General features: G+C 53.0%; 52 protein-coding genes (1 of these 52 running past the window's edge). 20 read left to right on the forward strand and 32 right to left on the reverse strand.

Going from position 1 to position 56,351, the window contains the following annotated elements:
- Positions 1–60: 60 nt before the first annotated feature.
- Complete coding sequence (locus ACO2Q8_RS27920; protein ID WP_423348194.1) at positions 61–876, forward strand: purine-nucleoside phosphorylase; 816 nt, start codon at positions 61–63, stop codon at positions 874–876.
- Between the two features lie 24 nt (positions 877–900).
- On the opposite strand, the gene ACO2Q8_RS27925 is transcribed toward ACO2Q8_RS27920, so the two are convergent.
- Entirely contained in the window at positions 901–2,163 is a 1,263-nt protein-coding gene (locus ACO2Q8_RS27925) for a hypothetical protein (protein WP_423348195.1), read from the reverse strand.
- Between the two features lie 122 nt (positions 2,164–2,285).
- Between ACO2Q8_RS27925 and ACO2Q8_RS27930 the strand changes: the two genes are divergently transcribed.
- From ACO2Q8_RS27930 to ACO2Q8_RS27940, 3 genes are all read left to right on the forward strand, one after another.
- Positions 2,286–2,801, forward strand: coding sequence for a DUF2911 domain-containing protein (locus tag ACO2Q8_RS27930; RefSeq protein WP_423348196.1), 516 nt, complete (start codon positions 2,286–2,288; stop codon positions 2,799–2,801).
- Between the two features lies 1 nt (position 2,802).
- The gene (locus ACO2Q8_RS27935; RefSeq protein WP_423348197.1) at positions 2,803–3,465 is read left to right on the forward strand and encodes a family 16 glycoside hydrolase; all 663 of its coding nucleotides are present in this window, start codon (positions 2,803–2,805) and stop codon (positions 3,463–3,465) included.
- A 103-nt stretch (positions 3,466–3,568) separates the two neighbouring features.
- On the forward strand, positions 3,569–4,606 hold the full coding sequence (locus tag ACO2Q8_RS27940; RefSeq protein ID WP_423348198.1) for an AraC family transcriptional regulator: 1,038 nt from the start codon (positions 3,569–3,571) through the stop codon (positions 4,604–4,606).
- On the opposite strand, the gene ACO2Q8_RS27945 is transcribed toward ACO2Q8_RS27940, so the two are convergent.
- The 8 genes from ACO2Q8_RS27945 to ACO2Q8_RS27980 form a co-directional block, all read right to left on the reverse strand.
- Positions 4,542–4,961 (reverse strand): DUF4260 domain-containing protein, encoded by a 420-nt coding sequence (locus ACO2Q8_RS27945; protein ID WP_423348199.1) that lies wholly within the window; start codon positions 4,959–4,961, stop codon positions 4,542–4,544. The two genes, ACO2Q8_RS27940 and ACO2Q8_RS27945, sit on opposite strands and share 65 nt — an antisense overlap.
- Before the next feature lie 197 nt (positions 4,962–5,158).
- Entirely contained in the window at positions 5,159–6,166 is a 1,008-nt protein-coding gene (locus ACO2Q8_RS27950) for a glycosyltransferase (RefSeq protein ID WP_423348256.1), read from the reverse strand.
- Positions 6,167–6,182: 16 nt separating this feature from the next.
- Positions 6,183–6,857 (reverse strand): HAD family hydrolase, encoded by a 675-nt coding sequence (locus ACO2Q8_RS27955; RefSeq protein ID WP_423348200.1) that lies wholly within the window; start codon positions 6,855–6,857, stop codon positions 6,183–6,185.
- Positions 6,858–6,862: 5 nt separating this feature from the next.
- Positions 6,863–8,149 (reverse strand): glutamate-1-semialdehyde 2,1-aminomutase, encoded by a 1,287-nt coding sequence (gene hemL / locus ACO2Q8_RS27960; RefSeq protein ID WP_423348201.1) that lies wholly within the window; start codon positions 8,147–8,149, stop codon positions 6,863–6,865.
- Positions 8,150–8,228: 79 nt separating this feature from the next.
- Positions 8,229–9,902, reverse strand: coding sequence for an ABC transporter substrate-binding protein (locus ACO2Q8_RS27965; RefSeq protein WP_423348202.1), 1,674 nt, complete (start codon positions 9,900–9,902; stop codon positions 8,229–8,231).
- A gap of 184 nt (positions 9,903–10,086) precedes the next feature.
- Positions 10,087–11,934, reverse strand: a complete 1,848-nt coding sequence (yidC, locus tag ACO2Q8_RS27970) for a membrane protein insertase YidC (RefSeq protein ID WP_423348203.1) — start codon at positions 11,932–11,934, stop codon at positions 10,087–10,089.
- Positions 11,935–12,051: 117 nt separating this feature from the next.
- Entirely contained in the window at positions 12,052–13,716 is a 1,665-nt protein-coding gene (locus ACO2Q8_RS27975; protein ID WP_423348204.1) for a CTP synthase, read from the reverse strand.
- 126 nt (positions 13,717–13,842) lie between these two features.
- Complete coding sequence (locus ACO2Q8_RS27980) at positions 13,843–14,823, reverse strand: GlxA family transcriptional regulator (RefSeq protein WP_423348205.1); 981 nt, start codon at positions 14,821–14,823, stop codon at positions 13,843–13,845.
- 113 nt (positions 14,824–14,936) lie between these two features.
- Here ACO2Q8_RS27980 and ACO2Q8_RS27985 point away from each other — a divergent pair, with 113 nt between their 5' ends.
- The 4 genes from ACO2Q8_RS27985 (at position 14,937) to ACO2Q8_RS28000 (ending at position 17,124) form a co-directional block, all read left to right on the forward strand.
- Entirely contained in the window at positions 14,937–15,518 is a 582-nt protein-coding gene (locus tag ACO2Q8_RS27985; protein ID WP_423348206.1) for an alpha/beta fold hydrolase, read from the forward strand.
- A 138-nt stretch (positions 15,519–15,656) separates the two neighbouring features.
- A complete protein-coding gene (locus ACO2Q8_RS27990; RefSeq protein ID WP_423348207.1) occupies positions 15,657–16,085 on the forward strand; it encodes a VOC family protein in 429 nt (142 codons plus the stop codon).
- Between the two features lie 199 nt (positions 16,086–16,284).
- Positions 16,285–16,857 carry a dihydrofolate reductase family protein gene (locus tag ACO2Q8_RS27995; protein ID WP_423348208.1) on the forward strand — a complete coding sequence of 191 codons (573 nt, stop codon included), beginning with the start codon at positions 16,285–16,287 and terminating at the stop codon, positions 16,855–16,857.
- 48 nt (positions 16,858–16,905) lie between these two features.
- Positions 16,906–17,124 carry a hypothetical protein gene (locus ACO2Q8_RS28000; RefSeq protein ID WP_423348209.1) on the forward strand — a complete coding sequence of 73 codons (219 nt, stop codon included), beginning with the start codon at positions 16,906–16,908 and terminating at the stop codon, positions 17,122–17,124.
- A gap of 1 nt (position 17,125) precedes the next feature.
- Here the strand turns inward: ACO2Q8_RS28000 and nspC are convergent, their stop codons facing one another.
- Complete coding sequence (gene nspC / locus ACO2Q8_RS28005) at positions 17,126–18,259, reverse strand: carboxynorspermidine decarboxylase (protein ID WP_423348257.1); 1,134 nt, start codon at positions 18,257–18,259, stop codon at positions 17,126–17,128.
- A gap of 127 nt (positions 18,260–18,386) precedes the next feature.
- Positions 18,387–19,208, reverse strand: coding sequence for an energy transducer TonB (locus tag ACO2Q8_RS28010; protein WP_423348210.1), 822 nt, complete (start codon positions 19,206–19,208; stop codon positions 18,387–18,389).
- 193 nt (positions 19,209–19,401) lie between these two features.
- On the opposite strand from ACO2Q8_RS28010, the gene ACO2Q8_RS28015 reads away from it, so the two are divergent.
- Complete coding sequence (locus tag ACO2Q8_RS28015; protein WP_423348211.1) at positions 19,402–20,727, forward strand: glucoamylase family protein; 1,326 nt, start codon at positions 19,402–19,404, stop codon at positions 20,725–20,727.
- A 64-nt stretch (positions 20,728–20,791) separates the two neighbouring features.
- On the opposite strand, the gene ACO2Q8_RS28020 is transcribed toward ACO2Q8_RS28015, so the two are convergent.
- A complete protein-coding gene (locus ACO2Q8_RS28020) occupies positions 20,792–22,000 on the reverse strand; it encodes a saccharopine dehydrogenase family protein (protein WP_423348212.1) in 1,209 nt (402 codons plus the stop codon).
- A 246-nt stretch (positions 22,001–22,246) separates the two neighbouring features.
- Here ACO2Q8_RS28020 and ACO2Q8_RS28025 point away from each other — a divergent pair, with 246 nt between their 5' ends.
- Together ACO2Q8_RS28025 and ACO2Q8_RS28030 are read left to right on the forward strand one after the other, a co-directional pair.
- The gene (locus ACO2Q8_RS28025) at positions 22,247–22,678 is read left to right on the forward strand and encodes a WapI family immunity protein (protein WP_423348213.1); all 432 of its coding nucleotides are present in this window, start codon (positions 22,247–22,249) and stop codon (positions 22,676–22,678) included.
- Between the two features lie 223 nt (positions 22,679–22,901).
- On the forward strand, positions 22,902–23,474 hold the full coding sequence (locus tag ACO2Q8_RS28030) for a TetR/AcrR family transcriptional regulator (protein ID WP_423348214.1): 573 nt from the start codon (positions 22,902–22,904) through the stop codon (positions 23,472–23,474).
- Positions 23,475–23,565: 91 nt separating this feature from the next.
- Here ACO2Q8_RS28030 and ACO2Q8_RS28035 read toward each other — a convergent pair whose 3' ends face one another.
- The 5 genes from ACO2Q8_RS28035 to ACO2Q8_RS28055 form a co-directional block, all read right to left on the reverse strand.
- The gene (locus ACO2Q8_RS28035) at positions 23,566–24,801 is read right to left on the reverse strand and encodes a DUF4374 domain-containing protein (protein WP_423348215.1); all 1,236 of its coding nucleotides are present in this window, start codon (positions 24,799–24,801) and stop codon (positions 23,566–23,568) included.
- 137 nt (positions 24,802–24,938) lie between these two features.
- Positions 24,939–26,015 carry an endonuclease/exonuclease/phosphatase family protein gene (locus ACO2Q8_RS28040; protein ID WP_423348216.1) on the reverse strand — a complete coding sequence of 359 codons (1,077 nt, stop codon included), beginning with the start codon at positions 26,013–26,015 and terminating at the stop codon, positions 24,939–24,941.
- Positions 26,016–26,173: 158 nt separating this feature from the next.
- Positions 26,174–26,527, reverse strand: coding sequence for a DUF86 domain-containing protein (locus ACO2Q8_RS28045; protein ID WP_423348217.1), 354 nt, complete (start codon positions 26,525–26,527; stop codon positions 26,174–26,176).
- Positions 26,517–26,825, reverse strand: a complete 309-nt coding sequence (locus ACO2Q8_RS28050) for a nucleotidyltransferase family protein (RefSeq protein WP_423348218.1) — start codon at positions 26,823–26,825, stop codon at positions 26,517–26,519. Before ACO2Q8_RS28050 ends, ACO2Q8_RS28045 begins: the two co-directional genes overlap by 11 nt.
- 50 nt (positions 26,826–26,875) lie before the next feature.
- On the reverse strand, positions 26,876–27,562 hold the full coding sequence (locus ACO2Q8_RS28055) for an endonuclease III domain-containing protein (RefSeq protein ID WP_423348219.1): 687 nt from the start codon (positions 27,560–27,562) through the stop codon (positions 26,876–26,878).
- 95 nt (positions 27,563–27,657) lie between these two features.
- Here ACO2Q8_RS28055 and ACO2Q8_RS28060 point away from each other — a divergent pair, with 95 nt between their 5' ends.
- Positions 27,658–30,045, forward strand: a complete 2,388-nt coding sequence (locus ACO2Q8_RS28060; RefSeq protein ID WP_423348220.1) for a carboxypeptidase regulatory-like domain-containing protein — start codon at positions 27,658–27,660, stop codon at positions 30,043–30,045.
- 57 nt (positions 30,046–30,102) lie between these two features.
- Here the strand turns inward: ACO2Q8_RS28060 and ACO2Q8_RS28065 are convergent, their stop codons facing one another.
- Entirely contained in the window at positions 30,103–31,293 is a 1,191-nt protein-coding gene (locus tag ACO2Q8_RS28065; protein ID WP_423348221.1) for a Gfo/Idh/MocA family protein, read from the reverse strand.
- Positions 31,294–31,515: 222 nt separating this feature from the next.
- Here ACO2Q8_RS28065 and ACO2Q8_RS28070 point away from each other — a divergent pair, with 222 nt between their 5' ends.
- Positions 31,516–32,805, forward strand: a complete 1,290-nt coding sequence (locus ACO2Q8_RS28070) for an acetyl-CoA hydrolase/transferase family protein (protein WP_423348222.1) — start codon at positions 31,516–31,518, stop codon at positions 32,803–32,805.
- Between the two features lie 88 nt (positions 32,806–32,893).
- Here the strand turns inward: ACO2Q8_RS28070 and ACO2Q8_RS28075 are convergent, their stop codons facing one another.
- From ACO2Q8_RS28075 to ACO2Q8_RS28100, 6 genes are all read right to left on the reverse strand, one after another.
- Positions 32,894–33,754 (reverse strand): SDR family oxidoreductase, encoded by an 861-nt coding sequence (locus tag ACO2Q8_RS28075; protein WP_423348223.1) that lies wholly within the window; start codon positions 33,752–33,754, stop codon positions 32,894–32,896.
- A 58-nt stretch (positions 33,755–33,812) separates the two neighbouring features.
- Complete coding sequence (locus ACO2Q8_RS28080; protein WP_423348224.1) at positions 33,813–34,382, reverse strand: hypothetical protein; 570 nt, start codon at positions 34,380–34,382, stop codon at positions 33,813–33,815.
- Positions 34,383–34,403: 21 nt separating this feature from the next.
- Complete coding sequence (locus tag ACO2Q8_RS28085; protein WP_423348225.1) at positions 34,404–35,177, reverse strand: pseudouridine synthase; 774 nt, start codon at positions 35,175–35,177, stop codon at positions 34,404–34,406.
- Entirely contained in the window at positions 35,177–36,328 is a 1,152-nt protein-coding gene (locus ACO2Q8_RS28090) for a glycoside hydrolase family 5 protein (RefSeq protein WP_423348226.1), read from the reverse strand. The genes ACO2Q8_RS28085 and ACO2Q8_RS28090 overlap by 1 nt, the downstream gene beginning before the upstream one ends.
- A 116-nt stretch (positions 36,329–36,444) precedes the next feature.
- Positions 36,445–36,771, reverse strand: a complete 327-nt coding sequence (locus ACO2Q8_RS28095) for a DUF3140 domain-containing protein (protein ID WP_423348227.1) — start codon at positions 36,769–36,771, stop codon at positions 36,445–36,447.
- 12 nt (positions 36,772–36,783) lie between these two features.
- Complete coding sequence (locus ACO2Q8_RS28100; protein ID WP_423348228.1) at positions 36,784–36,999, reverse strand: DUF2945 domain-containing protein; 216 nt, start codon at positions 36,997–36,999, stop codon at positions 36,784–36,786.
- 127 nt (positions 37,000–37,126) lie between these two features.
- Here ACO2Q8_RS28100 and ACO2Q8_RS28105 point away from each other — a divergent pair, with 127 nt between their 5' ends.
- Together ACO2Q8_RS28105 and ACO2Q8_RS28110 are read left to right on the forward strand one after the other, a co-directional pair.
- On the forward strand, positions 37,127–38,104 hold the full coding sequence (locus ACO2Q8_RS28105) for an NAD(P)-dependent alcohol dehydrogenase (RefSeq protein WP_423348229.1): 978 nt from the start codon (positions 37,127–37,129) through the stop codon (positions 38,102–38,104).
- On the forward strand, positions 38,088–38,489 hold the full coding sequence (locus ACO2Q8_RS28110; RefSeq protein ID WP_423348230.1) for a hypothetical protein: 402 nt from the start codon (positions 38,088–38,090) through the stop codon (positions 38,487–38,489). Before ACO2Q8_RS28105 ends, ACO2Q8_RS28110 begins: the two co-directional genes overlap by 17 nt.
- A 514-nt stretch (positions 38,490–39,003) precedes the next feature.
- On the opposite strand, the gene ACO2Q8_RS28115 is transcribed toward ACO2Q8_RS28110, so the two are convergent.
- Complete coding sequence (locus ACO2Q8_RS28115; RefSeq protein ID WP_423348231.1) at positions 39,004–43,086, reverse strand: hybrid sensor histidine kinase/response regulator transcription factor; 4,083 nt, start codon at positions 43,084–43,086, stop codon at positions 39,004–39,006.
- Positions 43,087–43,447: 361 nt separating this feature from the next.
- Between ACO2Q8_RS28115 and ACO2Q8_RS28120 the strand changes: the two genes are divergently transcribed.
- The 3 genes from ACO2Q8_RS28120 to ACO2Q8_RS28130 all read left to right on the forward strand — a co-directional run bounded on the left by ACO2Q8_RS28120 (position 43,448) and on the right by ACO2Q8_RS28130 (position 48,038).
- Entirely contained in the window at positions 43,448–46,018 is a 2,571-nt protein-coding gene (locus tag ACO2Q8_RS28120) for a phosphocholine-specific phospholipase C (protein ID WP_423348232.1), read from the forward strand.
- Between the two features lie 67 nt (positions 46,019–46,085).
- Complete coding sequence (locus ACO2Q8_RS28125; RefSeq protein ID WP_423348233.1) at positions 46,086–47,372, forward strand: DUF2264 domain-containing protein; 1,287 nt, start codon at positions 46,086–46,088, stop codon at positions 47,370–47,372.
- 36 nt (positions 47,373–47,408) lie between these two features.
- Positions 47,409–48,038 carry an HAD hydrolase-like protein gene (locus tag ACO2Q8_RS28130; protein ID WP_423348234.1) on the forward strand — a complete coding sequence of 210 codons (630 nt, stop codon included), beginning with the start codon at positions 47,409–47,411 and terminating at the stop codon, positions 48,036–48,038.
- Between the two features lie 71 nt (positions 48,039–48,109).
- On the opposite strand, the gene ACO2Q8_RS28135 is transcribed toward ACO2Q8_RS28130, so the two are convergent.
- Both ACO2Q8_RS28135 and ACO2Q8_RS28140 read right to left on the reverse strand, forming a co-directional pair.
- Complete coding sequence (locus ACO2Q8_RS28135) at positions 48,110–49,564, reverse strand: Gfo/Idh/MocA family protein (protein WP_423348235.1); 1,455 nt, start codon at positions 49,562–49,564, stop codon at positions 48,110–48,112.
- Between the two features lie 296 nt (positions 49,565–49,860).
- Positions 49,861–51,285: a tetratricopeptide repeat protein gene (locus ACO2Q8_RS28140; protein WP_423348236.1), complete on the reverse strand. Its 1,425-nt coding sequence runs from the start codon at positions 51,283–51,285 to the stop codon at positions 49,861–49,863.
- Positions 51,286–51,494: 209 nt separating this feature from the next.
- On the opposite strand from ACO2Q8_RS28140, the gene ACO2Q8_RS28145 reads away from it, so the two are divergent.
- The gene (locus ACO2Q8_RS28145) at positions 51,495–51,884 is read left to right on the forward strand and encodes a DoxX family protein (protein ID WP_423348237.1); all 390 of its coding nucleotides are present in this window, start codon (positions 51,495–51,497) and stop codon (positions 51,882–51,884) included.
- Between the two features lie 83 nt (positions 51,885–51,967).
- Positions 51,968–52,210 (forward strand): hypothetical protein, encoded by a 243-nt coding sequence (locus ACO2Q8_RS28150; RefSeq protein ID WP_423348238.1) that lies wholly within the window; start codon positions 51,968–51,970, stop codon positions 52,208–52,210.
- Positions 52,211–52,333: 123 nt separating this feature from the next.
- On the opposite strand, the gene ACO2Q8_RS28155 is transcribed toward ACO2Q8_RS28150, so the two are convergent.
- The 5 genes from ACO2Q8_RS28155 to ACO2Q8_RS28175 form a co-directional block, all read right to left on the reverse strand.
- The gene (locus ACO2Q8_RS28155; RefSeq protein WP_423348239.1) at positions 52,334–53,566 is read right to left on the reverse strand and encodes a PQQ-dependent sugar dehydrogenase; all 1,233 of its coding nucleotides are present in this window, start codon (positions 53,564–53,566) and stop codon (positions 52,334–52,336) included.
- 156 nt (positions 53,567–53,722) lie between these two features.
- Positions 53,723–55,039, reverse strand: coding sequence for a gluconate:H+ symporter (locus ACO2Q8_RS28160; RefSeq protein WP_423348240.1), 1,317 nt, complete (start codon positions 55,037–55,039; stop codon positions 53,723–53,725).
- Positions 55,040–55,057: 18 nt separating this feature from the next.
- Positions 55,058–55,660, reverse strand: coding sequence for a DinB family protein (locus tag ACO2Q8_RS28165; RefSeq protein ID WP_423348241.1), 603 nt, complete (start codon positions 55,658–55,660; stop codon positions 55,058–55,060).
- A gap of 81 nt (positions 55,661–55,741) precedes the next feature.
- Positions 55,742–56,335, reverse strand: a complete 594-nt coding sequence (locus tag ACO2Q8_RS28170; RefSeq protein ID WP_423348242.1) for a Crp/Fnr family transcriptional regulator — start codon at positions 56,333–56,335, stop codon at positions 55,742–55,744.
- On the reverse strand, positions 56,332–56,351 hold the end of the coding sequence (locus ACO2Q8_RS28175) for a sensor histidine kinase (protein ID WP_423348243.1). Its footprint extends 1,327 nt past the window's final position; only the last 20 of its 1,347 coding nucleotides appear in the window; its start codon lies beyond the right edge, outside the window; its stop codon occupies positions 56,332–56,334. Before ACO2Q8_RS28175 ends, ACO2Q8_RS28170 begins: the two co-directional genes overlap by 4 nt.

The following is a 56,351-nucleotide window of genomic DNA, read 5'->3' on the forward strand; positions in this document are numbered from 1 at the left end:
ATTGAGTACTAACAACTCACGGACTAAACGGGGCCGCCCGGCGGTCCGTGGGTACGTAATATGCTGGAAGAAATACAAAAAGCCGCTGATTTTATCCGGGCCTTCGAGACGCCCCTTCCCACCGTTGGGATCATTCTGGGAACCGGTTTGGGCGGTTTGGTCCGGGAATTGGGCATTGAAGTTTCCATTCCCTACGAAACCATTCCGCACTTTCCGCTGTCGACGGTTGAGTCGCACTCCGGCAAGTTGATTCTGGGCACGTTGGCGAGTCAGCCGGTCATCGTCATGCAGGGGCGTTTTCATTTTTACGAAGGCTATTCGATGCAGCAGGTCACGTTTCCGGTGCGGGTCATGAAGCAACTGGGCGTCAAAACCCTGCTGATTTCCAACGCTTGCGGAGGGCTAAACCCCGATTTTCAGGTCAGCGATCTGATGATTATCGAAGACCACATCAGTTTGTTGCTGCCGCAGAATCCTTTCACGGGTCGTCATCATCCCGAGTTTGGCGACCGCTTCCCCGACATGAGTGAACCGTATGACCAGGAATTGATTCGAAAAGCGGAGGTCATTGCCCAAAAGCTGGGGTTTCCGGTCCGGAAGGGCGTGTACGTCGGGGTAACCGGGCCACAACTGGAAACCCGAGCCGAATACCGGATGCTGCGGCAATGGGGCGCGGATGTGGTCGGCATGTCGACGGTACCGGAGGTGATGGTGGCGCACCAGATGGGCTTGAACGTATTTGCCTGTTCGGTTGTGACGGACCTTTGCATCCCCGAAACGCTCGAAAAAGCCAGCCTGCCGAAGATTCTGGCCGCTGCCGCCGTAGCCGAACCTCGCCTGACCGCATTGATGAAGGAACTGGTTGGGCAGCTTTAAATCCTTACTTTCACGGCCTTAGGTTTATAACAAAATCGTCTGGTTTTTGCCATTCATAAACCGGGCGGATTTTACGGCTCCGGTCCCGTGGAAGGTGTACCGAACCCCGACTATTTTTCCCGGATCCCCCTCGAATCGGCCCTGATACGCCTGGTTTCCGTTGACAAAAACCGTAACGGATTTATTGACCACCTCGCATCGAACCGTCGCCCAGTCGGAGAAATCGACGCCAAAACCAGATAGGTCGTTGGTTTTACCCGATACGGAATTGCCCGCGAAAGAAAGATTCAACTCGCCCACGCACCCTTTGACCGACAGTTGAATGAAGTGCATGCCATCCGAGCACAGGAGCATAATACCGGTTTTCTGGCACACGGCATCAAAGCGATTAAACGTATTTTTCAGAACCGTTTCAAACACAAAATCACTGCCTGAAATTTCTCCAAACGGTTTGACGCAATGCAGGCTGGTGAAGGGCACGTTTTTCTGAAAATCAACACCCTGTTCGGTTAAATCCGCTTCAGTGAGCGCAATGGCACCGTTCCGGCGAAGGCGTCGGTCCGGGAAATACACCGGAATGGAATCGTAATTGATGGTCCCCAACCAGCCGTCTGTGGTGATGTATAGATCGTGTTCGCGCACAATGGAGTCATTCAAAATCAGTTTGGCGCGAAAGTAACCGGGGTAAAAATAGGTACTTGCATATTGTCGGCCCGCTTTATCGACCCGATGACGCAATTTAGGGTTCCAGCTTTGCTGAATAAACACACTGTCGGCATTCGAATCGCTTGCGTCGTATTCAAACAACACCGTGTTGGGCAATCCTTTGGCCAGCGGGCGACTGGAGAACGTTACGGCTCCGTAGTGTAGCGGCTTGACCCGGTTTTGAAAGGCCCAGATACCCACGAGTGCCAGGACCAGCAGCACACCTGCCACCCAGGGCCAGCGGTTGCCGACCGACCGGCTTGGCGGAACCGGCAATGGGGGTTCAGGAGTCAAAACGGCGGGTTCCGTGCCAGAAGGAGCCTGCCGGAATGTCCGCCAGTTTTCAAAACCCAGAAACTGAGCGAGGGTGTTGAGCGTCGTGGTTGTCGGCGCACTGTCGTAGCGCACCTTTCCCCAGATACGTTTAAGCGTGCTGACACTGAGCGATACGCCGGTTTCGGCCAAAATTCGCTCACTCAGGGCATCATAGTCCTGATTTTGCCAGTGCAGGCTGTCGCCCCAGCCCAGTTTTTCTTCAATCAGCGACCGGCAACGGGGCAGCGCTTCCTCCTCTGTGATCATTGAAAATCAGCGTGAATCCAACTTGAACCATCTTGAACAGGTGCACTTTTGGGTCTTTTGCCCTCTTTCCCCATCTTTGCCCCGATTCTTCAATTCCTTCAACCAAAGTTACGTAAACCATCATGAAAAAATTGCTCGTTCTCACAACATTGCTGATGATTGTCCAACTCGCTTTTGCACAGGATGACAAATCCAAACGCCCGAGTCCACCCGCCCAGGCCAAACAAACCGTTGGCGGTAAAACCATCACGATTGATTACAGCCAGCCATCGGTGAAAGGCCGCAACGTCTGGGACCCGGCCGGAAAGGTGGCCCCTGCTGGGCAGGTCTGGCGTACCGGAGCCAACGAAACAACGTCCATTGAGTTTTCCGACGATGTTAAGCTGGAAGGAAAAACCGTTCCGAAAGGAAAGTACGCCCTGTTTACCATTCCCGGCGAGAAAGAATGGACGATTATTCTGAACAAAACCATCAAGTGGGGCGCTTTTAGTTACAAACAGGACGAGGATGTGCTGCGGGTAACGGTTCCGGCGAAAAAAGCCAAAGCGTTCCAGGAGAAGTTTACGATTGACATCACTTCCAAAGGGGTGGTGTCGCTGGTTTGGGCGGATACTAAAGTGGATTTCAAAGTCAGCTAACATGAGCTATCGTGTGTATGCGCTGAGTCTGCTGGCCTTTCTGTTTTCCTGGCGGATCGTCGTGGCACAGCCGGGCAACCCGATCAAACCGGATTTGGCGGCCCTCGTCCGGTCGGCTGGTCCGAACGTTCCGAACCGGACGCTCCAGCCGGTTTCCGAAAAAAACGGAATTCACTTCGATCAGAAACCCAACGGGGGCGTGGTTTGGCTCGACGGGGTATCGTTCGGAAATGGCACGATTGAATTTGACCTGCGCGGAAAAGATGTGCTTCAGCAGTGTTTTATCGGCATGGCCTTTCACGGCGTCGATGACACGACTTACGATGCGGTGTATTTCCGGCCGTTCAACTTCAAAAATGCCGACCCGGTTCGGCGGAGCCACGCCGTGCAGTACATTTCGCATCCGGTGCATACCTGGGAAAAGCTCCGGAAGGAACAACCCGACCGGTTTGAACAGCCGATCAACCCGGCCCCCGATCCCAAGGCCTGGTTTCATGTGCGGGTGGTGGTGCAGCGTCCGACGGTTCAGGTATTTGTCGATGGACAGCAAACCCCCAGCCTCGTCGTTTCCAAACTCAATGAGCGGACCTCGGGCAAGCTCGGTTTATGGGTCGGCCCGGGGCTGGGCGGTGACTTCGCAAACCTGGAGATTAAAAAGGACTAGATTGGGTTGTTACACAGGGTTAATCAGAGATGATCAGAGGTTATCAGGGAAAACCTCGATCAACTCTGATTAACCCTGTGTAACAATTCGTATCTTAGCCCGTATGACGACTGAGGATACGCTTTCTTCCGGTTCTTTCAACTTGATTCTCTGGGCCGCCCGCCAGCGCGGGGCCGATCCGGAGTCCCTCCGCCGGTCGGTTGGCGTCGATTCGACGGTGTTGCAGCATCCCGATGGCCGTGTTCCTATTCGGGCGGTTCAGCAGCTCTGGCAGGAAGCCATTCGGGCAACCGGCCAGCCTGACCTACCACTGCAACTCGGCGAATTAATCAATCCGCTGGCGCTGGGCGTGCTGGCTTATGTGTTGATGAATTGCCCGACGCTGGAGAAAGCCCTGGAAAAACTGTTTCATTACCAGGATATTGCCTGTGAAGGCGTGCGCACGATTGGTCAGCGGGAAGGCAACCATTATTACTTAACGTTAACCCTCACAAGCCCGGCCATACAGTACCCGGATTACACCCTGACCTCCGAGCTTTCGGTGTATCTGTCGGCTTTCCGGGCCCTTACAGGCCAGCCAGTGGTAGCGGAAGAGATCCGGTTTTCGTTTCCGGAACCAGGCAACCTTCCGGCCTATGCGCGGGTTTTCGGCCCGGCGCGGTTAACCTTTGGAGTAAAAAAAACCGTGTTAGTGCTCAATGCCGACTGGCTTACTACGCCCATTCTGAATGCCAATCCGGCTCTTTTCGCCCTTTTTGAGCAACATGCCGATGAGTTGCTTGGTAAACTTCGGCCCGGAAATCCGGACCCCCCCATCCTAGCCGACCGAGTGAAGCAGGAAATTGTGACCTTGTTAAAAGGTGAAGAACCGACGCTGGCCTTGGTGGCCGACCACCTGGCGATGGGCGTTCGGACGCTTCAGCTTCATTTGAAGGATGAAGGCTATACCTATCAGCAGTTGCTGGATGAAGTCCGGCACGATTTGGCGGTACGACACCTGCGCGAACCGCATTTCAGCACCACGGACATTGCCTACCTGCTCGGTTTTTCGGAACCCAGTGTATTCTACCGCACCTTCAAGAAATGGACAGGCTCGACGCCGGGCGCGTTTCGGACTTCGGTGCTTCGGAATTCGGCTTAGCGGCCTTTTTACCGATGCGACCCAGGTGGGTGTTCGTAAAATCGTCGGGATATTTCAGGCCGTAGCCCATCATGCGGTCCATTGCGGCATGCCCAAACAGGATCACACCAGTCAGCATTAAAACCGGGTTGTTCAGCCACAGGCCCGCGATGCCGAATGCGATAGCCACTGCTTTGTGGTGAGCAACATTGTACGTCCAGGCTCCGACGCGCGGATTGATCAAATAGCCGAGCATACTCACATCCGGCACCAGAATCAGTGCCGGAAACCACCACCAGGTAAACGGCAATTGGTTAAAGAGCACAATCGACAAGATAAATTGGGCGGCTTCTTCGAGTTTCAAAACGGTTTTCATGGCAGTTCTTTGTGTTTGTACAGTACAAAGGTCCGCCAAAACGGTCGGTTTGAGGATGACCGAAGATGAAAATCTGGGTGACGAAAAACGAAAAAAGACCGGTGATTGAAATGATGCAGGATGATACTGGATGCTCCACAACTTCGTTATTCGGTGTTTAACATTCGATATTCGTTATTTATTAACCGCTTCCGTTATTAGGAGGGGTACTCGATGTTGGCGCCGGTTTCGAGGTGGCCTTTGGGTTCGCGCAGCCGTTTCCAGCCTTCTTTGAGAAATCCGATGCCGTAGCCCAGCAACTGAACAAATGCCGCTTCTATGCTCAGAAAAGCCACCTTCAGGCTTTTTTCTTTTCGAAATGCATCGCCGAAAACCAGTACTGAAAACAGCAGCAAGGCCGAAACCGCTATTCCAAACAAAACCGGATGAATGAACCACCAAACCGGTACCGAGAAAACAAACAGGGTAAACAGCGCCGGAAACGTGTGGACCAACCGGAGTTCGGAGGGGTAAAACCGGGCAATGTTGATGCGCGCCCGGCCAAAAAACCGGGTCTGCCGGTAAAATTGCCCCAGGTTCGTCCGTCGTTTGTGGTAAATAAAGGCTTCCGGGATCAGGCCGGTTTTGAACCGGTTTTCAATGATGCGAATGGCAAACTCGATGTCTTCCCCCATGCGGCTGATTTTATACCCACCAATCGTTTCGTACACCTTCCGGGAAAAACCCATGTTGAAACTACGCGGATGGTATTGGCCACCCAGGTTTTTCTTGCTCCCCCGAATCCCCCCGGTCGTAAAGGGCGAAGTCATCGAATAGCTGATGGCTTTCTGGATGGGCGTAAAACTTGGGTGAGCGGCATCGGGGCCACCGTACGCATCGAGCCAGTCGGTGGTCAACCGTTGCTCGACCGATTCAAAATAGTGCGGAGGTACCAAGGCATCGGAGTCGAAAATTACAAAGTAATCGCCCGTAGCCCGCTCAAAACCGTAATTACGCGCAAAACCCTGACCTCCGTTGGGTTTGAAATAGTACTGAATCGTCAGCCGGTTTTTGAATTGTTCGACCACCTGATCCGAGCGGCTGACGGAACCGTCTTCCACGACCACGATTTCGTCGGGAATCCGGGTTTGTCGGCACAGGCTGTCGAGCAATTCGCGCAGTTCGTCCGGGCGATTGTAAACGGGAATGATGACGGAAAAACGCAGGGCCATGAGTAGTAGTCTATTCCGAAGTTGGTTTATCGTTCTCCAACCTATCTGTCAGCCAGCGCTTTAACTCATCCACAGAATATAACAACGCATCCGGTTCCAGGGATCGCAAGACGTCCGGTTCGGCGGTGGGTGCCCAGGCGGCTGCCAAAATCGGAACCCCGGCCGCCCGACAGGCTGCAATATCACTCGGCGCATCGCCCACGTATACTGCTTCATGCGGTTGCAATGTCCACTCGGCCAGAATCCGCTGAATATTTTTCGCCTTATGTCCTTTCGTCAGATCACCATATCCGATCTGCTCGAAATAGTCCTTAATCTGGTAGAATTCCAGCGAAATCAGCGCACTTTTGAGCGCCTTTCCGGTCACCAGCGCCAACCGGATGCGGTTTTCACGCAACAACGTCAGAATCTCTGCCACGCCCTCAAACAGCGTCGGGAACTCCGGATGAAACATTGTATAATAGTCGTGATACGCGCTAAGTCCTTCAGTAAACTGGTCCGGAATCAGGGATTGGATCGTTCCTTCTTCCGACGGTCCGAAGGTGGCAATAATCTCGGCATCGCTTACGGTCCGTTTTAGGTGCGGCTCAATCGCCATCCGGAACGCCTTGATACACAGCGGTAAGGTATCCGCCAGGGTACCGTCGAAGTCAAAAATGACAGCTTTCAGCATTTTCTTGCGCATTACGGCTATGCAATCACTTCCTTCAACGCTTCTTCATTCGCCCAGATTACCTGATCGACCAGTTCATCCGTCAGCGCCACCGACAAAAACAGACTTTCGAACTGCGAGGGAGCCAGGTACACGCCCCGCTTCAGCATACCGTGAAAATACCGCCCAAACAACGGTAGATCGCAGCTTTTCGCATCCGTAAAGTTCGACACCGCGCGCTCGGTCATGAACATCGTGTACATCGAACCGAGGTGATTGATCGTAAAGTTCAGACCCAGTTTGTTCAGGGTATTCCGGAAACCGCCGACCAGTTTGTCACCGATGGCTTCCAGTTGAGTATATACCTCCGGATGCCCGTTCAGGTACCGCAGCATCGCCAGTCCAGCCGACATCGCAATCGGGTTTCCGGATAAGGTTCCGGCCTGATACACCGGTCCGGCGGGTGACACCACGTCCATGATCTCCCGGCGACCGCCGTATGCTCCTACGGGCATTCCCCCGCCGATGATCTTGCCCATTGTCGTCAGGTCCGGACGAATGCCGAATCGTTCCTGCGCTCCGCCTTTCGCCAATCGGAAACCGGTCATCACCTCGTCAAAAATCAGCAGAATCCCGTGCTTGTCGCACAAGTCCCGCAGTCCTTCCAGAAAACCGGGAGCGGGCAGTACACAGCCCATGTTCCCCACCACCGGTTCCAGAATAACGGCGGCAATCTGGTTGGCGTTAGCATCGATCAGCTTTTCGACCGCGAATAAATCATTATACGGAGCCGTCAGGGTATCCAATGCCGTCGCTTTGGTAACACCTGGGCTGTCGGGCGTTCCCATTGTGATGGCTCCACTCCCGGCCGCGATCAGAAATGAGTCGCCGTGGCCGTGGTAGCAACCTTCAAATTTGATCAGTTTATCGCGCCCCGTGAAGCCCCGGGCCACCCGAATAGCCGCCATCGTGGCTTCGGTACCTGAGTTGACCATCCGCACTTTTTCGACCGAGGGCACCATTTCTACGATCAGTTCGGCCATTTCGACTTCCTTGCGGGTTGGCGCGCCGAACGAAAACGAATGCTGAATGGCTTCCCGCACCGCTTCTTCGACCGGTTCGAAGGCATGGCCGAGAATCATCGGGCCCCAGGAGTTGATCAGCTCGATGTACCGGTTGCCGTCTTCATCGAAAATATACGGTCCTTTGGCGGATTTGATAAATAACGGATTGCCTCCTACGGCCCGAAAAGCGCGTACCGGCGAATTGACTCCACCGGGAATTAAAGTCTTGGCTTTCTCAAAAAGATGTTCGCTCGTGGTCATGTTTCAATGAGTGAATGAGTGAATGAGTGAATGAGTGAATAACATGCGGAGCTATTCACTCAACCACTCATTCACTCATTCACAATTTAACGTGTACAAACCGGGTTCCGTCGTATTTGACAATCGGAACCACCTGATTTTCGTTGCTGCTGGTGTAATCGAAACCGGAAAGCAGGTATCCTTCTTCCGGGACTGTTCGAAACTGTGAGCGGTTGGTGAGCTGGCCCTGACTGCGGGCCAGCGCCCGGCCGAAAAACAAGAGCATGTCGTAGCCCTGATACGCATAGGTCGACGGGATCAGGTTGCGCTGCTCAATGTATTGCTCCTCAAATTCATCGGTTACGGGTCGCTGGGGATCGACAAACTCGGGGTACACCAGGTACAGATCGCTTTTAGAGAACACCGAAATCGGATCTTTCACAAAATCGAATGCCGACGAGGTAGCCACCAGCGGAACGCTGACTTTCCGCTGCTCCAGGAGCCGAACCAGCCGCGACCCGGTTTTTTCATCGCTGCTGGAAAGAAACACATGCCCCGGCGTGTTGGCTTCCGAAAGCCGGATCGATTCCAGTCCGGGACTGATCTTTCGAAACTCCGTAATCGTAAATCCTGCCCGTTTCAGTTCATTCTGGTACAAAGCCGCCAGCGTCGAGTCTTTTCGAGAGTTACCGAAAAAAATAGCGGCTTTCCGTGCCGTAGATAGTGTCCGGGCAAAGTAAGCAGTTTTGACGGCCTGCTGATTTAGCGACGGAGCCGCCAGAAATGCCAGGGGCTGATTGGCAACCAGTTCACTGCTGGTTGAAATTGGGTTGACCAGTAGGATGTTATGCTGATTGGCAAATTCGGTAGCCAGTCGATTGGGTTCGGCGTAGAGCGGGCCAATCAGCAAATCATTCTGGATGAAACCGGGGTTATTGACGAGGGCCGTCATCTTCGAGATATCGTTATCCACGTCATAGGCAAACAAATTGACCGTGATTCCCTCTGACTGTAGTTTGGCTTTCGCCAGTTTCATGCCGTTGTACAGATCCAGCGCATACTGATTGGAGCGGACGGTTTCATCAGGATTGATTTCGTGGATCCGAAACGGAAACAAAACCGCCACATTATAATAACCTTTGTTCCGCTTTTTCTCCGGCTTGCTTTCTACACTCGTTGGCGAAGCTGTTCCGGCAGAAACCGGCCGGGCGGTGGTCGGAACGCCAAACCGGTTGGTCAGCCGGTCCGACAACTCCAGATCGGCCGTTGCCGTCGAGGTTCGCTGAATCAGATCGATGAGTGCCAGCGCCAGATTCCGGTTGTTGGGATACTCCTTTTGCATTAGTTTTAACCGGTTCAATTCGTTGATTCGGCTAAAATGATACGTTTCCAGGGTGTGGATGTCCGTTTTAAGAGCCGGATCGCCAATGCGGCCCAAGCTTTCAATGCCGTCTTCATATTGCCCATCTTCCAGGTAGGCCGCGCCCATCAGGTAATATACGTCGTCCATTTTTTTCCAGTCCGGAAACCGGTCCATCAACTGTTTCAGCATCAGCCGAACATCCGAATACCGCTTCAGGTTGAAATCGGCCAGTGCGTGGTAATAATGGGCAAACGGGGCTACACTCCCGCTCCGTAGCTGGGTCAGGGGGCTTAGTTGAGCTTTCGCTTTTATGTATTCTTTTTGCTGAATAAAACGTACCGCATCCCGTAACCGCCGGTCAGGCGGATCGCCTTGTGCCCGGGCCGTACCAACGGTAGTGGCCCAGAGCATGATAAGGCTTAGAAGCCGTAAACAAGAAGAAACTCGTGATATTTGATTCATTGGGTCGTAGACAAAGCTGGCACAAAACTAACAAAACCAACGCAGACGCGTTGGTTTTGTTCCTAATTCCATCAAGCCGCTCCCTATCTTTTGACCCAGAAATTCAGGTAAGTCGGGCAGGAAGACAATTTGCTCATTTTTTAGTCCGTTTTTTCGCTTCTTCAGCCTGCTTTTTCGCTTCTTCGGCCTGCTGCATCGAACGTTGGAGAATTTCCTGAAACTTAGATTTCTTCCCTTCGCCCTTGGCAAACTTCTTCCGGTTTTCTTCCAGCACGGCCTTAATCTTATCCTCATCGACAAACTTCCGGATCAGCAACTGCTGCGCGATGGTTACGACGTTCGACACGAAGTAGTAAAATGTCAGACCGGCCGGGAACGAGTTCAGCACGAACATGAACATCAGCGGGAACACGTATCCCATCGCCTTCATGTTGATCGGGCTGTTGGGCTGCGCGGGCGTCATTTGGTTGTTGTAATACGCATACGCCAGGCTCGACGCCGTCATGAAGATCGTAAACAGACTGAGGTGTGACCCCAGAAACGGAATCTCAAAGGGGAACCGGATGAACGAATCGTACGTCGATAAGTCGCTTGACCACAGGAAGTCTTTCTGCCGGAGTTCGATCAGGTTCGGAAACAGGAAGAACAGCGACATCAGGATTGGCATGGTGGCCAGCACCGGGATACAACCACTCAGCGGACTGACGCCTACCTGCTGGTACAGTTTCATGGTTTCCTGCTGTTGCTTGGCCATATCATCGCCCACTTTTTCCCGAATTGCATTGACTTCTGGTCCCAGCACCCGCATTTTGGCCATACTGACGTACGAACGATACGTCAGTGGTGTCAACAGCAATTTCACGAAAACCACCAGCGCGATGATCAGTAAGCCGTAGTTTGAGATAAATTTCTCTAATAGGTTGAAAACCGGCACGAAGAAGTACTTGTTGATCGGTTTCAGGAAGGCGTATCCCAGGTACACGTTGCGGTCGAATTCGGGGGCCACTTCGTCGAGCAACTGGTAGTCGTTCGGGCCGAAGAAAAACCGGTAATTGCCTTTTCCCCGCTTCACGTCATCCATCGGAATCAGCACGTCGGCAATGGCGGTTTTTACCGTTTGAGTATCCTCCGGGTTGACCACCGTTTTGAAAACCGCTTTTTTCAGCGGGCTGTTTTCGGCGATAAAACCGGCCAGAAAGTATTTGTGCTTGATCGTAAACCACTTCACGGGCTCTTCCAACGTCGCTTCCTGGTCGCTGGCCCCTTCGGCCAGGCCGTCAAAATTTTCGTCGGCCGAGAGGTAGTTGATGGTGGCCGACTTGCGGTTTTCGGCCATGTCGTTCTCAAACTGCCGCATCTTGTCCTGCCACAGAAACCGGATGTCGTTGTTGGTCACGACATTATCCAGCCCGCTCAGTTTCAGGTCGTACTCCACCACAAAGCCTTTCGCCGGAATGGTGTACGTTTGTTCGACGGTTTGGGTTGGCGACAGGGCCAGCTTGAACGTTACTGTCTGGGCATTACCCTGAACGGTCGATTGCGCCGGAGTAGCGGTTTCGAAATACAGTTTTTCGACGTTGACCTTACCCTGATTCGTGGGAAGTTCGAGGGCCATTTCGCTGCTCTGTTCGTTGATCAGCACCAGCGGTTTTTGGTCATACGTCTTATAATTCTTTAGCAAAACTTCTTTTACGCGACCGCCCTGTGTGCTGAACGTCACCCGGATGTCGGGATTTTCGACCACAATATCACGGCTTTGACCGGCTGCAGCTGCGGCAAAATCACCATACAACCGGCGGGAAGCGACCGAATCGAGAGGTTGAGCAGTGGCTGCTTTTTGAGCCGCATTCGGGGCAGAAGCTGTCGTAGCGGCTTTTTCCTGCTCGGGTTTTTGTTCGGGGGCGGGTTTGGGAACCAGCAACTGGTATGCCAGCAACATCCCCAGAATCAAGACAATACCAGTAATGTAATTACGATCCATTTTTTTGGTTTAAGGTCTAAGGTTTAAAGTCTAACGTGGCCCGGGAGCACTTTATACGTTAAACCTCAAACCTTAAACGAAACAATTTAGTCCGCAAAAGTACGGAGAAGCCGGTGGTTAACCAACATGCGCCGTGGTATCCACCATGCGTTTTTCCTGCGAATGTGCCTGCGAGGCCCGCACGAACTGCACAAACAGGGGGTGCGGGTCCATCACGGTGCTGCGCAGTTCGGGGTGGAATTGCACGCCCACAAACCAGGGATGGTTTTTCAGCTCCACAATCTCCACCAGCCCGGTTTCGGGATTAATTCCCGTGGCCATCAACCCGGCTTTTTCAAACTGGCCGATAAACTCGTTGTTAAATTCATACCGGTGCCGGTGCCGCTCGCTGATCTGCGCTTTCCCGTAAATCTGAAATGCCAGCGAATCCTTTTTGATTTTGCAGGGATACGCACCCAGCCGCATCGTGCCGCCCTTGTTGGTCACCTTTTTCTGGCTTTCCATCATGTCGATAACCCGGTGCGACGCATTTGGGTTCATTTCGGCCGAATGCGCTTCCGGCCAGCCGATTACGTTCCGGGCAAACTCGATACAGGCGCACTGCATGCCGAGGCAAATCCCGAAGAAAGGCACCCCATTTTCGCGGGCATACCGGATGGCGTTGATCTTGCCTTCGATGCCACGCTCGCCAAAACCGGGTGCGACCAGAATACCGTCCAGGTCACGCAATCGTTCGGTCACCTGGTCGTAGTCGCCCAGCGTCTCGGACTGAATCCACTCGATGTTGACCTTGCACTCGTTCTTGGCTCCCGCGTGGATGAACGCTTCGGCGATGGATTTGTAGGCATCCCGCAATTCGACGTACTTCCCGATGAGCCCGATCGTAATGGCATCCGTCGGATTTTTCAGGTGGCTCAGGAATTCCTTCCAGCTATCGAGGTCGGCGTCCTGATCGTTGTACAGATCAAGCATGTAAAGTACCCGCTGATCGAGTTTTTCTTTCTTCATCAGCAGCGGCACGTCGTAAATCGTTTCGGCATCGATGGCTTCGATCACTGAATTGACCTGGACGTTACAGAAGAGCGCGATTTTCCGGCGGATGTCATTTGGCAGCGGGTGTTCGGTACGGGCCACGATGATATCGGGCTGTACACCGTTTTCCAGCAGCATCCGAACCGAGTGCTGCGTCGGTTTGGTTTTCAATTCGCCCGCCGAGGCCAGGTAGGGCACCAGCGTGAGGTGAATCACCAGCGTGTCGGTTTCACCCAGCTCGAATTTCAACTGCCGGACAGCCTCCACAAACGGCAGCGATTCGATATCGCCTACACAACCTCCAATTTCGGTGATGACAATGTCATACTCGCCGGTTTCGCCCAGCAACCGAATGTTGCGCTTGATTTCGTCGGTAATGTGTGGGACAACCTGCACGGTGCGTCCGAGGAAATCGCCTTTCCGCTCGCGGGTAATAACGTTGTTGTAAATCCGGCCGGTCGTCACATTGTTGGCCTGCGAGGTACGGATATTCAGAAAGCGTTCGTAATGGCCCAGATCGAGGTCGGTTTCTGCGCCGTCATCGGTGACGTAGCATTCGCCGTGCTCGTAGGGATTGAGCGTACCGGGGTCGATATTTATATAAGGATCAAACTTTTGAATCGTGACCGACAGGCCGCGAGACTGAAGCAATTTTGCCAGCGAAGAGGCAATGATGCCCTTGCCCAAAGAAGAAGTTACACCGCCCGTAACGAAAATGTACTTAGCGGTTTTCTGACCGGATGGAGCCATGTCTGAAAACGAATTGTGGTTGTTACGGGATATAAAGGTACGTAAACTTCTCCACAATCGGCGTATAGCGCCCTGTAAAAAGTTGCGATTCGACGGTAAATAATTGAGGGTCAGTAGGCGAGCAAATCAGGCCAACGCGGCCACTTTGTTGTATTTGTTGCGGTATTCGATGGGCGACAAACCGGTTATTTTTTTAAAGATGGTCCGGAACGCTTTCGTGTCGGAATAGCCCACCTCATACATGATTTCGTTGATGTTTTTCTGGGTGATCTCCAGGTTTTTCTTGGCCGCTTCGATTTTCACCCGCTGGATGTATTCGGCCACGGTGTTAGCAGTGGCTTTCTTGAACCGACGCTCCAGGTTCCGCCGGCCCAGGGCGTGCATATCGGCCAATTGGTCGATGGTGATTTTATCCTGAAAATTCCGTTCGATAAACTCCTGTGCCCTCCGGACCGGCTCGTCTTCGTGTTCTTTCTGCCCCTGAAAGATCGTGAACGGTGACTGTGTGTCGCGGTCAATTTCAATCGCAAACACCTTCGCCGACAGCACGGCCAGGTCGCGACCGGCGTACTTTTCGATCAAATACAAAATCAGGTTAAGGTATGAGAACGCCCCTCCACTCGAATAAAGACCGTGTTCGTCGGTGATGATTCGCTCGGTCACCAGGTTCACTTCCGGAAACCACTGCCGGAAATCATTGGCAGCCATCCAATGTGTGGCACAGTTCCGCCCCTTCAGCAAACCGGTCGACGCCAGCAGAAAGGCTCCCAAACACAGGCTGGCAACCTCCGCTCCGTTTTTGTAATGATCGGTAATCCAGGGAATAAAATCCCGGTTATTTTCCACGGCCTGCCGCAGATCACCATCCAGCGCCGGAATGATGATCAGATCGGTCTTCTTCACATCGTGGATCAACGTGTCGGTGTGGGCCGTGAAGGCTCCGCCACTGAGCGGTGTTTCTTTCAATAGGCCCACCAACTGGACCTGAAACATGGGAGGAGCGCCTTTTGCGGCCACAAACTGATTGACCTGCGTAAACAACTGGCGGGTTCCTTCCAGACTACCCAAAATAGCCCCTTTGGGGACTAAGATCGATATATGCTTCATGGTTTCAAAAGTAAATGAATGTTCTGTCGTAATCAACCCCGCTGAATGGCGCGTTTACCCCCCATTGATTTCGGGAAGTTGCTGTAGGTTTGTCTCATTATGGTTTTGTCGGCATGAAAAAGCTCGTTTTTGTCGTTCACAGCGCTGGTCCGCAAGGTGATCACCTGGGCAGTGGTGATCTGGTAGCCCATCTCCAACGGGCGCTGGGGAAAGCCTATCGGGTTGTCTGCCCTCGCATGATTGACCCGGACAATCCCCGGTATATTACCTGGAAAGATCAGATTGACCGTGAACTGACCGAATCTGAAGGGCGGATTGTGCTGGTGGGTCATTCGCTGGGCGGATCGGTACTGATTAAATACCTCGCCGAAACCTACGTTGAGAAACCCATTCTGGGCCTTTGCCTGGTGGCGGCTCCGTATTGGGGTCGGCAGGGTTGGGCAATTGCCGACTTTGCCCTGCCCGATGATCTCGGGCGACTTTCTCAAATACCACACATTGCCCTGTACCACAGCCGGGATGACGCGGTAGTCCCATTTTCGCACCTTACCTATTATGCTACTAATCTGCCCCATGCTACGGTTCGCGAACTGGATGAATATGGGCATCTTTTTGTTGAGGGCTGTAAGGAACTGTTAAGTGATATAAGGCAAATATATAGAAAAAATAAACAACACACTCTTGTATCATACTAACAATTTTTAAATATATTTGCAGCATTCCTATCCACCGGTTTTGTGAGCCTGAAACCGACAGTTTAATGGATTTCGTATGGCTGTGCTATTCCGGTTTGTGTCTTAGAATTTCATTCATTTAATCCAACCATAGATACAATGACCGCTTGCAACATTTATCTGAATTTTAACGGACAGACTGAAGAAGCGTTCCGGTTTTATCAATCCGTTTTTGGTGGAGAATTTGCCGCCCTGCAACGTTTTAGGGAAATGCCGGACAGTGAAAAACTGCCGCCCGAAACCGCCGAGCGTATTCTGCACATTGCGCTTCCACTCGGAAAGAATGCGGTTTTGATGGGTTCCGACACGATGGAATCTATGGGGCCACCGTTGGTCGTCGGCACGAACTTCTCAATTTCGATCAGCACCGAAAGCCAGGAAGAAGCTGATATGTTCTTTAAGGGACTTTCATCCGGGGGTATCATTACCATGCCGATGGAGAAGGTGTTCTGGGGAGCCTATTTTGGAATGCTTACCGATCAGTTCGGGATTCAGTGGATGATCAGTTTTGACGAAAATTACGTTTAAGACTTTACCTATTTCTTTACGAAAGCTCCATAACAGCTACTGGAACAGCCCGCAAACTCCTGTATATTTTGGCTTCCATGCCCTGATTACCTGTCTGTTTTCCGGTAACCAAAAAGGTACTAACCAGAATGACGTTCGTCCTTAAGTGCAGCTTTATTTAGCTGTACTTAAGGACCGATATCAAGTATGATGAATGCTTATGAGAAAGGTAAAACTACAAATGCAGGTATCCCTGGATGGGTTTGTGGCCGGACTCAACGGAGAACAGGACTGGATGTGCTGGGATTGGGATGATACTCTGAATCAGTACGTCGATGGGCTTCTGAATTCCGCCGACGCCCTGCTGATTGGCCGGAAAACCTACGAAGGAATGGCCTCTTACTGGCCGGCCGCAGCCGCAAACCCCGAAGCCTCCGCCGAAAAAGTTGCGTTTGCCAGCCGGATGAACACTATCGAAAAGGTGATTTTTTCCAACACACTGACAACAGCCGACTGGACTAACGCTCGCGTGGCCCAAAACAACCTGATCGATGAAGTGGCAGCCCTAAAACAGCAAGTGGGCGAAGACCTGATTATCTACGGTGGTGCCGGAATTGTTTCGGCCTTTATTCAGCATAACCTGATTGACGAATACCATCTGTTTGTCAACCCGGTCGCGCTCGGAACCGGCCTGCCGATCTGGCCGACAGATAAAGCTCCGATTTTTCTGCGGCTAATCAAGACCACTGTAAGCTCATCAGGAATCGTCATTTTATGCTATGTACCCGCCTGACCGGGTCAAAATGCCAGGTAAAGTCAACCTTTTAGCCACGTCGTTGATATGGTAGAAGTATTCAAAACCAATGTCGAAGACCACCGACAGGCCGAGCGACTGATCGACCAGATTCATCAATCGTTTAGGGGTTACCGTGCGAATTTTGACCTGGAAGACTGCGACAACATTTTGCGCATCAAATCACCATCGGGTTGGGTCGAAGCGGATGGCGTAATTACCCTTTTGCTAAATTCCGGTTTTAGGGCTGAAGTGCTGCCCGATTGAATTAACTCAACCGGTCTTTGAAGCTTTCGTAGCCGTACGACCTGACCAGCCGAAACGTGTTATCTTCCTGCCAAATGCCAATAGAAGGCAGGTTTACACCGTTAAATGTGGTTGTTTTGACCATTGTGTAATGAATCATATCGTCGAACACCACCTTGTCGCCAACCTGCAAAGGTGCGTCAAAACTGTAGTCACCCATGAAATCACCCGCCAGACAGGTCATTCCGCCCAGGCGGTAGGTTGGCTTTCCGGCCACCGGTTCGTGGTACGCGTTCAGAATACGCGGTTTGTAGGGCATTTCGAGTGTATCGGGCATGTGGGCCGCAAAGGAAGTGTCGAGGATAGCGACGTGAATCCCCTGGCTGTCAACTACATCCAGGACTGTTGACAACAGTACCCCCGTTTGCCAGCCAATGGCCGAACCGGGTTCCAGAATCACCTGCACCTGGTATTTTTTCCGAAAAGCCGTCAGGAGGTCGACCAGATGGGTCGTATCATAGCCTTCCCGAGTCATCAGATGGCCCCCTCCCATGTTCACCCACTTAGCCTGGTGCAATAAATCGGCAAACCGACTTTCCAGGGCTTCGAGCGTACGTTCGAGTGTGTACGAATCGTTTTCGCAGAGCGTATGAAAATGAATGCCTTCAATTCCGTCCGGCAAACGATCACCGATCAGATCCTGTGTAACACCCAATCGCGAACCCGGTACGCAGGGATTGTACATATCCGTGGCAACTTCCGAATACTGCGGATTGACCCGAATGCCGCACGAAACGCCCGACGACTGTGCCCGATCCCCAAACCGCTCCCACTGGCTGAGCGAATTAAAGGTCAGATGGCTGCTGCGTTCCAGAATCTCCTCAAATTCGTCGTCGCGAATAGCCGGAATGTACGTATGCGCTTTTACGCCCATGTATTCATTCACCAGCTTGATCTCATTCAATGAACTGGCGGTTGCGCCCGATAGATATTGTTTCACTAGCGGAAACGCGCTGTACATCGAAAATCCTTTGAGGGCCAGAATGATCTGAACACCCGCCTGTTGTTGAACGGAATCAATCAACGTTAAATTGGCGCGAAGCTTTGCTTCTTCCAGGATGAAACAAGGCGATGGAATGGACGTGTAATCAATCATCGGAAAATGGATACCGTGGCTTTTCTGAGCCACAAAACTAGCAAATACCGTCTTTGGAACCATAAAATAACCCCGCCGGTTCCAAAACTGGCGGGGTCTTCACCTTGTCTCCGGGCAAAACCGGCCTTTACTCCAGCGTGAAGGTTATCGGCAGCGTAAAGCGCACGCGCACCGGGCGACCCGCCTGTTTGCCGGGTTGCCAGGAGGGCATTTTCTTCACAACCCGTATAGCTTCCTCGTCGCATCCAAATCCAATACCTTTTACCACCGACACATCGACAATGCTGCCATCGGTATTGACTACAAACTGGAGATAAACCTTTCCGGATATTCCGGCCCGCGCAGCCGAAGGCGGATACTTCAGGTTTTTTTGCAGGAATTCACCCAGATTCCGCATCCCACCGGGAAACTGCGGGTCCTGCTCCACTTTAATAAATACTTCATCTGGTTTACGCTCGACCTCAAGCGCCTTTTCCATTACCGGCGGACCGGCGGTTTCGGAAGGTGCTTCAATCACTTCCTCGGCATTCGGGTCACCTTCCTGGGTTTTGTCGCTGGATACTTTGTCTTCCAGGTCTTCAACCGTCGGAACGGTCACATCCTCCGGCGCTTCCGTGACAACTTCGGGCGGCAGATTCCGAATGGTGGGCACCTGTGGCAATTCGACCTTCGGGGGCGGCACCACCACGGGCGGTTCTTCCTGCGGCAATACTTTGATATTCTCCAGTTCCATTGCCTTCATAAACTGATCTGGTGCCTCCGCTGGTTTTAAGCGATTGTAGAGCATGGGCGTTGCCAGGGCCGCTCCGAAAAGGGCAATGCCTAACCACAGCGCCCGGTTGGCGCTGCGGTTGTAAAACCGGCGTAAATCGTAGGCTCCATACAATTTATTGCGGTTTTCGAACACAATGTCGTCCAGCGACGCGAATTGAAGTTGCTCAGGTGTCATAATGATCCGAGATAAAATGATGGATACAAATATATATCAGAAAATTATATATACAAGAATATACTGAATTATTTTCAGTCGTTTCCAGTATCTTTCGGTCATCTAGCGTTGCACCGCATTTATGATACTTGACGGGTTAATCGACCGAAAATGCTGGCAAAGGGGCTTTAGGCAAGCTCTCCGGCTGGGAAACTTGCTGCTCATTGGGGTTTATCTGGCTGGCCTGGCCCAGGCCCAACCGCGTGGGGTAGCCAGGTCGAAACGGTTTTTGGATTCATTGCAACGGGATACGTTTCACTATTTCTGGGACTTGGGCGATAATCCGCACGGGCTGATTCCTGACCGGTATCCGACCCCTTCCTTTGCCAGCATTGCCGCCACCGGTTTCGGGTTGACGGCTTATATAGTGGGCGTCGAGCGAGGCTACATTACCCGCCAGCAAGCTGCCGAGCGAACCCTGCGAACCCTGCGGTTTTTCCATACCGCTCCCCAGTCTACCGAGGCAAAAGGGGTAACGGGCCATCGCGGTTTTTTCTACCATTTTCTGGATATGAAAACCGGGCATCGCTTCAAGCAGGTCGAATTGTCGACCATCGACACGGCCCTGCTACTGGCCGGAATGCTGAGCAGCCAGACATATTTCAATCAGAATTCGCCCGTTGAGAAGGAGATTCGGATGTTGGTCGACCGCATTTACCGGCGGGTCGACTGGAATTGGATGCAGGTTCGCAAACCGCTGGTATCGATGGGCTGGCATCCGGAAACCGGGTTTATCCGCTCCGACTGGAAGGGCTACAATGAAGGGATGTTGCTGTATGTCCTGTCGCTGGCGTCGCCCACGCACCCGGTTGAGCCAGCCGCCTGGGGCGCCTGGACAGCCACGTATGCCTGGAACGAATTTCAGGGATTTTCACACGTTAACTTCGATCCGCTGTTCGGTCACCAGTATTCACACATCTGGATCGACTTCCGGAACATTCAGGATGCGTACATGCGGCAGAAAGGTCTGGATTATTTCGAAAACAGCCGCCGGGCCACGCTTGCCAACCGGGCGTATTGTCTGGCCAATCCGGGAAAATTTACGGGGTATGAATCCGATAGTTGGGGCCTCACGGCCTGCGACGGACCGAAAGACACCCTCATCGACGGCCGGGCGTTTTACTCCTACCGCGCACGGGGAGCCGCTGCCACACAAATTGTCGACGATGGCACGATTGCGCCCACGGCAGCAGGCGGTTCTATGCCGTTCACGCCCGAAGAAAGTATTCGGGCTTTGCAATGGATGAAATACCGCTATGGCAAAAAATTGTATGGCCCCTACGGTTTTAAAGACGCCTTCAACCTGACCTATCCGGGCCAGTGGTTCGGCAAAGACTATCTGGGCATCGACAGCGGCCCAATTCTGCTGATGACCGAAAATTACCGAACCAACCTCATCTGGAACCTCATGCTCCGCAACCCCACCCTCCGCCGGGGCTTGCTCCGCGCCGGCTTCCGGGGAGGCTGGTTGAGGAGTTAAGAGTTGAGAGTTAAGAGTTGGCTCCGCCACATTATTAGGAAACGGCGGAGCCAACTCTTAACTCTTAACTCTCTACTGAGAGGGGTTGGTTGACCTGGTCCTGGACGGGGAGGCCTTGTTGGTTCATTTGTTCGATGAACGGGTCGGGGTCTAGTTCTTCGCAGTTCCAGACGCCGGGTTTCATCCAGGTGCCTTTCAGCATCAGCATGGCGCCGATCATGGCCGGAACGCCCGTCGTATAGCTTACTGCCTGCCCACGAACCTCTTTGTAGGTTTCGGCGTGGTCGCAGTTGTTCCAGATGAAGTAGGTTTTCTCCTGACCGTCTTTGATGCCTTTAATCTGACAACCGATAGAGGTCTGGCCGGTGTAATTTTCACCCAACGTGTCGGGCGCTGGTAGAACCGCTTTCAGGAACTCCAGCGGAACGATGTCGATACCCTGGAATTTGATCGGTTTGATGCTGGTCATGCCCACGTTTTCCAGCACTTGCAGGTGGGTGATGTACTGCTGTCCGAAGGTCATCCAGAACCGTGCCCGTTGGAGGGTTGGGAAGTTTTTCACCAGTGATTCAAGTTCTTCGTGGTACAGGACGTATGACTCGCGCTCGCCGATGCCGGGGTATTCGATCGGTTTGTGGATCGACATGGGCGGTATTTCAACCCACTCGCCATTTTCCCAATACCGGCCCGGCTGCGTGATCTCGCGGATGTTGATTTCCGGGTTGAAGTTGGTGGCAAAGGCTTTGCCGTGGTTACCCGCGTTGCAATCGACAATATCAAGCGTATGCATCTCGTCGAAATGATGCTTGGCAGCGTAGGCTGTAAACACCTGCGTCGCGCCGGGATCGAAACCGCAGCCCAGCAACGCCATGATGCCCGCTTCCCGAAACCGCTCCTGGTAGGCCCACTGCCAGCTGTACTCAAATTTGGCCACGTCTTTCGGTTCGTAATTGGCCGTGTCGAGGTAATGAACCTTGGTTTCCAGACAGGCGTCCATAATCGGCAAATCCTGGTACGGCAGGGCCACATTGATCACCAGCACCGGCTGGAACTGCTTGATCAGCATAACCACTTCGGCCACAATGTCGGCATCGACCTGCGCGGTTTTGATTTCCACACCGTGCATTTCGCGGATTTCGGCGGCAATTTTATCGCATTTCGCCAACGTCCGACTGGCCAGCATTATGTCGGTAAAAACACCGGCATTCAGCGCGCATTTATGCGCTACGACGCTGCCGACTCCTCCGGCACCAATAATCAGCACTTTAGCCATTGTGTAGTGTAGTCTGTTTGGGATGGATCAGGCTTCCGGTCGGGCGACGGGTCTCCTGACGTGGGTTGAACAAATTCGCGCAAAGATAGACAGACCAAGCGTGCAGACACCCGAAAAGTCGGAAAAAGTTACGATCGGGCCGTTCAAAAGGATTCGAAAAACCAGGTTGTTTCCCATGAACGCATTACATATATTTGATATCAGACCGAACCCGAACATAGACACAAACCACTCCATTTTAGCGTTATGAAACTCAAGAGCAACACCGGCTCCTTCCAACTCTCCATCAAAGGCTATGGGGTAAAGGGCACCCACTGGCGGGATCGCAACAGCCTGCAATGTGAACTTTCGACCGAATGGCAGAAACAGTTCCACACCCAACTAGCTCCGCTGCAAACCTGGGAAATCAAACGATTGATCAACGGGCTGAAACTGCTGGTCAGTCGGGCGGTCAACCACGTCACCATCTCCTTCAATGAACCCGGTTTAAATGTCGAAGCCAAGTCTTTGTCCAACGAATCCTTTCATTTGCAGATCCAACTCGACCATTCAATGGCTCCCTCCTGGCATCCCTACCCCGACTTTCCCCTACTCGTGGACGTCACGCTGACGCGGATCCAATTGCGGGACATCATCCGGGACCTTGTCCGACAATTAGCTCTTTTTCCGGAGCGGTAAAATTTAGTATACCAAATTACTGGACTTACCGTTTTCTATCTTTTTCTAACATTTTATCCTTATTAGGCTGTGTATAGCACCGGCTTCGGTAAGTTATGCCTACCTTTACCCTTATAACTCAGAATTTTTCTGTAGGATAACCAATCCGGGAGAAGTTATTTTATTCCGGCCAGTGTGTGGATAATTAATGATAGAAGTTCGAAAAAGGAATCGTACTCAGACGATGGCGCGTATCCTCCAGGCCGTTGGCGAGGTTATTTCTGAGCGGGGTGTAAACCGGGTCGGCATTAATGCCGTTGCCGAAAAGGCGGGAGTCAACAAGGTACTCATTTATCGGTATTTTGGCGGGTGGGAAGGTCTGATGCAACAATTCCTCAACGAAGGGCATTTTCTGACCAATTACAACCGGCAATTTCTTGAAACGAAGCTTTCAGCCGGTAAGACACCTTGTTTGCCCCAAACCCGCATCGCCTATCTCCTTGGGTTGCTCCGGGAGTTAAAGGAGCGGTCATCAGCCCAGGAGTTACTGAAGTGGGAAATCAGCAATCCCAGCTCGTATTTAAACCAGCCTCTAGTCATGGCACGCAATGAATCGTTCCGGCAGGTGCTGGATCGACTCGTCGGGGATGAAGCAGAAGAAGATTTGACCGCCGTCACAGCTTTGTTGGTTTCAGGCATAACGATGCTGTTACTAATTGCTCCCTACCAGAGTCCTTTCATGAACATCGATCTGCAATCCGACGAAGGCTGGCAACGGATTGAATCCGCCATCCAACGGATTTGCGCCGAAAAATGACCGACCGAACCGTGTTTCTGGTACGATCAAGGCAACATCAGAACCACGTCTCTTTCCCTGCCAGGTATTTCGACCGCTGACCCAAAAATTATCATAGTTTAAATATTCCGGCTACATATTGAGCATCGATTTTGGCACCGCGTTTTGCTGTTGCCGTTGCGATGTCAATTTCCCAAATGTACGTGCCTTCTGTATAACTGCTCACCGGTAGGTACACCTTTCCATTTTCGCTAAGCAACGACAGCGTGACACCGCCCTGGCCGGCATGAGCCGGAATATCACCGGTTACCTCTTTGATCGTCTTGTTGTTCAGGTCAATGAGGACGGCATTCAGGTTGACATCTTCGTAGGCCCACTGCCCACCGGAAAATGGGAAACGCCCCATTTCGGCCAACACCAGCCCATTGCCCAGATACTGACTGAAGTAAATTTTTCGGTTGTTCGAACTATCATCCAGGTTGAAAAAATACGTCGGGTCAAAAGTCGTCTCGCCGTTTTTTATCCGCAGAAAACCAGACGGTTTGGTCCGCTGGGAGAACGTAAAGCCCGACGAAGCAACGGTATAAATGTCCCCGTTTTCAGTTTTGATCAACCCACTGCTGCTATTCGCTGAACCTGCGGGTCCGGTCCGGGTATCCTTGATCACCTTTTCGAGTGTAAAAGACGGATACGTATAAACGGCTACGTAGGCTGTGTCGGTGAATGGGGTCTGGCGGTCTGTCCGGCTTTGGAGATAATACGAAACGAACGCTTTGTTGTCACGAATGCTCATTCCGGAAGGCCAGACCTGATCTTCCCGAAACAAGGGAAGCAGTGAACTTTTAACTTGCCCCGTCAGGGTAGCATTACCCGCGTTAACGGTGTAAAAAGTTGCGGTTCGGTTATCGGCAGCCGCGCGGGGAATCTGAATTCCGGCCAGGGTATTGTCGTCAACGGGGGTGATGACATCGAAGTACTTTTCAAAATTGAAGGTGCCTTTCTGCACCAGTTTGTTCGATCCGTCGAGGCCATAGCCAATGCCCGTAGGTGTCCCCTGCCCGGCATCACTGCCGCCGATGCTGAAGAGAGTCGATCCAGTCTGTACGTACGATCGTTTCCCTTGCTGGGCCATTCCGTTTCCGCCCGTTGTCAGGGTGCCGCTCATCAATGAGGTGGTTTGAACCAGGTAATCGGCCGTCTGACCGTTGGTCCCCGCACTACGCACTACCACGACATAGCGCCCCGCGTCAACCGGTTCTGTCGGGTCCGGCTCTTTTTCTTTAGTACATGAACTCAACAGCGTCGTCGCGCCCAGAGCTGCCCAAATCAGTAGCTGTTTCGGTTTCATACTGGTGGAATGTATTATTCCACGAATTTAGTTACTTTATCGATACAATAGCCTCCGATCATTCATCGACACAGCTTTCTTTTCATTTTGATCGGACATACTATCCGTATAATCGAACGGAAAGACCGTTAAGCCCTTCATCCGTTGCTATCGGCGCGCTCGATGATTTCGGCCGCTTCTTCCAGATCGTCTTTTTCGGGCTTGGGAGCTTCCTTCACGACGGGTTCCGGTGCGTAAGCCAGCGTAATCAGAATCGGAAAATGATCAGACCCGCAGTTTGGCAACCGGCGAATCCGACGCAGTTTAAAATGGTGGGACACAAAAATGTGGTCGAGCGGCCAGCGAAACATGAAATACTGGGCATGAAACGTGTTGTACAATCCCCGGCCAATGCGCGGATCGAGCAGCCCGCTGACTCGCTGAAAGAGCCGCGTGGTATGCGACCAGGCTACATCATTCAAATCGCCCGAGACGATCACCGGTTCTTTCTGCTTCCGGACTTCCTTGCCAATCACCAGCAACTCGGCGTCGCGTTCGGTTGAGCGGTAATGTTCGGTCGGGCTGGGCGGCATGGGATGAATCCCGTAAAAATGCACCACCTGTCCCGAATCCAGTTTCAGTTGGGCATAAATCGACGGAATGTCATCCTGAATCAAAAACCGCACTTCGTGGTATTGAATCGGTAGCCGCGAATAGAACAGCATTCCATAGGTATTTTCGAGCGGGTGCAGAATCCGGTGCGGATAATCGCCTTGGAGCGGCTCCAGGGCTTCCCGCCAACGTTCGTTCCCTTCCAGAATCAAGACTACATCCGGCTGATATTTATCCACCAGCTTCAATACATCGGGGCAGTGCGTGTTGTCCATAAACACATTGGCGTTCAGAATCCGGATCAGATTCGACTCTTTACGGCCGTCTTTCGGTCGGCGGATGTAGCGGACCTGTTTGCGGTGCAAGGGTGTAAACGGATAAATCAACCAGCCCTCGTAAAGTAGCGCGGCCAGCAACCCGGTCATGGCCAGAACCATCGGCCACTCGGTATTGCGACTAAAAACCGCCCAGGCCAGCAGTCCGATACCCGACAGAATGGTAAGCTGAAGATGGGGAAAGTCCCAGATGCGAATCCACCAATAGTCGATCCGAATGAGGTGAATAAACGAAATAACGGTAATGAAAAGGGCATAGCCAATGAGAATCGACTCCAGGGTGCTCATTTCAGATTGCAGGTTCCAAACACGTTGTTCATGGGGAAACAAGATACAGGATTCGTCCTGAATCATTGATTCTACAGCAAGAAACCTGTTTGAATGTCTAAAGGTTTTGGCGGTTTTTAGTATGTCACCGCATGTAGAAGCATCATCCCTTTGGAGTGTTAGTTCTCCGGGTTTGAATAATTGATTAGCAATTGTTCAATTTCTGTCTTAAGCATCGGTAGATGATTCTTGATGATACTCCACACAATAGCCGGGTCAACGGAATCATAAGCATGGATCAAAATATTTCTGGTTGCAACAATCTGACGTAAGTTTGAAATGGCAATCGTGGCATCCTGCTTCCTAAGACTGTTGGCCGCTTCACCAATTATTTCTAAGGCTCGTTGTACAGCATATTGCGTCGCTAAATCCCTCTGAAAAGATGTAAAATCAGATTTATTGCCCAGGAAATCTTCAATGTATCCGATATGAATTTGAATATCTCTCAGATATTTCCGAATCTCATGCGGCATAAATTAGTGTTTTACTTTTATGTACCGAAGCAGCGAAATACGTATTTTTAAATGATTGGTTGGGAAGCAAATCGATTCTCCGTTTCAAGTGGTCTTCAAGATCAAATAGCAAATTGAAGTAGGTTTCACCTTTCTGTTCCGGAGCCATTTGGTCCGGGAACTCCACTAAAAAATCAATATCACTTTCCTCGTTAAACGTCTCATTGGTAACTGAGCCGAACACATACAATTTTTCAACCCTGTGCTTTTTACAAAGTTCATGTAAAATCTGACCGTATGGTTTCAAAAAGGCGTACATAATCGTTCTTTTCTGGCCGAAAATACATAAAAACCTTCAACTCTAACACATCAGTCGCCCTTTTTCAAGCCAGCATAATAATCACAATGCCCCTTTAGCACACACTGCGGACAGCGGGGGTAACTCCAGATGCAGACCCGCTGTCCGTGCCAGTAGAAGTGCTTGTGAAAATTGAACAGCACCGTCGCATCCTGGGGCAAATAAGCCAGCAAGATGGCGTGGGCCTTCTCGGCGCTGACCTTCGGGCCAATTACTCCCAAGCGCTGCGTCACCCGGTGGACGTGCGTATCGACGGGCAAAACCGGTTTTTGAAAATTAAAGAGTAAAAGCAGCGTCGCGGTTTTCAGGCCAACGCCCGGTAGAGCCGTCAGCCACTTCATGGCGGTTTCGGTGTCCAGCCCACGCAGAAAATCGATGTCGGCTTTTCCCCGTTCAGCCAGAATACGGGTCAGGATTTGTTGAATGTAAGGCGCTTTGACTTCCGGGTAATTGGCGGTTTTGATGGCATCCGTCAACTCGTCGACCGGGGCATCACGAATGGCTTCCCAGGAACCAAACCGCTCCCACATCGTCCGGAAAGCCGTCACTTCGTTGGCGTGCGTGGTCCGATGCGACAAAACCGTCGCGATTAGTTCGTGCATCGGGTCAAGCCGCGCATAAATGGACTGCACGCCGTAGTGTTCGTTGAGCAACTCGTGCACGAGTCGGGTTTTCGCTTCCACATCCAGGGTCGTCATCAAAAAGAATCAGATGATTTTTGTCATTACAACCGATTGTTCGTCGACTTGGTTAATTGTCGTTGTACTTTTGCGGTATCATTCTGACTCATACAATGACACCAGTTTTCCGTAATGTATTCCTTTTCCTTTTTCTCCTGACCCTTTTAACGTATGCCGGTTTTTGTCAAACACCCACCCAAACCCTTCGCGGCACCGTGACGGATGCCAGTCAGGGCCGACCGCTGGCCGGAGCCTCCGTTCAGCTACGCAGCCTGTCGTCCGGGACCTCCGACATTGGAACCATTACCGATGAGCAGGGCCGTTTCCGGTTACCGAACGTGCCGGTGGGTCGCCATCAGGTAACGATTTCGTTTCTGGGCTACGAACCGACCGTCATCAACGAAGTGTTAGTCGAATCCGGCAAGGAACAGGTTCTTGAAGTACAGTTGCAACCCGGTGTGCAGCAACTGGGCGAGGCCACGGCGGTGGGTGCCCGTACCGACCGAACGATCAGCGCCGAAAACATCACCATCGAGCAGGTGTTGCGGTTTCCGGCCTCCTACCTCGATCCGGCCCGACTGGCCACGGCCTACGCGGGCGTAGTCACGACCAACGACGGCACGAACAACATTTCCGTGCGCGGCAACTCGCCCAACAGCCTGCTCTGGCGGCTCGAAGGCGTCGAAATCGTCAATCCGAACCACCAGAGCAACGCCGGTACCATCGGCGACCGGCCCACGGCAGCGGGCGGGGGCGTCAACATGCTGAGTGCTCAACTACTCGGCACCACCCGGTTTCTGACGGCCGCTTTTCCGTCCGACTATGGCAACACGGTGGGCGGGGTTATGGACATGAGCCTGCGCCCCGGCAACAACGAACGCCATGAATTCATCGCCCAGGCCGGTCTGATCGGGCTGGACCTGGCCGCCGAAGGGCCGCTTTCGAAGCAAAAAGGCTCTTCGTATCTGGTCAACTACCGGTATTCATTCACGGGTTTGCTCGCTGCGATGGGCGTAACGTTTGGTGGGGAAGATATCCGGTTTCAGGACTTGTCGTTCAACCTGACGTTTCCGACCCGAAAAGGCGGGCGGTTTACAGTGTTCGGGCTGGCGGGCAACAGCAGCAACGATTTTATCGCCAAGGCCGTCGATGAACAGGAAGAGGACAAAGACCGGAACACCATCCGTTTTACAACCCGAATGGCCGCCGGGGGCCTGACGCTGAGCCAGCCGCTGGGCACGCGCTGGTTGTGGAAAACCGCCCTCGTGGTTTCGGCCAACCGGGCCGCCCGAACGCTGGACTTTCCGGGGGACACGCGCTTTCGTCCGAATTACGAAATGGACACCCAAAAAGCTGCCCGCTCAACACTCACCACCTCGTTCAATTACCGAATCAACGCCCGAAACAGCTTCCGAACCGGCGTCTATCTAACCTACACCGACAACCGCTTAGACGTCTGGCGGGGCATGATGCCGCCCGTCATCAGTTCCGCCAATGGTTCGCTGATTAACGGTTCGGTGGAAGGGTGGATGATTCAGCCGTATGTCAATTACCAATGGTTACCCGTTGATAACCTGACGATTAACGCCGGTTTTTTCTACAACAGCTTTACGTTCAACCAAAGCCGGTCACTGGAGCCCCGCGCTTCCGTTACCTGGGATGTAAAACCGGGTCGTGCCTTGACGGTCGCGTACGGTTTACACAGCCAGCCACAGTTGCCGCAGGTGTACTTTCGCCTTCTTGATCAGCAAACGGGACCGCGCCCCAACCCAAACGTGAATCAATCGCTTGGATTTACCAAAGCACACCACGTCGTTTTAGGCTACAAACACCAGCTTACGCCGGACAGTTACTGGAAGCTGGAAGCCTACTCGCAACAGCTCTTTGATGTGCCGATCAGCGCGGTGCCCGGCAGCGCGTTTTCGGCCCTGAACCTCATCGAATCCTACGTCGACGAGCCGCTGGTGAACGCCGGGAAAGGCCGAAATCAGGGCGTTGAACTGACGTATCAGAAATACCTGTCGCGAAACTTTTATGTGCTGGCGTCGGGTTCGGTTTACGAATCGAAATACCGGGGATCGGACAATGTCTGGCGCAGCACGCGGTTCGATGGCGGTTTTACGAGCAATCTGACCGCCGGGAAAGAATGGACGAAAAGCCGGGAAGGCCGCAGCCGCATCTGGGGCCTGAACGGGCGGCTAACCTACGCGGGCGGTTTTCGCGACCGGCCGATCGACCTGACGGCTTCGCAACAACAAAGCACCACCGTCTACAGCAGCGAGGAATTCAGCGTCAAGCTTCCGGCCTATTTCCGGACGGATCTTCGCGTTTACTGGAAAAAAAGTAAAGCCCGCTACAGCCGCACGCTCTCACTGGACCTGCAAAACCTGACGGGCGCACAGAATGCCTTCTACAGCTACTTCGACGCGTTCCAGGGGAAAGTCGTGCAACGCTACCAATTGGGCCTGATTCCGATTCTAAATTACCGCTGGGAATTTTGAGGAACCAACGTGCGCTGTGAATCATCCCTGTCAGGGTCGTTGACCGCTGACAGGGATCTACACCCGCATCTTCGCCGTGGTGTCCAGCACCTGCTTCACGTCTTGGGTAGAAACTTTCTGGCCGGTTTCGGCGGCCCGGTAAATGGCTTCGATGAACTGCACATCGCGCAAGCCCATCTCTCCCGGCACGGTCGTCTCTTTGTTGTTCAGGATGCAATCCGCAAACGCATCCATCTGGCGGGCTTGTTGCGGCACGTTTTCAATGTCCATGTCGCCCTGGCTTGTTTTGCCTTTCAGCCCTTCATATGCATAAGCCGGCGAAAGTTCAAACCAGCCTTGGTCAGCTTCGGCCCGCAGCAGGTTGTATTTTTCGTTGTAGCTCGTCCGGCAATCAGCCATTGTTCCATCGGGAAAGTGCAACTGAAAATCCACCCCCTCCTCGACATTTTTGAATTTTTCCTTGTCTGTAATCGGGTGAAATTTGGCTGTCACCGCAATCGGAATTTCGCCTTTCGTGTATATAGCGCCCTGCAAACAATAAATCCCCACATCGGGCAGCGGACCGCCCCCGCCCAGTTTCCGGTTTAGTCGCCAGGGCGTGTCATTGCCTTGTTTTTGACCATTCTGGGCGTAAATTTTCTTCACGGGTCCGTACACTTTCTGCTGGCCTAACCGCATCATTTCCAGGTTATGCGGCTCAAAATGCAAGCGGTAACCGATGGACAGTTTTTTACCTGCCTTGTTGCAGGCTTCGATCATTTTCTGCGCATCAACGGCGTTAGTTGCCATCGGTTTTTCGCAAATCACATGCTTCCCGGCTTCAGCCGCCCGAATCACATATTCCGCGTGCATCGAATTCGGCAACACCACGTAGACAATGTCAATGTCGGGGTTATCGGCTATTTGATCGAACGTCTGGTAGTTGTAGACATTCTTATCCGGTATTTTGTATTGATCTTTCCACTTCTCCACTTTGTCGGGCGTGCCGGTCACGATACCCGCCAGCCGACACAACTTGGTTTTTTCCAGCGCGGGCGCCAGTTGTCCTTCGCTGTATTTTCCCAATCCGACCAGCGCAATGCCCAGTTTGCGGCCTCCGGCGGTTTCGGTAGCTGCCGATTCTTCGGTGTCGGAAGACGTTTTATTTTCTCCATTCCCGCAAGCCAGCGAGACGATACCCGGCAACCCGATCGAAGCGAGCCCGACATGGCGCATGAAATTCCGGCGGGAAAAAGGCGACTGGTTCATAACGTGCAGTATTTTGGGTTTAAAAACCGAGTGTTAACGGTTTTTAAAACCGGGTGTTCACCAGTTTGTTCGGGTAACTGCGACAACGGCCCGGTTTTGTCGAGCACCAGCATCTCCTCCGAATCTGATTTTGATCACCTAATTCCGGTGAATTCTGCCGTAGATTTGCCAAAATCCAAACAGACCATTCGCTATCCCGTTTATTGGGAAAGTTCGCACGTTATGAGCAATCTGGTTCCCATTGTCAGTCCGGAACAAGCCGTTCAGGTTATTCAATCCGGCAATCGCGTTTTTATCCATAGTGTTGCCCAAACCCCACACCGCCTGATTGCCGCGATGGTCGACCGCGCCCGGGCCGAACAGCTTCGCGACATCGAGGTTTGTCACATGCACACCGAAGGGCACATCCCCTACTGCGACCCGGAGAATGCCGAGCACTTCAACCCCAATGCCTTTTTCATCGGGGCCAACATGCGGAAGGAAGTCAACACCGGGCTGGCCGACTACGTGCCGGTTTTTCTGAGCGAAATACCGCTGTTGTTCCAACGAAACATCCTGCCGATCGATGTAGCGCTGATCCAGGTTTCTCCGCCCGACCAGCACGGCTATTGTTCGCTCGGCCCCTCTGTCGATATCTCCCTGAGCGCCGTCAAATCGGCCAAGTATGTCATTGCGCAGATCAACCCGAACGTGCCCCGGACGCACGGCGATGGCATTATCCACGTCAAAACGCTGCATGCCGCCGTGGAATGTAACGACCCGCTGTACGAGATGGCGCTAAAACCGGCCTCACCGACCGAGCAGCGAATCGGCCGGTTCGTGGCCGAACTGGTGGAAGACGGCGCGACGCTGCAAATGGGCATCGGCGGGATTCCCAATGCGGTGTTGTCGGAACTGATTCACCACCAGAAACTGGGCATTCACACCGAGATGTTTTCCGACGGCGTGATCGACCTGGTCGAGCGGGGTGTGATTACCAATGAATTGAAGAAGGCGATTCCGTACAAACTGGTTTCCTGCTTCGCGATGGGCACCCGGCGGCTGTACGATTTCATCGATGACAATCCGGGCGTGGTCATGAAAGAAGTGACCTACACCAACGACACGGCCATTATTCGCAGAAACCCGAAAGTGACGGCCATCAACAGCGCCATCGAGGTGGATCTGACGGGACAGGTTTGTGCCGATACCATCGGGACCTACCAGTATTCGGGCGTGGGCGGACAAATGGATTTCGTGCGGGGCGCTTCGCTCTCGGAAGGCGGAAAACCGATCATCGCCCTGCCGTCGGTAACGAAGAACGGGGAGAGTAAGATTGTTCCGTTTCTGAAACCGGGTGCTGGCGTTACTACCACCCGCGCGCACGTTCACTACATCGTAACCGAATACGGCGTAGCGTATCTCTACGGCAAAAACCTTCGCCAGCGCGCCCGGGCCCTAATCAACATTGCCCACCCCGACCACCGCGAACTACTCGAACGCCAGGCCCATGAGCGGTTCAAGGTATTTTAAAGAGCGAAAGAGTAAAAGAGCGAAAGAGCGAATTGCTCCGCCAGATTGTAACTTTTGCGGAGCAATTCGCTCTTTCGCTCTTTCACTCTCAAGGCGCTTGCCTTGCATAGTCGGCGATGGTCATCGTTGGTTTGCCCAGTTCGGCCCAGGTCGATTCAGCTTCGAATTGCTCCGGGTAGTGGTTGAGCGCTTCGACGATGTGCGCACCATAATTCAATTTTTGACTAAACCGCCCGAAAAACCGGAGGACGCCTACCGGCGCGTTGATGATACGGAGCTTTCGTTTCGGATACTGCTGCACGAACAACCGGGCTGCGGCTTCGTAGGTGTGGGCTTCGGGTCCCTGAATGACGTACGCCCGGTTTTCGTCGCCCGGCAGTTGCAGCGCCCGGGCCACCTGCCGACCGTAATCTTGTCCGGCAATGAACCACATTCGTACGTCGGACTGCCCGGCCAGCGGCAAAAACCGCCCCTGCGTTTGCATCGAGAAACTTTCCATAAACGTCGAGGGGTAAAAAATTGTACTCGGAATACCCGACGCTTTCAGCAGTCGCACGGCTTCGTGCTTCCGATCGAATACCCACCAGCGAAAACCGTTCTGGCCCTGATACCGCATCACGAGCGACGACAGGTAGCCAATCCGCTGAATACCGGCTCGTTGCGCTTCGGCCAGCAGTATTTTCATTCCATCGGTTTCCGTGTGGAAGTCCGCCGGTTTTTCGTCCTGCCGGACGGACAAGTTCAGATAAACCGCCTGCTGGTTGTGCATCCCCGCCCGAAGGCTCTCAGGATTCTGCAAATCGGCGGCCACGACCTTTACCCCCGGAAATAAAGCCATCGCTTTCACCGGATCGCGGGCCAGAATCGTGACGGTATATCCGGCTTTGATGAGTTGCTCCGTCACCGGTTTTCCAAGTAGGCCCGTTGCACCCAAGACAGCGATATTCATGACTATCAGTCTGATAAGTTATCGGTGAAAAGCTATTTGGTTCTGGCTTAATCACCAGTTAGGACACAGTGGAGATCTTTGCCAATGATAGAAGTCGCCGGATGGCCCGGGTATAACGGGGTCGGTTGTAGCGCTGTACCAGAATTGGGTAAATATTCAACAAGACGTTGAACACCAGCAACCAGACAGTCCCGGCAAGGGAATACTTTATGGCGACAAAAACAGTAATGCCCAGAACAATAAGGGCAATAAGAGTATGTCCTAGCTCCGAAACGCGCGTTGCCCGTTCACACTGCTGAAGCGCAGGCAGGGCCTTTTTTACGGGATTGGCCATCCGGCTTTGTTTCTCCCAACCCACCAACCGCAGGAATCGTCGGTAAACATGAACTCCCAGGCTGTTGTAGAGCTTGCCCTCTTTTTCAAAGGGATAACTGGCAAAATACCGGTAATCGAGTTTCGGCTTGAACTGTGATTCGATGATCGTGAACCAGAACATCAGCGCAAAGTTTACCACCCAACTAAAAAGCGGAGAGGTTACACTCATCCCGTTGGAAAGGCTAAATTGAATCAATACAAGGGTTCCGAGCGTCGTTACCAGCGCAACAAACCATTTGGTGGCTATTTTCATTGAATTCCTCTTCTGTTGCTTTCAGTTCTCATTGTTTCGATTTTCGCGGATATCCTCGCCAAAAACCAACTCAGCCGAATCAAATAAAACTGCCAGCATTCGCCCAAATTCGGCCTGCCAGGAAGCCGTGATGGTAATCTCCTCCCCCGAAACCGGGTGCCGAAACCGAATCTGTCGGGCGTGCAGCAGCATCGTGTGCATCCCGAACCGCTCCTTGAAAAACCGGTTTTGTTTGTTGCAGCCGTGGGGTCGGTCGCCAATGATGGGGTGAAAGACGTGCGCCATGTGCTTCCGAAGCTGGTGCAGTCGGCCCGTCCTGGGCGTCAATTCCACGAGTGAATACCGGGACGTGGCATGTTTGCCAAACGGAATGGCGAGTTCGGCTTGCCGCAACGTTTTCACATTCGTAAACGCTTCCTGTTCAACCCCATCTTCGCGACGGAGCGGGTAGTCGATGGCCAGTTCATCCGGCGTAAAGCCCCGGACAATTGCCAGATAGGTCTTCCGGACGAGGCCCTCGGCAAACTGCTGCTGCATGAGCGAATTCATTGTCTCGTTGAGGGCAAATAGCAACACTCCGCCAGTTTTCCGGTCCAGCCGATGCACCGGATATACCCGCTGGCCCAACTGATCCCGCAGCAACTGAACGGCAAACTCGCTGGCGTCGCTGGCGATCATCGAGCGGTGGACGAGCAAACCGTGCGGTTTATTGATCGCCACCAGCTCAGCCGACTGATACAGAATCTCCAATGACGGTCTTGATGCAGTTTCGACCACCGTTTTTACATCCTCCATCAATACTTCGCCAGCAAATTCAACAGTTTCCGGTCTAGTTTGTGGCCGTGCCAGTCCTCGTAGGCCACATCGGTCCGTCGGGAATCCAGTATGCCGAAATCGCCGATGAACTCCCAGAGCGCAAAGCCGATGCCGTTGCTGGTCAGGATATCGAGCACGTCGCCGAACCAGGCCAGAAAGACGTCGTGGGGTGTTTTGTTCCAGCAGCCGCACTCGCCACAATGGACGCCCACGCCCTGGTTGACGAGCGCAATCCAGGGTTTGTAAAACTCCTCCAGCATGGCGCGGCTGAGGTACTTGTCGCCCACCTGCCCAGGCCACTTGGGTTCCGGCAGGTTTTCGGGGTCTTTGTTGGCCCAGGGCGCTTTGTAGTGCGAAATAATGCCCGGATGGTAGCCCCGGCAACTCTGGGCAATGTTCAGGTCCGTTATCTCAGGGATAACGGTCGAGCCGGTATTGTTGCCATCGGCAACGACCAGGTGGTTTGGGTTTTCCTTTCGAATGGCTTCCGAAGCGGCCTTGGCGACTTTCCGGTATACGTCGCCCGGCACGGCTGAGCGTTTGGAGTGCTGGTCGTTCATGTCTTCGCGCATCCCCGGTTCGTTGACCAGGTCGAAGCTGATTTTTTGCGGAGACGTATTTTTATACCGCTTCGCCCAATAATTCCAGTGAAAATTAAAGGCATCCTGCGCCTGCTGATCGCGCCAGAGGTTGTACGGCTCATGAAAACCGGCATTGACGCAGTAGCCCGGCGCACGATGCAGGTTCAGGCTAACGTGAAGCCCCTGCTGGTGGGCCATCGCAACGAGTCTGTCGATTCGCTCCACGGCCTGTTCATCAATCTGATAGACTTCTTCGGGCGTAATATTCCGGCTCCGGTCGAACTTGAGGTAATACGGATACGCCATCGGCAGCCGGACAAAATCAAAGCCCCAGTCGCGCATCCACTTGAACTGCTCTTCTTCGGTCGCCCGGCGGCTCTGCGTGGGGTCGGGCGAAAAGAAGTCGAGCAGGTTGAAGCCTTTCCATTTGGGGAGCTTATTTTTTAACGGTGCTGGTGGTGCGGAAGCAGCTGCCAAAACCGCCGGTCCGGTCGTGCTGACGGCCGCAGCCAGTGCCCCCGTCTGTTGAAGAAATAGTCTGCGTTGCATGAAGGGTTGGAAAAGTCCTTCACAAACTTAGTCAAAAACGGGGTGCGGTTTACGGTTTTTCCAAAACCCTGTCAGCGCCGGGCCGTCGCACGGTTGAAGACCCTGACAGGGTTTTGTCACGCCGGATCGTGGCCCCAGTTTTTGAGCGAATAGGCCCAGTTGCTGCCTTTTACTTCTTTCGGGCGTTGCGCGCGGTGACGCTTGATGTAGCCGACCACCTTCCGCATGTGGTCAAAATCGCGGTCGGTGAGGTCCGCACGCTTTTTGCGTTTGATCTGAATGATTTTTTCGCCCGATTTGTGCCCGACCGATTCGCCGTCACCACTGTCCCAGCCCACCGATTTCGACTCTTCGGTTTTCAGCCATTTTTCGAGTTCGGAAGGGGTCATGTTCACCAGTTCGTTAAACTCGTCAAGTACTTCTTTTTTCTCTTCCTCGTTCATACCCGGTTTTGGTTAGTTGTGAATTTTCTCGACTTCGCTTTCCAGTTTCAATACCACCTGCTTGTCGTCCTGCTCGATGACCAGCGCCGGATTTTCGTCCGAACCGTTCCGCTTGATTTTCGACCCTTTAATGGTCTTTTCAATTTCCTTTTTGTGAACTTCCACGACCTTCCCTTCGGCGTGCCCACTGGCGTATTTCCAGCGAACCGCATCTCCTTTTTTCAACATGATGCTGTTTAAATTTATGATTAGCAGGCTAACCGCTTGTTCGGAATAAATGTTCGAAAACACAAAACCTTAAACCTCCACCCGGTCTGGCTCGTTATCGGAGTGGACATCTACTCAACTCAACGCTATGAAAGCTGCTGTTATCCAACGATACGGCGAACGCACCGAACTGCATGTGCAGGAAGTGCCGATGCCAACTGTCGACCACATCGACGATCCACACCGGGTACTGATCCGCGTCCACGCGGCCAGTGTCAATCCGGTTGATACAAAGGTGCGCGAAGGCGGTTTAAAGCTGATTTTATCGGGTAATTTCCCGAAGATTCTGGGTGTGGAATGCGCCGGAGTAGTCGAAGCGGTGGGTCTGATGGTCAAAAATGTCCAGCCCGGCGACCGGGTAGTGGCCTCCCTGGGGCCCGAAGGCGGAGGGTATGCTGAATATGCTGTAGCCAAAGACACCAATGTGGTCAAATTGCCCGACGAAGTCAGTTTTGCGCAGGCAGCCGCCATGCCGGTGGCGGCCGGAACCGCTTTACAGGCCCTGCTCGATAAAGCCAAAATTCGGCCCGGCGACCGGGTGCTGATCAACGGCGCGACCGGGGGTGTTGGCACCTTTGCCATCCAGATTGCCAGGTTGATGGGCTCTCAAGTAACCGCCGTGTGCAGTTCGGACGGGGTGCCCCTTGCCCTGCAATTAGGCGCAGAGCAGGTAATTGATTATTCCGTTGCTGATTTTACGAAGAGCCTGGAACGGTATGATGTCGTTTTCGACGCCGTAGGTAAAAGTTCTTACGACGAATGCCGTCCCATTCTAACCGAAACCGGCCATTACATTACGACAATTCCTTCGCCGAAACAGGTGCTGGAACAGGCGTTGACGACCTTCTCCGGTCAGAAAGCGGAGTCATTGCTGTTCACATTCAACCAGGATCAGATGAATTGGCTGTTAAAACAGGTAGCCGATGGCAAACTGCTGCCCGTCATCGAACGTACGTACCGCCTGGAAGAACTGGCGCTGGCGCATGGCGACAGCGAAGCCGGTCATGTCAAAGGGAAATTAGTGATTGAAGTTGTAACTCCTGAAATCCATGAAAACGTATCTTAATTTGCTTGGCCTTCTGCTGCTGCCAGGAATTTCGGTTCTGGCGCAATCGAAAACCGCCCCGACGGCCCCAGCGGCCGTTGTGACGACGATCGAAGGCATTACCAACAAACAGTTTCAGACCGACACCACTTACGCGGCTTTGTCGAAGGAAGATGAAACCCTGCTGGCGAAAGAACCCGTTGCCAATTGGGGACTTCCGCAGGAATCCGACGGAATGCAGTACTACAACCTCGTGATCGGCACCCGATCGTATCAGTTGCTGGTTAACAAATCGCCCAAAGCCGAGTTTCCGACGGCCACGCTGCTGCGCTACGCCGACCCCAAATCAAAGCCGGAACCCATTGCCCGGGGGTTGTTAAAGCCAAAAACAGAGAAAGCAAAGTAAACCCGTCAAGTCGCTCGGCAGAAGTTGCCTCAGGCTAACATCCGGTGGTTGTGGGCGGATCCATCCTGATCAGGATGCCAGGGTAACTGCGGTCCTGCGGTTGTCCGGAACTGGGGATTGGGCATACGAATTGGCCTGATGCTCTTCTCAGAAAACCGGCTGTGCAAATAGCTATCGCAGATAAATCGACTCGTGGTCGGACCGAACCCCAACATCCGGAAGTGAGCGACGGTTATTCGCAGCGAAAATGTCGTCAGAGAAACCAGGAGTAGAACCCCGATAACGAATCGAACGGGTGCGAAACAAGGTCGGATGAAACCGGATAACGGCAAAACCACGTCGTGCGTCTTCATAGCTTAGTGTACGAATTGAGTGAACAGAGAAGCAGAATGCTGCTGCACAAATCTGTCAAGCCTACGCTAAACTTTTTACTCCATATTCGACAAACTTTGTCTCATTTTTACCAAAATCGGCTTAATTGGGTTAAAATGGGGCTTCTGGAATGGAAATGAAGTTAAATCCGGGAGTAGGCCGAAGGAAGTTGTCCAAATTTTTCCTGAAACATTTTCGTAAAATACGATACGCTCTCAAAGCCGACCCGGAAGGCTATTTCCGAGATCGTTTGATCATTTTGCCGCAAATACAGAGCCGCCTGTTCCAGCCGGTGATTCCGGATAAACTCAACGGCCGTCTGGTCGGTTAGGGCTTTTAGTTTGCGAACCAGTTGCCGCTGGCTCAGGTTTATTTCCTGACTGAGTTGTTCGACGCTAAAGGCACTTTCGCCCAGGTGTCGATCGATCACGGCCCGCACTTTTTGCAGAAAGACTTCCTCCTGACGCTTTTCCGGTTCAACGACAATCCGAACATCGCGTTCTTGACCGCTGAAATAAGTCCGCAACCGATTTTGGTTCCGGATCAGATTTCGCACCCGCACCCGAATTTCCGATGGTAGAAACGGCTTGGTCAGGAAATCATCCGCTCCCTGTTCAAAGCCTTCGATGCGATCGGCCACCTGCGCCCGCGCCGTCAGCACCACCACCGGAATATGACTGGTGGCCTCCTGGGCTTTCAGCATCCGGCAAAAGGCGTAGCCATCCAGCCGGGGCATCATCAAATCACAAATTACCAGACTGGGCAGGGTGGCAGTAGCTTTTTCCAGCCCCTCCTGTCCGTCGGAAGCCTCCAGCACGCGGTATTCACTTTCGAAAATGCTCCGGACATACGCCCGTATATCGGCATTATCGTCAATGATCAGGAGCAGATCGTCGGCATCGGTTACTGTTTCACTCTCCGGTTCATGCACCCTGCTCTCTCCCATTTCCAATCCGACAGGCTGTTCCTTCCCAACAGAATCCGATGGGAAAGCAACGCCGTTTGCAGTCTGGTCGCCAGAAACCGCCAGCAAGGGTAGTTTCACCGTGAAAGTCGTGCCAACACCCTCAGCACTGCTGACCTCAATCGAACCCTCCTGAACACGCACCAGCTCACTGACCAGCGCCAGCCCGATGCCTGTTCCCGTATAGGCAAACCGGGCGTTATCTTCGATCTGATAAAATCGATTGAAGATATGATCGAGGTGTCCGGGCGCGATCCCAATCCCGGTATCCTGAACTTCCAGAACCAGGCCCGCGTCCGCCTGTAGCACCGGATACCGAACGATCAACCGAACGTCATGCTGAGCCGGCGTAAATTTGAACGCATTAGACAACAGATTGGTCACAATGGTTTCCAGGTGATCGGGGTCGAAATATGCCCACCACTCTGCCTGGTTCTGGTCAAACTGGAACCGGATGTGTCGCTCTTCGGCCAGCGACCGAAACGAACCGGCAATGGTGCGAAAAAAAACCGCCAGATCACCCGATCGGGGTTCGGGACGGAGTTGCCCGGCTTCCAGCTTACTCAGATCCAGAAGCTGGTTGGTCAGGCGAAGGAGTCGCCGGGCGTTTCGTTGCAGCATCGGAAACCGATCGTCTCTGGCATATTCTTGTGCCAGTTGTTCGATTGGCCCCAGAATGAGCGTCAACGGTGTCCGAAGTTCGTGGGAGATATTGGTAAAAAACTGGGTCTTCAGGGTATCCAGCTCGGCCAGTCGCAGTGCTTCCCGTTTTTCGAACACCACCTGTTGCTGCAGCAGAAACCGTTGAGTTTGGAAGCGATATACCTGCCAAATGACCACCCCCAGTAGCCCGGCATACACCAGATAAGCCCACCAGCTTCGGTAGAAAGGCGGATGTATCCGAATCCGTAAATCCACGGGCGCACTCCAGACTTCACCATTAGCCGACCCCATTACGGTAAATCTGTAATCGCCGTCGGGCAGGTGTGCGTAATTGGCAAAACGGTTTGAACCGGCTTCTACCCAGTCCTGATCGATCCCCGAAAGCCGGTAGCGATACCGGTGACGGGCCGGATTGGCATACTCCATCAACCCAAATTCAAGCGTTACCAAATTCTGATCATGCGCCAGATCGATCCGCTGGCTGTATTCAATACTTTGCGGCAAAACCGACCCGGAGTGCCCTGCCTCAATGGCTTCGTTATTGATTTTCAGTCCGATAATGTTCAAACGCGGTTTTTGACGTACCTGATTGCCTACTTCACCGGGCCAAAAGGCCGTCAGACCGTTGATTCCGCCAAAAAACAACTCCCCCGATGCGGCTTTAAAAAACGCGCCTGTGTTGAATTCATCATCCTGTAAACCATCCTCCTTTGTGTATGCCCGAAGCTGACCGGTTTTCGGATTGAACTGGGCCAGCCCCCGGTTGGTACTCACCCAGAGGTTTCCCGATTGGTCGGGCAGTATTCCGTAAACGACCCGGTTTGGCAACCCCTGTGTTTCATTAAAATGCGTAAACCGTCCCGTTCGTTTGTCCAGCCGCTCCAGCCCTCCGCCTTTCGTTCCGATCCACAGGAAACGACCCGGTTCGGCAGGGTCAGCCAGCAGGCACGACACAAAATTGTTACTCAGGCTCTGGCGGTCTTTAGCGTCGTTTTTATAAATCGAAAACTCCGGTCGGCTCAGACTATTCCGAACAATGACGAGTCCGGCCGGGGTACCTACCCAAAGCGTACCATCCGGATCAAATTGCATCGCATAGGTTTCAATTCCGGCCCCCTGTTGCGGCAGCAGGTGCTGGTACTGGTAAATCTGAAAGGTCTCGGTTCTGGGGTTAAACCGCAGTAAATGTCCATTGGCAGCTCCAATCCAAAGTGTACCATCGGGGGCTTCAAGGGTTTGGTTGCCAAAAAAACCAAAGGAAACCGAAGCTGGCAAGGCGTATTTCTTGAGCAACTGCCAATCCTCCGAAAACTTGAAAAGCCGGTGTTCGTGTGTTTGAAAATGCGTGCTGGACACCCAGAAATTTCCCTGACGATCCTGAAACAGATAGCGTTGCCGCCGGTCGGCCGCTGGCAACGCCGGGTTCAGAAAGGAAACCCGGCGGTTGTTGTTACGGTCGAGCCGGTCATAAGCATACTGGTAGCGAATATAAACACGGTTCTGCCGGTCGACATAAATCTGCGATAGGGAAGTATACGGCAAATAAGCCCGGAATTCCTTGATCTGGGGGTTGAACGTCCGCAAACCGTAGCCGCTGGTTCCGGCCCAGACCAAACCGGCCCGATCTTTGAGCAGACTGGTAATCGTCGCAATGTTGGGTGGTAAGGCCACATACGCCCGGCGGGCGGTCAGACTATCCTGTTGCCATAGTTCCTTTGGTGACAGCAGCCACAAGTGATCGGGGGTGGCAATTGCGATTGTCCTGGCATCGATCGCGCTGATTTTTACGCCAAAATAATCCCGTCTTGGTAAGGCAATGGTTTTCTTTTTCCCCTGGTACCAACACAAGATCTGGCTGCTGGTACAGGCAATCCAGAGATCCTGCTCCGGCAACGAGTATACATCGTGAAAGTCAGTTTTTCCGGCCGAAAACCGGGTTTGTACCCCTCCGTGCCCTGGCCGTTTCCAGTCAAATTCCGAAATGGCATATTGGGTGCCAACAAACGCCCGGCCATCCGATCTGAACTGAAGGTCACGAATGTAATCACCGGATTGAGTTTGCCTGAGCGTAACCGATGTAATCCGGACCTTTGTCGTAAAGTTCGACGCCTTCGGGAAACCAGTGTCCAGGCTGGCGGGTAATGCTATTCGAAACAGTTTGCCGGTATTGGTCCCGACCCAGATGTTCCCTTCGGGGTCCTCCGTCAGGTGATTAATTTCATAATTCCCTGCATTGGTGTCGGCTCCATCGCTGATCGTAATGTGGTAAAACCGCCGGGTGCGGTCGTCAAAAAGATTCAATCCCTGATTGTGGGTTCCAACCCACAAACGTCCGTTCCGATCAAGCAGCAGGGCTGTACAGTAATTGTCAGATAGACTATTGGAATTGTAGGGATCATGGGTAAAAACAGTAAAATTGTGTCCATCGTACCGATTCAGGCCATCTTTGGTTGCAATCCAGATGAATCCGTTTCGGTCCTGTTTCAGATCAAATACCATCCCCTGCGAAAGCCCATTGGAAATAGTAATTTCCCGCCAGCCTTTCGGCTGAGCCAGCAATGTGAATGACAACAGCATCAACCCCAATAGCAAGCGCATTCTAAAACAGATTTTAGCAGAAACATACGTAATTTAGGAAGAAACCGATGAAAGTTGAGTGTAATCTATTCAAAAAACGTCAATTTATCAGACTAAGTGGTTTTCTTTCGAGCACCGTCTGGTAGCACAAAATCTGTCTGTTATATTGAAGATAGCGAGTAGTTCAGCTAGTTGTTACACAGTGTTTATCAGGGAACCTCAGAGGTACCCTGATAAACCCCTGATAACCTCTGATGCTCCCTGATAAACACTGTGTAACAACCCAAGCTAAAACGTTATTATTCTGTTAACTTAGGGCCTTTTTTTGGCGAAACGGAGTAAAGTAAAGTAACTTTACTGATCCACCTTTTTGCCCTCCGTCATGACCGACACCCGCAGAGAGTTTCTTAAAAAAGCCGCCCTCCTGGCCAGCGGCACCAGCCTGTTCCAGGGCCTGCCCGAATCGATTCAGAAAGCCCTGGCCATCGACCCTAAACCGGGCAGCACGTTTCTGGATGCTGAACACATCGTGATCCTGATGCAGGAAAACCGCTCCTTCGATCACTGCTACGGTGCGCTTCAGGGTGTTCGGGGCTTCAATGACCCCCGGGCCATCACCTTGCCCAACAAAAACCCGGTCTGGCTCCAGAGCAATGCGGCCGGTGAAACCTACGCACCGTTCCGGTTGAATCTGAAAGACACCAAAGCGACCTGGATGAGTTCGCTCCCCCACTCCTGGACGAACCAGGTGGACGCCCGCAACAACGGGAAATACGATAAATGGCTGGATTCCAAGAAGTCAGGCAACAAGGAATACGCCAAAATGCCCCTGACAATGGGCTACTACAACCGGGAAGACATCCCGTTTTACTACGCCCTGGCCGATGCGTTCACGGTTTGCGACCAGAATTTCTGTTCATCGCTGACCGGCACGACGCCCAACCGCCTGTACCTCTGGACCGGTACCATCCGTGAAAAACCCGAGCGTTCGTCGAAGGCCAATGTCCGGAACGAGGACGTGGATTACGGCGACAACGCCCGCTGGACGACTTTCCCCGAACGGCTGGAGGATCAGGGTATTTCGTGGCGAATTTACCAGAACGAACTGAGCCTGCCCGTCGGGTTTACGGGGGAAGAGGAAGGCTGGCTGGCCAACTTCACCGATAACCCGATTGAGTGGTTTGAGCAATACAACGTCGGTTTTTCAGAAGCCTACCAACGTTACCTCCACCAGCGAATCGAAGCACTTCCGACTGAAATTCAGGAGCTTACTGACAAATTGAAAACATTACCCGAAACTGGCGCGGAAACCGATTTGCTGAAGAAGAGTCTGGCCCGTAAGGAAGCCGAGTTGAAAACCAGCCGGGAACACCGCGAAAAATGGAGTCGGGAAAAGTTTGAGAAATTGTCCCAACGCTCGAAAAACCTGCACGAAAAAGCCTTTACTACCAATAAAAACGACCCAAACTACCACTCGCTGACCTCGCTGAAATACCACGACGGAACCACGGAGCGTGAAGTAGAAATCCCGAAAGGCGATGTGCTGCACCAGTTCCGGGAAGACGTTAAAAACCGTAACCTGCCGACGGTTTCGTGGGTGGTGGCCCCCGAAAACTTCTCGGACCACCCCGGCGCGGCCTGGTACGGGGCCTGGTATATTTCGGAAATGCTCGACATCCTGACCCAGAATCCGGAGGTCTGGAAAAAGACAATTTTCATTCTGTGTTACGACGAAAACGACGGTTATTTCGACCACGTTCCGCCCTTTGTGGCCCCGCATCCCGACAAACCCGAAACCGGCCGGGTGTCGAAGGGCATCGATACCAGTGTCGAGTATGTCTTCATGGAGCAGGAATTGCAGCGAAAAGTGAGCGATCCGAAAAAAGACGCCCGCTCGGGGCCCATCGGACTCGGTTACCGCGTGCCGCTCGTCATTGCTTCGCCCTGGAGCCGGGGTGGCAAGATCTCGTCGGAGGTGTTCGATCACACGTCCATTCTGCGGTTCCTGGAGGTTTATTTAAGCAAAAAAACCGGTAAGAAAGTCGAAGAATCCAACATCAGCGCCTGGCGTCGGACAGTTTGCGGGGATCTGACCTCAGTGTTCCGACCCTATAAAGGCGAGAAAATACCGCTACCGGCTTTTGTCGAAAAAAATGAATTTGTCGAAACCATTCACAAAGCGAAGTTCAAGGAATTGCCGTCGGGCTATCGTAAGCTGACCAAAGCCGAAATTGAACAGATCAAGCGATCGGGTGTGTCGTCGCCGTTGCTGCCGAAACAGGAAAAAGGCGTTCGGGCGTCGTGTGCCCTGCCCTACCAGTTATACGCCGATGGGAAGCTGAATGCTGATAAACAATCCTTTGACATCACGTTCCAGGCGAAAAACGAGGTATTTGAAGCCCGGTCGGCCGGTTCGCCATTTGTGGTTTATGCGCTGGACAATTACGAGTCAGAAGCCGAGAAACCGGTGCGGAACGTTCAGGTGCGGGATTATGCCGTATCGGCCGGTGACAGCCTGACCGATGCGTGGAAGCTCGGCGACTTTGAAAACCAGACCTACCAGTTTCGCGTGCATGGCCCCAACGGGTTCTTCCGGGAGTTTATCGGCGACGCCAACGACCCGCAACTGGAAGTAGTAGTTGATTACCAGCGCAAGGCACCCAAATCGAAGTCGCTCACGGGTTCGGTCGAACTTACGTTGATCAACCTGGACAAAGCCAACGCCCTTACGGTTGAAATTCGGGATAATGCCTACAAAGCCCCCGACCAGTCGAAAACCATTCCGAAAGGTGGCCGGGCGAGTCTGGTGCTGGATCTGGGCAAGAGTTTTGGCTGGTACGATTTCAGCGTCAAAGTAACGGGCCACACGGCTTTTGAATATCGCTACGCAGGACGCGTCGAAACCGGCCTGGACAGCTTTACGGACCCGGCAATGGGGGGCGAACTGGTTTGAGCGTAGGAAAAACGTTGAATGTGCCGTAATATGCGCCGTCAATCGTAACCCTGCCCCTCCTTTTCGTATGAGACCGTCGAACGCTGGCTCAGCCCAAAACCGCACTTTTTTTCAACGCACGTTCCGATCAGAACGGCTTTTCACGTCCGTTCTGGTCGTTCTTCTTCTGGCTTTGTCAACCCCGGTTTTGGCCCAACCCTCAACCGATCCAGCCAAGGCCGAACGCGAATACCTGGTCCAGACACTGGTTAAAATTGCCGACCCGGTTCTGGTGTCGCTCAGTCAGAACCGTTTGCGGCAGACGATGCCCGTCGAAGCCTCCTCCGATAATCGCCGGGACTATTCGCATTTGGAAGCCTTCGGTCGGCTGCTGGCCGGGATCGCTCCCTGGCTCGAACTCGGACCGGATGCCACCCCCGAGGGCCAGCTACGCCAAAAGTACATCAACCTGACGCTGCTGTGCCTGCGCAACGCGACGGATCCGAAGTCGCCGGATTTTATGAATTTCACGAAGGGCGGTCAGCCGCTGGTCGATGCGGCTTTTCTGGCGCAGGGCCTGTTACGGGCACCTAATCAACTCTGGAACCGGCTGGACGCCAGTGCGAAAGCCAATATACTTGCTGCCCTGAAATCAACGCGGGTCATTACGCCCGGCTACAACAACTGGCTGCTGTTCAGCGCCGAAGTGGAAGCGGCCTTGCTAAAATTTGAAGGTTCCTGCGACCGGATGCGGATCGACTATGCCCTGAAATCACATCAGTTATGGTACAAAGGTGACGGCGCTTACGGCGACGGCCCGAATTTTCACTGGGATTATTACAACAGCTTCGTCATCCAGCCCATGCTGCTCGATGTGTTGAAAACGCTCTCGGAAGAAGCCCCCAGCCCATCCGTCAAGAAAGAGTACGAAACCGTCCTGAGCCGCGCCCAACGTTACGCCGAAGTGCTGGAAAGCCTGATTTCACCCGAGGGCACGTACCCGCCCCTGGGCCGGTCGCTGGCCTACCGGTTCGGCGCGTTTCAGTTGCTGTCGCAGATCGCCTTAATGAAAACCCTGCCGGAGGGGCTGGCCCCGCAGCAGGTCCGGGCAGCTTTGTATGCGGTGATCAAACGGCAGGTCGAAGCGCCGGGAACCTTCGACAAAACCGGCTGGCTGCAGATTGGACTGGTTGGCCACCAGCCGCTCGTGGGTGAAAATTACATCTCAACGGGCAGCCTGTACCTTTGTGCCGAAGCCTTTTTGATGCTGGGCCTACCCGCTACCGATCCTTTCTGGACCGGCCCCGACCAGGATTGGACTACCCGACGGCTCTGGAAAGGTGAGAATATTCCGATCCGACACGCCAAAGACTGATGGCTGGAAATCAACACCCATGAATCCTACCCTTGGATGAAATACAAACTGGTTATTTTCGATTTTGACGGCACCCTGGCCGATTCGTTCCCTTACTTTATGAGCACGGTCAACATCCTGGCGGAAACCTATCATTTTCCGCCCATTGATCCGGTCAAAGTTGATCAGATGCGCGGCATGGATGCCCGGCAATTGCTTAAAAACTCACGGATACCGGCCTGGAAAGTCCCGCTGATTGCCAACGCTTTCATTCGCATGATGGGCCGGGATATCGGGCAGATTCCGTTATTTACCGGAATAGCTGACCTCATCAAAAAACTGACGACTCAGGGCGTACGGATCGCTATTGTCAGTTCGAATTCGGAACAAAACATCCGCCGGGTTCTTGGTCCCGAAACCGCTTCCCTGATCACCTACTACGGTTGCGGAACTTCGCTGTTTGGCAAACAGCACAAGTTCAAAAAGGCCATGACCAGCCTGGGACTGAAACCGCACGAGGTTCTGTGTGTCGGCGATGAAATGCGGGATCAGGAAGCGGCCGAAAAATCCGGGATGGCCTTCGGAGCAGTTGCATGGGGCTACACCCGCGCCGATGTATTCGAAAATCAGCCCGGAATTGCAGTTTTTTATTCCGTCGAGGATATTGCCAGAGCGTGTTGGGGTTAGATGCCTGATTTGCTCAAATCCGAAAAACCCGGCTTTACAACCGGGTTTTTGAAGTATCTGGCTATTTTGTATTAGGACTTCTTCGCCACCGTTACGGCTTTTTTCGCCGGATTCGGTTTCTTGCCTGGCGAAGCTTTAGGTTTCGGAGCGGCCGGGTTTTTCTGAGTCATCGTTACCGGATCCCAGTGTATGACCTTATTCTCGAAATAACTTTCGTTGCAGGCCAAAACCGGTGCGGCCGCGCGGAACCCGAATACCGGGTCTTCAATGGTGCCCTGGCTTCCGGCCCGGACATTGGCGAAGAAGTCGCCGAAGTGTTTGGCGTGTGCATCGTCGTCCTTCGGCGCTTCGAACTTTACTTCCTTCACGGGTTCAGCCTTGCGGGTTTCGGGCGGATACTTGGCGTCGTATTCCTCCACAAATTTCTTCTGTACGTCTTCCGTAAACGTAAAGAAACTGTCGTAATTGCCGTAGCCCGGCGCAATCGGCAGCTTTTTCTTAGTCAGAATCAGGTTGTTCTCCGAAAATTCGACCGTCCCCTCATTGCCGATGATCCGCGTCACGTTGCTGATCTTGCCCGCGTTGGCAAAATTCACCCGCAGAACCATCTGGAACGCTTCGTGCTGCTCGGTTTTCGGATAATCCATGATGCTTGTCATCACATCGGGCACATCGCGATGCTCCTTCCAGTACGCCAGGTTGCCGGACGAATAAATCCGCGTCGGGCCGAGCGTATTGGTCACGTAATGCACACCCGTGATGAGGTGAACAAAGAGGTCACCCGCCACGCCCGTGCCGTAATCTTTGAAATTTCGCCAGCGGAAAAACCGGATCGGGTCGAATGGCCGCTTAGGTGCATCGCCCAGGAAGCGATCCCAGTCGACGGTTTGGGGCGAGGCATCGGGAGGAACAGAATAATTCCAGGCCCCAATGGCGTTAAACCGGTCGTTGTTCGATTCAATGTAGTTAATAGCCCCAATCTCACCCGCTTGGATCAGCCGTTTGGCTTCCTGAAAAGACGCGCTGCTGATCCGCTGGCTACCCACCTGCATCGTTTTTCCCGATTTTTTCCAGGCATCGATGACGGCCTTGCCTTCGTTCAGGTGCTGCACCATCGGTTTTTCGCAGTAAACGTGCTTCCCGGCTTTCAGGGCCGCAATGGTGATGTGATCGTGCCAGTGGTCAGGCGTGACGACCAAAACCGCATCGACATCCGGCCGAGCCAGGATTTCTCGGTAGTCGCGGGTGGTGAACAGTTGCTGCCCAAAGGCGGTTCGCGCGTGTTCAAGCCGCCCGGAATACAGATCGGCGACGGCCACCAGTTCCACCTCCGGGTTGCGCAGGGCCGCCTGGGTGTCGTAATTGCCCTGGATGCCCATGCCGATGGTGGCAATCCGGATTTTGTCGTTCGGGCTGATTTTTTTCAGATCCCGGATGATGTGAAAAGGTTTGGCGACACTTTGGGTAGCCAGCAGCGCCGAAGCCGCCGTCAGCCCCTTGACGAAATCGCGACGGGAAGATTGCATAGGGTTTATCGGAAATAAACGAATCGAACATTAACTGGTTAAAGGTACTTTAAACCTTGCTTAAATGCTATAGATCATCAGGGAGGTCCGTTGGCAAAACAGGCTAAAGAAAATACCGTAAACCCTGTAAGACAAAGCTATTCAGGCGAATTGGACCTTTTCCGGCCGTCGATACAATATTAATATTTTTTAAAATAGCTTTCTTTACTGCGTATCTTACAAAAAAGCACCCCTGCGTCTGCATGTACGCAAGGGTGCCTGACTACTAAAAAACCACTCTCAACCTCTACTCGTCATTATCGTGTATACAAGGCTCCTTTCGCGATGGTCGATTCGTATTCCCCGCTGATGGTTTCCAGAAATTTACCGGTCACCCAGCCAATGTCGGAATTACGAATAAAAACAAATCGTTTGGGAGCCGATGGTGTGGAATAGGCTTTCATAATGGCATCCAGCCACAAAGCACCGGCGATGAGCTGTTTTTCACCCACCTGATCGCGCACGGTGCGGATCTCCTGTTCGGCCCGGCTACGCAGACCGGGATCGGTAATGACTTTCAGATCCGGATGGGTCAGGGCTTTGTAATCGTCCAGCACGAGCCGTTTAAACCGCTCCACATCATCCGACGAAATCGCCACCGCCGTAAGGCCCGTTTTTTCGGGATGAAGGTAAGTTACCAAGGCCCAGGCTACCTCTCCGCCTAAACCCACTGTCCGCCGTTGCTGCAAGCCAGGGTTACCGGCGGCAAACCGACGGGTAAGGGCGGTATCGGCTACGGCTTTAACAACCCGCTGGGATTCTTTTTTGAAAGCGTCGGCCGACAGGGTGCCCTTTCTTTCAATCCTATTTACAAGAGTATTGATACCCACCGGAGTTTCCACGGGGTGAAAGGTTTTGTCCGGGTCAAAATAACCGCCAGTACTGGCATCACTGCCAATGTACAGAGAGGAGGTGGTCGACCAGACTTTCCGGGGGATGGAACCTATCGTAAACAGTTCGGCTTCCCGATCCACGGAGAGAGTTGTGTCGATGCGCAGGTTTCCGGCGGGCAGCGTCCGCGACAACTGCTCATAGAGCCTCTTTCGGGTAGCCGGGGTTTTTGCCAATCCTTCCTTCATTTCGTTGCTGAATACGATAAAGATTCGCTCGTTCGGAATGTTGTACCGATTGATGGTATCCAGGCAAATTTTCAGCGCATCCTGTCCGGCTTTCAGAGAATTTGAAGCATCGGCCACAAACGTGACGTTCGGCACTTCGAATTTGGTTTTGATGTCTTTTTCGTAAAAATCGCTTTCGTAGCGCGTTTTGAAAATCGCCAGCCGGACTTCCGACGCGCCGAACTGAATACCGGCATACAGGTTTTTGCCCGAAATCTCGCGAATCAGCTCGTTGACGCCCCAGGCGCTGGCCACATAGCGCATTTTTTCGTAGCGACTCCGAGCAATTTTCAGGTAATACTCGGCATGCTCGGTGTTGTTGTTTTCATAATGGGCTAAACCCAGCAGTTCGCAGGCCACGGCTTCCCAATACCGGTTTTGGCCCCGAACGGCTGGCAAAGCCCGTTCCAGCAGGTTAATCGCATCCTGCGGTTTGTCCAGTGCCCGCAGCGTATTCGCCAGTTTGATGTACCGAATAGCCTCCCCGACGCCAGCCGCTTTTTGTGCCCAACCCACTGAAACAGATAGTATTAAAAAGTAGAACAGAGAAAAGAATCGTTTCATACGCAAGTAATCAGTTTCCTGGAACTGCTCCCTGCCCTATACGTACGAACGAGTGCTTCAAAACGATTGCCAAAAGCGTATTTTTTTCTCTCTTTGTTTTCTAACTATCAGCCTCCGGGCAATAATTTTCCCCATCATCTGATAGACATTTTCACCTGCTGAAACAAAAATGCCGGGGATTGATTACGTTAGAAAACCGTTTTGACAGCATGAACGAAAAAATCGTAAAAAAAGCCGCCCGAATCGGGTTGGGGGCTAGTCTGGTCTTTGCCGGAATCAGCCATTTGACATTTGCCCGAAAAGAATTCAAAGCCCAGGTGCCGGATTGGGTTCCGTTGCCCGTTGACGATACCGTAATTTATTCCGGCATTGTAGAAATAGCGCTGGGGAGCAGCCTGGTGTTGGCGTCGGAAGCAACCCAGCAAACCATTGGGCAAGTAACAGCCGGTTTTTTTACCGCGGTTTTTCCGGGGAATATTTCCCAGTATGTCAATCGTCGGAATGCCTTTGGGCTGGACACCGACCGAAAACGGTTTTTACGTCTTTTCTTCCAGCCGGTACTGGTATACTGGGCATTGAAAAGCACCGATAATCTTTGAGAAAACATCGTTTTTTGAATACTTAGCCATACAAACTGGCATTTGTTTTGAGGAAAAGGAAGCGTTAATTAACGCTTTCCAGCATGAACCTGCGTTTTATTGGCCTTACGCTCCTGTCCTGTACCTTATTCAGTTGTGATCCTCTGAATAAAAAATACGACCGGCAAAAGTCGGTCGAAGTGATTGCGAACGAGATTGATCTTGAAAACCGATCAGCACTGATTCGGGCCACCGTTGCCAACCAGCTTCGGAATGTGCCGAACGAACACTTCACGTACCGCGAACTGATCGCTCAGGGGAAAGCGATGGAATCAGTGAAAAAGTAAGACTCGACTACCATTGATTTTCGTTTAAATGAATTGGTGAACGATATTTGCCAGATGGCAAAAGGGACCGGTTTTAAAAACCGGCCCCTTTTGCAACATAAAATCAATTCCGGATTATGCCTGTTATTGCTGGTAACTGACCCGGTAAATCACCCCGTTGTTATCGTCCGTAAACAGCAGCGAACCATCCGGCATGGTGGTAATCCCCACCGGGCGGCCAAACTGCGCCTGGTTGTTGTTCACCAGAAAACCGGTCACGAAATCGTCGACGCGGGCGGGTTTCCCGTTCTCGAAATGAACCCGCACCACCTTATAGCCCGACGGCCGCATCCGGTTCCACGAACCGCGCATGGTGGCAAACGCATCGTTCTGGTATTCCGCCGGAAAACCGTTGGTAGCCCCCGAACCCGTATAGAAAATCAGGCCCATCGGCGCGGCATGGGCTTCGTACAGGTGCTCAGGCAAGGTCGTTTTGGCCAGAATCTCCGCGTAAGTCGTATCGCCCATTGGTCGGGGATGCGGGTTGTAGTTACCATCGGCGTAGATGTACGGCCAGCCGTAAAAACCGCCCTGTTTGATCTGGTTGAGTTCCTCCTTCTGCTGCTCGTCGCCCAGCCAGTCGATGCCGTGGTCAAAACCGTACAGCGCCTGGGTTTGCGGGTGCCAGTCGAAGCCAATGGTGTTTCGCAGTCCGCTGGCGTAAATGATCCGTCCGCTACCGTCGGGATTGGCCCGCAGAATCGTCGCGTGTTCGGCATTCGGTTCGGCGCAGGCGTTGCAGGTGCTGCCCACCGTAATGTAAAGCAAACCATCCGGGCCGAAATCGATGGTTCGGTTGGGGTGCTGGCCGCCGTCCGGCAAATCATTGATCAGTTGCTGGGGTGTACCGAGCGTTCCGTCCGAATTGATGTCGGCTCGGTAGAGTTCCTTAACGGCCACCAGGTACATTTTTCCGTCGTGAATCGTCAATCCATGCACGGCTTTTATGTTGGCTACCACCTGCTTCTGGTCGGCTTTTCCATCGGCGTTTGTATCCCGCAAAAGCGTCACCGTACCCGCCTGGCGACTCGTGACGTACACATGCCCTGACTCGCTGACCGTCAGCATCCGGGGTTTTTCGAGTTGGTCGGCGAACTTGGCAATCCGGAAACCGGCTGGCAGTTTCAACTGAGCCACCCGCTCGTCGGTGGCATCGACCAGGGCCGGTTCGAACACGTTGCCCTGAATACTGGCCGAGGTAGGTTCTTTGTTGGTTTCGGGTACTTTGGCATCAATCTGATGATCTTTGGAACAGGAGCTTAAGGCAGCGGCAGTCGCCAGCCCCATCAGGAGAGAAGTAACGGGTTGTTTTTTCATAAAACCGGATCGAAAGTAAACGTTGCGTGAAATTCGCTCGGTACGGCTGCGGTGCCGTTGCCGATCCCGATACGCTTTCCCAAACCGGTTGCTTAACCCGCTCCCAACGGGTTGGTTCCGAAAAAGTTTGTGAAGTGATAAAATGGGCTCAACACCTTAACTCAGTACATAACTTAACGCCATGACCCCCAGCAGCCCCGTCACCGACACCAGCGTTTCCATCACCGACCAGGTTTTGAGCGTGTCGGCCATCGACAGTTGAAAGTATTCCCGAAACAACCAGAAACCGGTATCGTTGACGTGCGAAAACATCATGCTGCCCGCGCCGATGCTTAACACCATCAGGTTGGGTTCGACACCGGTTGCGGCTAGCATGGGCGCGACAAAACCGGCCGTCGTAATGCCCGAAACCGTCGAGGAGCCCGTGCAGACCCGGATCAGCGCGGCCATGCCCCAGGCCAGCACGTACGGATGCAGGGTCGAGTCTTTCATCATCCCGGCGATCGATTCGCTCACCCCGCCGTCGGTCAGCACCTGCTTCAGCGCCCCGGCCCCGCCAAAAATCAGGAACAGCATCGCTACATCCTTGATCGCATCGCCGAATAGAACCGTCACCTCTGGGACGGTTTTTCCCCGTCGGACGCCCAGCGTATACATCGCCACTAAAACCGAAAGGAACATGCTCACCACCGGTTCGCCCGCAAACACGATGACCTGCTGAACCAGCGGCCCTTCTGGCAACAGCGAGCTACAGAAGGTGCTGAGGCCAATGAGTAAAATGGGCAGCAAAACCGTCAGAAAGCTGGTCGCGGCCGAGGGCATCTGATCTTCGCGCAGGTCGGGGGCAATGAACGCCGGGTTGGCGGGCGTGGTGTAGCGTTTTACGGTGGCCCCAAACAACGCGCCGGAAATCAGAATGGCCGGAATCGAAACGATGATGCCGTAGAAGAGTGTCAGTCCCATGTCGGCGTTGAACTGTTTCAGAATTGCCAGCGGAGCCGGGTGGGGTGGCAAATAGCCCTGCGTGACCGACAACGACGCCAGCATGGGCAATCCCAGGTACAGAGCCGGTAGTTTGTAGCGGTACGAAACCGTGATGACCAGCGGGGCCAGCAGCAGAAAACCGACCGAGTAGAAAAGCGGTAAGCCGACAATAAAACCGGTGACCAGAAACGCCCAGCGGGCGTGCCGCGTCCCGACCAACTCCATCAATTGAATGGCGATCCGCTGAGCGGCCCCGCTTTGGGCGACCAGTTTCCCCAGCATGGCCCCCAGCGCAATGATGGCCGTAATGGAACCGAGCGTACCGCCGATGCCCTTCTGAATGGAATCCAGAATGGCCAGCGGTTTTAGGCCCAGCGCCAGGCCAACGCCCAGCGAAACCGCCAGAAATGCCAGGAAAGTATGTAAGCGGACAAGGGAGATGAGCCCGATCAGGGCCAGGATGGCGAGAAAGGTGATGGTTAGGAGCATCACCAAACATAAAAAATATTACAATTCAACGAACAATTTTGAATCAGGAAACAAGATCCGGGCCACTTTTCGGGCCTGCAACACGTGCCGTTGTTCGTGCGCAAGTAAAAACCGGAACGTATCGCCCACCGACAACCGGACAAACCGGGCGATTGAAATTGGCACTCTAAGTTCCTGAATGTCGACTCGTTTTGCCTCCTCAAGCAGAGCGATTATCTGATTCTGTTGATCGAGAAACACCCACAACACGGCCCTTGCATCCAGGTCTGAAGCCGGGGTATGGTTTTTCACAGCTTTCGACTTCATTCCAATGGAACCATCATCGTTGGGACGCATCGAGTTGGTGAAATAATTGCCCAGCCAACCGCTCCGAAACCGGGCCGCAGGCCGACTTCCCTTTTGTGCCCCTTCCTGAATGGCGTTTTCGAGTCTCGGAAGGTAATACGTCCCGTAGCTGTTGAGGTGTTCGAGACACTGCGCCACGCTCCAGCGGTCCGGCGAAGGCTGGCGGTTTAACTCCCGGTCCGTCAAGCTATTAAATTCTCCCTGAACCACCTGAATCAGTTCCCGGGTTTCGGCGGCCAATTGTTCGAGCAGCACGTTTGTATCAAAAGTTGGCATGGTTTTCTGGTTCTTCTGATGCAAACCTACGCGGCTGTGGCCGGAATAATCTTGGGCCAGACCAAGATTCTGTGTGTCCGACTACAGTTTCACGGATGCCAGCAGTTTGCTGAACGTGGTCGGATCAAGACCGAGGTAGGAAGCCAGGTACTTGTGCGGGATCAGTTGCAGCACGTGCGGACTACGGGTCAGCAGAATCCGGAATTTTTCCTCGGCGCTGTACGTCATCAGTTCAATGTAGCGCTCCATCAGCCCCGACATGGCAGTCGCCGTGCCCAGCCGCCCCCAGCGTTCGAGCGTCGGAAAGGTCGCCAGTAGTCGGTCAAAATCCGGGTACGAAATCCGGAGCAACCGGCTGGCAGTCAGCGTTTCGAGATAATACCGCGATGGTTGTTGCAGTTGAAAGGAGTCAATGATGCCCGACATGGAATCGGCGTAGGAAAAAATCAGCGTGGCGTCCCGCTTGCCATCGCCCAGGTAATAGGCCCGCTGCACCCCGTCGAGCACAAAATAAAGGTAGCGTTCGATCTCTCCGGCCGCAGTCAACACGGTTTTGCGCCGGTATTCGACCGGATGCCAGCAGGACGCAAACGCCTGCCATTCGGTTTCAGAGGGTTCAAGACCCGCAAAAGCCGCCCGTTTCAGCCGATTCAACGCCAGTTCCCGTTCCCTCATGCCTTTTGCGGGTTGG

This window comes from Larkinella sp. VNQ87 (genome assembly GCF_049445795.1).
Classification (GTDB): Bacteria; Bacteroidota; Bacteroidia; order Cytophagales; family Spirosomataceae; genus Larkinella.

What these genes read in the sequence shown, in the direction of transcription:
- ACO2Q8_RS27925 (WP_423348195.1), bottom strand. Translation starts at nt 2,163, where the DNA reads ATGATCACAGAGGAGGAAGCGCTGCCCCGTTGCCGGTCGCTGATTGAA.
- ACO2Q8_RS28085 (WP_423348225.1), bottom strand. Translation starts at nt 35,177, where the DNA reads ATGGAGGATGTAAAAACGGTGGTCGAAACTGCATCAAGACCGTCATTG.
- ACO2Q8_RS28135 (WP_423348235.1), bottom strand. Translation starts at nt 49,564, where the DNA reads ATGCAATCTTCCCGTCGCGATTTCGTCAAGGGGCTGACGGCGGCTTCG.
- ACO2Q8_RS27995 (WP_423348208.1), top strand. Translation starts at nt 16,285, where the DNA reads ATGAGAAAGGTAAAACTACAAATGCAGGTATCCCTGGATGGGTTTGTG.
- ACO2Q8_RS27935 (WP_423348197.1), top strand. Translation starts at nt 2,803, where the DNA reads ATGAGCTATCGTGTGTATGCGCTGAGTCTGCTGGCCTTTCTGTTTTCC.
- hemL (WP_423348201.1), bottom strand. Translation starts at nt 8,149, where the DNA reads ATGACCACGAGCGAACATCTTTTTGAGAAAGCCAAGACTTTAATTCCC.
- ACO2Q8_RS28020 (WP_423348212.1), bottom strand. Translation starts at nt 22,000, where the DNA reads ATGGCTAAAGTGCTGATTATTGGTGCCGGAGGAGTCGGCAGCGTCGTA.
- ACO2Q8_RS27965 (WP_423348202.1), bottom strand. Translation starts at nt 9,902, where the DNA reads ATGCTCTGGGCCACTACCGTTGGTACGGCCCGGGCACAAGGCGATCCG.
- ACO2Q8_RS27930 (WP_423348196.1), top strand. Translation starts at nt 2,286, where the DNA reads ATGAAAAAATTGCTCGTTCTCACAACATTGCTGATGATTGTCCAACTC.
- ACO2Q8_RS27920 (WP_423348194.1), top strand. Translation starts at nt 61, where the DNA reads ATGCTGGAAGAAATACAAAAAGCCGCTGATTTTATCCGGGCCTTCGAG.
- ACO2Q8_RS28160 (WP_423348240.1), bottom strand. Translation starts at nt 55,039, where the DNA reads ATGCTCCTAACCATCACCTTTCTCGCCATCCTGGCCCTGATCGGGCTC.
- ACO2Q8_RS28095 (WP_423348227.1), bottom strand. Translation starts at nt 36,771, where the DNA reads ATGAACGAGGAAGAGAAAAAAGAAGTACTTGACGAGTTTAACGAACTG.
- ACO2Q8_RS28055 (WP_423348219.1), bottom strand. Translation starts at nt 27,562, where the DNA reads ATGACGACCCTGGATGTGGAAGCGAAAACCCGACTCGTGCACGAGTTG.
- ACO2Q8_RS28105 (WP_423348229.1), top strand. Translation starts at nt 37,127, where the DNA reads ATGAAAGCTGCTGTTATCCAACGATACGGCGAACGCACCGAACTGCAT.
- ACO2Q8_RS28030 (WP_423348214.1), top strand. Translation starts at nt 22,902, where the DNA reads ATGGCGCGTATCCTCCAGGCCGTTGGCGAGGTTATTTCTGAGCGGGGT.
- ACO2Q8_RS28070 (WP_423348222.1), top strand. Translation starts at nt 31,516, where the DNA reads ATGAGCAATCTGGTTCCCATTGTCAGTCCGGAACAAGCCGTTCAGGTT.
- ACO2Q8_RS27985 (WP_423348206.1), top strand. Translation starts at nt 14,937, where the DNA reads ATGAAAAAGCTCGTTTTTGTCGTTCACAGCGCTGGTCCGCAAGGTGAT.
- ACO2Q8_RS28145 (WP_423348237.1), top strand. Translation starts at nt 51,495, where the DNA reads ATGAACGAAAAAATCGTAAAAAAAGCCGCCCGAATCGGGTTGGGGGCT.
- ACO2Q8_RS27955 (WP_423348200.1), bottom strand. Translation starts at nt 6,857, where the DNA reads ATGCGCAAGAAAATGCTGAAAGCTGTCATTTTTGACTTCGACGGTACC.
- ACO2Q8_RS28075 (WP_423348223.1), bottom strand. Translation starts at nt 33,754, where the DNA reads ATGAATATCGCTGTCTTGGGTGCAACGGGCCTACTTGGAAAACCGGTG.
- ACO2Q8_RS28115 (WP_423348231.1), bottom strand. Translation starts at nt 43,086, where the DNA reads ATGCGCTTGCTATTGGGGTTGATGCTGTTGTCATTCACATTGCTGGCT.
- ACO2Q8_RS27940 (WP_423348198.1), top strand. Translation starts at nt 3,569, where the DNA reads ATGACGACTGAGGATACGCTTTCTTCCGGTTCTTTCAACTTGATTCTC.
- yidC (WP_423348203.1), bottom strand. Translation starts at nt 11,934, where the DNA reads ATGGATCGTAATTACATTACTGGTATTGTCTTGATTCTGGGGATGTTG.
- ACO2Q8_RS28010 (WP_423348210.1), bottom strand. Translation starts at nt 19,208, where the DNA reads ATGACACCTGAGCAACTTCAATTCGCGTCGCTGGACGACATTGTGTTC.
- ACO2Q8_RS28165 (WP_423348241.1), bottom strand. Translation starts at nt 55,660, where the DNA reads ATGCCAACTTTTGATACAAACGTGCTGCTCGAACAATTGGCCGCCGAA.
- ACO2Q8_RS28100 (WP_423348228.1), bottom strand. Translation starts at nt 36,999, where the DNA reads ATGTTGAAAAAAGGAGATGCGGTTCGCTGGAAATACGCCAGTGGGCAC.
- ACO2Q8_RS27980 (WP_423348205.1), bottom strand. Translation starts at nt 14,823, where the DNA reads ATGAAGCATATATCGATCTTAGTCCCCAAAGGGGCTATTTTGGGTAGT.
- ACO2Q8_RS28025 (WP_423348213.1), top strand. Translation starts at nt 22,247, where the DNA reads ATGAAACTCAAGAGCAACACCGGCTCCTTCCAACTCTCCATCAAAGGC.
- ACO2Q8_RS27975 (WP_423348204.1), bottom strand. Translation starts at nt 13,716, where the DNA reads ATGGCTCCATCCGGTCAGAAAACCGCTAAGTACATTTTCGTTACGGGC.
- ACO2Q8_RS28045 (WP_423348217.1), bottom strand. Translation starts at nt 26,527, where the DNA reads ATGCCGCATGAGATTCGGAAATATCTGAGAGATATTCAAATTCATATC.
- ACO2Q8_RS28060 (WP_423348220.1), top strand. Translation starts at nt 27,658, where the DNA reads ATGACACCAGTTTTCCGTAATGTATTCCTTTTCCTTTTTCTCCTGACC.
- ACO2Q8_RS28065 (WP_423348221.1), bottom strand. Translation starts at nt 31,293, where the DNA reads ATGAACCAGTCGCCTTTTTCCCGCCGGAATTTCATGCGCCATGTCGGG.
- ACO2Q8_RS28140 (WP_423348236.1), bottom strand. Translation starts at nt 51,285, where the DNA reads ATGAAACGATTCTTTTCTCTGTTCTACTTTTTAATACTATCTGTTTCA.
- ACO2Q8_RS28120 (WP_423348232.1), top strand. Translation starts at nt 43,448, where the DNA reads ATGACCGACACCCGCAGAGAGTTTCTTAAAAAAGCCGCCCTCCTGGCC.
- nspC (WP_423348257.1), bottom strand. Translation starts at nt 18,259, where the DNA reads ATGATTGATTACACGTCCATTCCATCGCCTTGTTTCATCCTGGAAGAA.
- ACO2Q8_RS28110 (WP_423348230.1), top strand. Translation starts at nt 38,088, where the DNA reads ATGAAAACGTATCTTAATTTGCTTGGCCTTCTGCTGCTGCCAGGAATT.
- ACO2Q8_RS28050 (WP_423348218.1), bottom strand. Translation starts at nt 26,825, where the DNA reads ATGTACGCCTTTTTGAAACCATACGGTCAGATTTTACATGAACTTTGT.
- ACO2Q8_RS28000 (WP_423348209.1), top strand. Translation starts at nt 16,906, where the DNA reads ATGGTAGAAGTATTCAAAACCAATGTCGAAGACCACCGACAGGCCGAG.
- ACO2Q8_RS28130 (WP_423348234.1), top strand. Translation starts at nt 47,409, where the DNA reads ATGAAATACAAACTGGTTATTTTCGATTTTGACGGCACCCTGGCCGAT.
- ACO2Q8_RS27990 (WP_423348207.1), top strand. Translation starts at nt 15,657, where the DNA reads ATGACCGCTTGCAACATTTATCTGAATTTTAACGGACAGACTGAAGAA.
- ACO2Q8_RS28080 (WP_423348224.1), bottom strand. Translation starts at nt 34,382, where the DNA reads ATGAAAATAGCCACCAAATGGTTTGTTGCGCTGGTAACGACGCTCGGA.
- ACO2Q8_RS28040 (WP_423348216.1), bottom strand. Translation starts at nt 26,015, where the DNA reads ATGAGCACCCTGGAGTCGATTCTCATTGGCTATGCCCTTTTCATTACC.
- ACO2Q8_RS28090 (WP_423348226.1), bottom strand. Translation starts at nt 36,328, where the DNA reads ATGCAACGCAGACTATTTCTTCAACAGACGGGGGCACTGGCTGCGGCC.
- ACO2Q8_RS28150 (WP_423348238.1), top strand. Translation starts at nt 51,968, where the DNA reads ATGAACCTGCGTTTTATTGGCCTTACGCTCCTGTCCTGTACCTTATTC.
- ACO2Q8_RS28125 (WP_423348233.1), top strand. Translation starts at nt 46,086, where the DNA reads ATGAGACCGTCGAACGCTGGCTCAGCCCAAAACCGCACTTTTTTTCAA.
- ACO2Q8_RS28035 (WP_423348215.1), bottom strand. Translation starts at nt 24,801, where the DNA reads ATGAAACCGAAACAGCTACTGATTTGGGCAGCTCTGGGCGCGACGACG.
- ACO2Q8_RS27945 (WP_423348199.1), bottom strand. Translation starts at nt 4,961, where the DNA reads ATGAAAACCGTTTTGAAACTCGAAGAAGCCGCCCAATTTATCTTGTCG.
- ACO2Q8_RS28155 (WP_423348239.1), bottom strand. Translation starts at nt 53,566, where the DNA reads ATGAAAAAACAACCCGTTACTTCTCTCCTGATGGGGCTGGCGACTGCC.
- ACO2Q8_RS28170 (WP_423348242.1), bottom strand. Translation starts at nt 56,335, where the DNA reads ATGAGGGAACGGGAACTGGCGTTGAATCGGCTGAAACGGGCGGCTTTT.